This is a genomic window from Phreatobacter sp., assembly GCF_022843985.1.
Taxonomy (GTDB): Bacteria; Pseudomonadota; Alphaproteobacteria; order Rhizobiales; family Phreatobacteraceae; genus Phreatobacter.
In genome coordinates, this window is the sequence record NZ_JALHMP010000012.1 from 53,969 (window position 1) to 108,278 (window position 54,310).

At 68.0% G+C, this 54,310-nt stretch carries 55 protein-coding genes (1 of these 55 only partly in view); 32 read left to right on the forward strand and 23 right to left on the reverse strand.

Going from position 1 to position 54,310, the window contains the following annotated elements; all coding sequences use genetic code 11:
• Window positions 1-137: 137 nt before the first annotated feature.
• The 5 genes from Q0C57_RS10415 to Q0C57_RS10435 form a co-directional block, all read right to left on the reverse strand.
• Window positions 138-908, reverse strand: a complete 771-nt coding sequence (locus Q0C57_RS10415) for a molybdopterin-binding protein (RefSeq protein ID WP_296575960.1) — start codon at window positions 906-908, stop codon at window positions 138-140.
• Window positions 909-1,012: 104 nt separating this feature from the next.
• Window positions 1,013-1,837 carry a transglutaminase family protein gene (locus Q0C57_RS10420; protein ID WP_296575962.1) on the reverse strand — a complete coding sequence of 275 codons (825 nt, stop codon included), beginning with the start codon at window positions 1,835-1,837 and terminating at the stop codon, window positions 1,013-1,015.
• A 13-nt stretch (window positions 1,838-1,850) separates the two neighbouring features.
• Window positions 1,851-2,795 (reverse strand): alpha-E domain-containing protein, encoded by a 945-nt coding sequence (locus Q0C57_RS10425; RefSeq protein WP_296575964.1) that lies wholly within the window; start codon window positions 2,793-2,795, stop codon window positions 1,851-1,853.
• A gap of 14 nt (window positions 2,796-2,809) precedes the next feature.
• Window positions 2,810-4,237, reverse strand: coding sequence for a circularly permuted type 2 ATP-grasp protein (locus Q0C57_RS10430; RefSeq protein ID WP_296575967.1), 1,428 nt, complete (start codon window positions 4,235-4,237; stop codon window positions 2,810-2,812).
• Window positions 4,238-4,379: 142 nt separating this feature from the next.
• The gene (locus tag Q0C57_RS10435; protein ID WP_296575970.1) at window positions 4,380-4,682 is read right to left on the reverse strand and encodes a hypothetical protein; all 303 of its coding nucleotides are present in this window, start codon (window positions 4,680-4,682) and stop codon (window positions 4,380-4,382) included.
• Between the two features lie 135 nt (window positions 4,683-4,817).
• On the opposite strand from Q0C57_RS10435, the gene Q0C57_RS10440 reads away from it, so the two are divergent.
• The 3 genes from Q0C57_RS10440 (at window position 4,818) to Q0C57_RS10450 (ending at window position 6,652) form a co-directional block, all read left to right on the forward strand.
• Window positions 4,818-5,576 (forward strand): rhodanese-related sulfurtransferase, encoded by a 759-nt coding sequence (locus tag Q0C57_RS10440; RefSeq protein ID WP_296575973.1) that lies wholly within the window; start codon window positions 4,818-4,820, stop codon window positions 5,574-5,576.
• The gene (locus Q0C57_RS10445) at window positions 5,573-5,788 is read left to right on the forward strand and encodes a SlyX family protein (RefSeq protein WP_296575975.1); all 216 of its coding nucleotides are present in this window, start codon (window positions 5,573-5,575) and stop codon (window positions 5,786-5,788) included. The genes Q0C57_RS10440 and Q0C57_RS10445 overlap by 4 nt, the downstream gene beginning before the upstream one ends.
• Window positions 5,789-5,896: 108 nt before the next feature.
• Window positions 5,897-6,652: a proteasome-type protease gene (locus tag Q0C57_RS10450; RefSeq protein WP_296575978.1), complete on the forward strand. Its 756-nt coding sequence runs from the start codon at window positions 5,897-5,899 to the stop codon at window positions 6,650-6,652.
• Between the two features lie 6 nt (window positions 6,653-6,658).
• Here Q0C57_RS10450 and Q0C57_RS10455 read toward each other — a convergent pair whose 3' ends face one another.
• Window positions 6,659-8,872 (reverse strand): glycoside hydrolase family 3 N-terminal domain-containing protein, encoded by a 2,214-nt coding sequence (locus Q0C57_RS10455; RefSeq protein ID WP_296575981.1) that lies wholly within the window; start codon window positions 8,870-8,872, stop codon window positions 6,659-6,661.
• A 182-nt stretch (window positions 8,873-9,054) separates the two neighbouring features.
• Here Q0C57_RS10455 and Q0C57_RS10460 point away from each other — a divergent pair, with 182 nt between their 5' ends.
• From Q0C57_RS10460 to Q0C57_RS10490, 7 genes are all read left to right on the forward strand, one after another.
• Window positions 9,055-9,837: an alpha/beta hydrolase gene (locus Q0C57_RS10460; protein WP_296575983.1), complete on the forward strand. Its 783-nt coding sequence runs from the start codon at window positions 9,055-9,057 to the stop codon at window positions 9,835-9,837.
• A 29-nt stretch (window positions 9,838-9,866) separates the two neighbouring features.
• Entirely contained in the window at window positions 9,867-10,721 is an 855-nt protein-coding gene (locus Q0C57_RS10465) for an alpha/beta hydrolase (protein WP_296575986.1), read from the forward strand.
• A 540-nt stretch (window positions 10,722-11,261) separates the two neighbouring features.
• Entirely contained in the window at window positions 11,262-11,477 is a 216-nt protein-coding gene (locus tag Q0C57_RS10470; RefSeq protein ID WP_296575989.1) for a DUF3126 family protein, read from the forward strand.
• Window positions 11,478-11,599: 122 nt separating this feature from the next.
• Window positions 11,600-11,920: a hypothetical protein gene (locus tag Q0C57_RS10475; protein WP_296575992.1), complete on the forward strand. Its 321-nt coding sequence runs from the start codon at window positions 11,600-11,602 to the stop codon at window positions 11,918-11,920.
• A gap of 76 nt (window positions 11,921-11,996) precedes the next feature.
• Window positions 11,997-12,503: a DUF1579 domain-containing protein gene (locus Q0C57_RS10480; RefSeq protein WP_296575995.1), complete on the forward strand. Its 507-nt coding sequence runs from the start codon at window positions 11,997-11,999 to the stop codon at window positions 12,501-12,503.
• 81 nt (window positions 12,504-12,584) lie between these two features.
• The gene (locus tag Q0C57_RS10485) at window positions 12,585-13,115 is read left to right on the forward strand and encodes a gamma carbonic anhydrase family protein (RefSeq protein WP_296575998.1); all 531 of its coding nucleotides are present in this window, start codon (window positions 12,585-12,587) and stop codon (window positions 13,113-13,115) included.
• A gap of 5 nt (window positions 13,116-13,120) precedes the next feature.
• Entirely contained in the window at window positions 13,121-13,726 is a 606-nt protein-coding gene (locus Q0C57_RS10490; RefSeq protein WP_296576001.1) for a 2-hydroxychromene-2-carboxylate isomerase, read from the forward strand.
• A 117-nt stretch (window positions 13,727-13,843) separates the two neighbouring features.
• Here the strand turns inward: Q0C57_RS10490 and Q0C57_RS10495 are convergent, their stop codons facing one another.
• The 3 genes from Q0C57_RS10495 to Q0C57_RS10505 form a co-directional block, all read right to left on the reverse strand.
• The gene (locus Q0C57_RS10495; protein ID WP_296576004.1) at window positions 13,844-14,485 is read right to left on the reverse strand and encodes a transglutaminase-like cysteine peptidase; all 642 of its coding nucleotides are present in this window, start codon (window positions 14,483-14,485) and stop codon (window positions 13,844-13,846) included.
• A gap of 375 nt (window positions 14,486-14,860) precedes the next feature.
• Complete coding sequence (locus tag Q0C57_RS10500) at window positions 14,861-15,520, reverse strand: PilZ domain-containing protein (protein WP_296576007.1); 660 nt, start codon at window positions 15,518-15,520, stop codon at window positions 14,861-14,863.
• Between the two features lie 73 nt (window positions 15,521-15,593).
• Complete coding sequence (locus Q0C57_RS10505) at window positions 15,594-16,196, reverse strand: PAS domain-containing protein (protein ID WP_296576009.1); 603 nt, start codon at window positions 16,194-16,196, stop codon at window positions 15,594-15,596.
• 454 nt (window positions 16,197-16,650) lie between these two features.
• On the opposite strand from Q0C57_RS10505, the gene Q0C57_RS10510 reads away from it, so the two are divergent.
• Window positions 16,651-17,367, forward strand: a complete 717-nt coding sequence (locus tag Q0C57_RS10510) for a rhomboid family intramembrane serine protease (RefSeq protein ID WP_296576011.1) — start codon at window positions 16,651-16,653, stop codon at window positions 17,365-17,367.
• A gap of 130 nt (window positions 17,368-17,497) precedes the next feature.
• Window positions 17,498-17,929, forward strand: coding sequence for a CBS domain-containing protein (locus Q0C57_RS10515; protein ID WP_296576013.1), 432 nt, complete (start codon window positions 17,498-17,500; stop codon window positions 17,927-17,929).
• 9 nt (window positions 17,930-17,938) lie between these two features.
• Here the strand turns inward: Q0C57_RS10515 and Q0C57_RS10520 are convergent, their stop codons facing one another.
• Complete coding sequence (locus tag Q0C57_RS10520) at window positions 17,939-19,012, reverse strand: patatin-like phospholipase family protein (RefSeq protein ID WP_296576015.1); 1,074 nt, start codon at window positions 19,010-19,012, stop codon at window positions 17,939-17,941.
• Between the two features lie 3 nt (window positions 19,013-19,015).
• Window positions 19,016-19,468 carry a phosphoribosyl-AMP cyclohydrolase gene (hisI, locus tag Q0C57_RS10525; protein WP_296576019.1) on the reverse strand — a complete coding sequence of 151 codons (453 nt, stop codon included), beginning with the start codon at window positions 19,466-19,468 and terminating at the stop codon, window positions 19,016-19,018.
• Between the two features lie 191 nt (window positions 19,469-19,659).
• Here hisI and Q0C57_RS10530 point away from each other — a divergent pair, with 191 nt between their 5' ends.
• Window positions 19,660-20,010: a hypothetical protein gene (locus tag Q0C57_RS10530; protein ID WP_296576022.1), complete on the forward strand. Its 351-nt coding sequence runs from the start codon at window positions 19,660-19,662 to the stop codon at window positions 20,008-20,010.
• 13 nt (window positions 20,011-20,023) lie between these two features.
• On the opposite strand, the gene Q0C57_RS10535 is transcribed toward Q0C57_RS10530, so the two are convergent.
• Window positions 20,024-20,392: a TfoX/Sxy family protein gene (locus tag Q0C57_RS10535; protein ID WP_296576024.1), complete on the reverse strand. Its 369-nt coding sequence runs from the start codon at window positions 20,390-20,392 to the stop codon at window positions 20,024-20,026.
• Between the two features lie 160 nt (window positions 20,393-20,552).
• Between Q0C57_RS10535 and gatC the strand changes: the two genes are divergently transcribed.
• The 10 genes from gatC (at window position 20,553) to Q0C57_RS10585 (ending at window position 29,799) form a co-directional block, all read left to right on the forward strand.
• Window positions 20,553-20,840 (forward strand): Asp-tRNA(Asn)/Glu-tRNA(Gln) amidotransferase subunit GatC, encoded by a 288-nt coding sequence (gatC, locus tag Q0C57_RS10540; protein ID WP_296576027.1) that lies wholly within the window; start codon window positions 20,553-20,555, stop codon window positions 20,838-20,840.
• Window positions 20,841-20,843: 3 nt separating this feature from the next.
• Window positions 20,844-22,355, forward strand: a complete 1,512-nt coding sequence (gene gatA, locus Q0C57_RS10545; protein ID WP_296576030.1) for an Asp-tRNA(Asn)/Glu-tRNA(Gln) amidotransferase subunit GatA — start codon at window positions 20,844-20,846, stop codon at window positions 22,353-22,355.
• A 4-nt stretch (window positions 22,356-22,359) separates the two neighbouring features.
• Entirely contained in the window at window positions 22,360-22,575 is a 216-nt protein-coding gene (locus Q0C57_RS10550) for a hypothetical protein (protein ID WP_296576033.1), read from the forward strand.
• A gap of 119 nt (window positions 22,576-22,694) precedes the next feature.
• Window positions 22,695-24,938 carry a fused MFS/spermidine synthase gene (locus Q0C57_RS10555; RefSeq protein WP_296576036.1) on the forward strand — a complete coding sequence of 748 codons (2,244 nt, stop codon included), beginning with the start codon at window positions 22,695-22,697 and terminating at the stop codon, window positions 24,936-24,938.
• Between the two features lie 224 nt (window positions 24,939-25,162).
• Window positions 25,163-25,702 (forward strand): sigma-70 family RNA polymerase sigma factor, encoded by a 540-nt coding sequence (locus Q0C57_RS10560; RefSeq protein WP_296576038.1) that lies wholly within the window; start codon window positions 25,163-25,165, stop codon window positions 25,700-25,702.
• Window positions 25,699-26,400 carry an anti-sigma factor gene (locus Q0C57_RS10565; RefSeq protein WP_296576041.1) on the forward strand — a complete coding sequence of 234 codons (702 nt, stop codon included), beginning with the start codon at window positions 25,699-25,701 and terminating at the stop codon, window positions 26,398-26,400. The genes Q0C57_RS10560 and Q0C57_RS10565 overlap by 4 nt, the downstream gene beginning before the upstream one ends.
• Before the next feature lie 105 nt (window positions 26,401-26,505).
• The gene (gatB, locus tag Q0C57_RS10570; protein ID WP_296576045.1) at window positions 26,506-27,975 is read left to right on the forward strand and encodes an Asp-tRNA(Asn)/Glu-tRNA(Gln) amidotransferase subunit GatB; all 1,470 of its coding nucleotides are present in this window, start codon (window positions 26,506-26,508) and stop codon (window positions 27,973-27,975) included.
• Between the two features lie 44 nt (window positions 27,976-28,019).
• A complete protein-coding gene (locus tag Q0C57_RS10575; protein WP_296576048.1) occupies window positions 28,020-28,598 on the forward strand; it encodes a hypothetical protein in 579 nt (192 codons plus the stop codon).
• A 98-nt stretch (window positions 28,599-28,696) separates the two neighbouring features.
• A complete protein-coding gene (locus Q0C57_RS10580; RefSeq protein WP_296576051.1) occupies window positions 28,697-29,329 on the forward strand; it encodes a glutathione S-transferase family protein in 633 nt (210 codons plus the stop codon).
• Window positions 29,326-29,799, forward strand: a complete 474-nt coding sequence (locus Q0C57_RS10585; RefSeq protein WP_296576054.1) for a GNAT family N-acetyltransferase — start codon at window positions 29,326-29,328, stop codon at window positions 29,797-29,799. Before Q0C57_RS10580 ends, Q0C57_RS10585 begins: the two co-directional genes overlap by 4 nt.
• An 18-nt stretch (window positions 29,800-29,817) precedes the next feature.
• Here the strand turns inward: Q0C57_RS10585 and Q0C57_RS10590 are convergent, their stop codons facing one another.
• Complete coding sequence (locus tag Q0C57_RS10590) at window positions 29,818-30,105, reverse strand: hypothetical protein (protein ID WP_296576056.1); 288 nt, start codon at window positions 30,103-30,105, stop codon at window positions 29,818-29,820.
• Between the two features lie 227 nt (window positions 30,106-30,332).
• Here Q0C57_RS10590 and Q0C57_RS10595 point away from each other — a divergent pair, with 227 nt between their 5' ends.
• Together Q0C57_RS10595 and Q0C57_RS10600 are read left to right on the forward strand one after the other, a co-directional pair.
• Window positions 30,333-31,031, forward strand: a complete 699-nt coding sequence (locus tag Q0C57_RS10595) for a glutathione S-transferase N-terminal domain-containing protein (RefSeq protein WP_296576058.1) — start codon at window positions 30,333-30,335, stop codon at window positions 31,029-31,031.
• Between the two features lie 142 nt (window positions 31,032-31,173).
• Entirely contained in the window at window positions 31,174-31,458 is a 285-nt protein-coding gene (locus Q0C57_RS10600) for a hypothetical protein (protein ID WP_296576060.1), read from the forward strand.
• Here the strand turns inward: Q0C57_RS10600 and Q0C57_RS10605 are convergent, their stop codons facing one another.
• Both Q0C57_RS10605 and ilvD read right to left on the reverse strand, forming a co-directional pair.
• The gene (locus Q0C57_RS10605; RefSeq protein ID WP_296576061.1) at window positions 31,459-32,679 is read right to left on the reverse strand and encodes an MFS transporter; all 1,221 of its coding nucleotides are present in this window, start codon (window positions 32,677-32,679) and stop codon (window positions 31,459-31,461) included. It lies immediately after the preceding gene.
• 124 nt (window positions 32,680-32,803) lie between these two features.
• Window positions 32,804-34,645, reverse strand: a complete 1,842-nt coding sequence (gene ilvD, locus Q0C57_RS10610; protein ID WP_296576063.1) for a dihydroxy-acid dehydratase — start codon at window positions 34,643-34,645, stop codon at window positions 32,804-32,806.
• 288 nt (window positions 34,646-34,933) lie between these two features.
• Here ilvD and Q0C57_RS10615 point away from each other — a divergent pair, with 288 nt between their 5' ends.
• The 4 genes from Q0C57_RS10615 to Q0C57_RS10630 all read left to right on the forward strand — a co-directional run bounded on the left by Q0C57_RS10615 (window position 34,934) and on the right by Q0C57_RS10630 (window position 41,697).
• Window positions 34,934-36,937 carry a hydantoinase/oxoprolinase family protein gene (locus Q0C57_RS10615; RefSeq protein WP_296576066.1) on the forward strand — a complete coding sequence of 668 codons (2,004 nt, stop codon included), beginning with the start codon at window positions 34,934-34,936 and terminating at the stop codon, window positions 36,935-36,937.
• A complete protein-coding gene (locus tag Q0C57_RS10620) occupies window positions 36,934-38,514 on the forward strand; it encodes a hydantoinase B/oxoprolinase family protein (protein WP_296576069.1) in 1,581 nt (526 codons plus the stop codon). The genes Q0C57_RS10615 and Q0C57_RS10620 overlap by 4 nt, the downstream gene beginning before the upstream one ends.
• On the forward strand, window positions 38,511-40,160 hold the full coding sequence (locus tag Q0C57_RS10625; protein ID WP_296576072.1) for a long-chain-fatty-acid--CoA ligase: 1,650 nt from the start codon (window positions 38,511-38,513) through the stop codon (window positions 40,158-40,160). The genes Q0C57_RS10620 and Q0C57_RS10625 overlap by 4 nt, the downstream gene beginning before the upstream one ends.
• Window positions 40,161-40,257: 97 nt before the next feature.
• Window positions 40,258-41,697 carry an NAD(P)/FAD-dependent oxidoreductase gene (locus Q0C57_RS10630; protein ID WP_296576075.1) on the forward strand — a complete coding sequence of 480 codons (1,440 nt, stop codon included), beginning with the start codon at window positions 40,258-40,260 and terminating at the stop codon, window positions 41,695-41,697.
• A 166-nt stretch (window positions 41,698-41,863) separates the two neighbouring features.
• On the opposite strand, the gene Q0C57_RS10635 is transcribed toward Q0C57_RS10630, so the two are convergent.
• The 8 genes from Q0C57_RS10635 to Q0C57_RS10670 form a co-directional block, all read right to left on the reverse strand.
• On the reverse strand, window positions 41,864-43,540 hold the full coding sequence (locus tag Q0C57_RS10635; protein WP_296576077.1) for an ABC transporter ATP-binding protein: 1,677 nt from the start codon (window positions 43,538-43,540) through the stop codon (window positions 41,864-41,866).
• Window positions 43,537-44,382: an ABC transporter permease gene (locus tag Q0C57_RS10640; RefSeq protein ID WP_296576080.1), complete on the reverse strand. Its 846-nt coding sequence runs from the start codon at window positions 44,380-44,382 to the stop codon at window positions 43,537-43,539. The genes Q0C57_RS10635 and Q0C57_RS10640 overlap by 4 nt, the downstream gene beginning before the upstream one ends.
• Window positions 44,379-45,410 carry an ABC transporter permease gene (locus tag Q0C57_RS10645; RefSeq protein ID WP_296576081.1) on the reverse strand — a complete coding sequence of 344 codons (1,032 nt, stop codon included), beginning with the start codon at window positions 45,408-45,410 and terminating at the stop codon, window positions 44,379-44,381. Before Q0C57_RS10645 ends, Q0C57_RS10640 begins: the two co-directional genes overlap by 4 nt.
• A gap of 14 nt (window positions 45,411-45,424) precedes the next feature.
• On the reverse strand, window positions 45,425-47,038 hold the full coding sequence (locus Q0C57_RS10650; RefSeq protein WP_296576084.1) for an ABC transporter substrate-binding protein: 1,614 nt from the start codon (window positions 47,036-47,038) through the stop codon (window positions 45,425-45,427).
• Window positions 47,039-47,252: 214 nt separating this feature from the next.
• Window positions 47,253-48,014: an SDR family oxidoreductase gene (locus tag Q0C57_RS10655; RefSeq protein WP_296576086.1), complete on the reverse strand. Its 762-nt coding sequence runs from the start codon at window positions 48,012-48,014 to the stop codon at window positions 47,253-47,255.
• A complete protein-coding gene (locus Q0C57_RS10660; RefSeq protein ID WP_296576088.1) occupies window positions 48,014-49,369 on the reverse strand; it encodes an aspartate aminotransferase family protein in 1,356 nt (451 codons plus the stop codon). The genes Q0C57_RS10655 and Q0C57_RS10660 overlap by 1 nt, the downstream gene beginning before the upstream one ends.
• A 101-nt stretch (window positions 49,370-49,470) precedes the next feature.
• On the reverse strand, window positions 49,471-50,421 hold the full coding sequence (locus Q0C57_RS10665) for an NAD(P)-dependent oxidoreductase (RefSeq protein WP_296576091.1): 951 nt from the start codon (window positions 50,419-50,421) through the stop codon (window positions 49,471-49,473).
• Between the two features lie 102 nt (window positions 50,422-50,523).
• Window positions 50,524-51,822 carry an Hsp70 family protein gene (locus Q0C57_RS10670; RefSeq protein ID WP_296576128.1) on the reverse strand — a complete coding sequence of 433 codons (1,299 nt, stop codon included), beginning with the start codon at window positions 51,820-51,822 and terminating at the stop codon, window positions 50,524-50,526.
• A gap of 165 nt (window positions 51,823-51,987) precedes the next feature.
• Here Q0C57_RS10670 and Q0C57_RS10675 point away from each other — a divergent pair, with 165 nt between their 5' ends.
• The 3 genes from Q0C57_RS10675 to Q0C57_RS10685 all read left to right on the forward strand — a co-directional run.
• Complete coding sequence (locus tag Q0C57_RS10675) at window positions 51,988-53,508, forward strand: ATP-binding protein (RefSeq protein WP_296576093.1); 1,521 nt, start codon at window positions 51,988-51,990, stop codon at window positions 53,506-53,508.
• Window positions 53,509-53,692: 184 nt separating this feature from the next.
• Window positions 53,693-53,950, forward strand: a complete 258-nt coding sequence (locus Q0C57_RS10680) for a hypothetical protein (protein ID WP_296576095.1) — start codon at window positions 53,693-53,695, stop codon at window positions 53,948-53,950.
• Window positions 53,951-54,055: 105 nt separating this feature from the next.
• Window positions 54,056-54,310, forward strand: partial view of a hypothetical protein gene (locus Q0C57_RS10685; protein WP_296576098.1) — the 5' portion only. 9 nt of this gene lie beyond the right edge of the window; only the first 255 of its 264 coding nucleotides appear in the window; the start codon lies at window positions 54,056-54,058; its stop codon lies beyond the right edge, outside the window.

The following is a 54,310-nucleotide window of genomic DNA, read 5'->3' on the forward strand; positions in this document are numbered from 1 at the left end:
ATCATCGATAGGGCGGCGACACTAGCCGCGCGCGGCCTCGGCGCAAATCGCCCGCGGCGCTTTTCCCAAGGGAATCGCGCTGGAGCGAGGGTCAAGCGGGAGCGTCGCGATGGCGTGGTGACGCCCCGGCGGCCATGTCAGGCGCCGCGGGTGACCGTGATGGGCGCCTCCGGCCCCTTGTGTTCGCCGACCATGGCGACGACGGCCGCTTCGGCGGCCGCCAGCAGCGATTCGTCCTTGGCGCGCAGCACGAGGCGGGTCCAGAAGCGGCCGTCCTGCATCATCGGGTAGGAGCCCATGATGACGCCGGGGTGGGCCTTGGCGATGGCGGCATAGGGCGTGCCGATGTCGCCCTCGCGCAGGCCCGGCGCCTCGATGGAGACCTGGATCATCTTGGTGCCGGTCTTCAGGCGCGGAGAGACGACGTCCATCATGGCCTGCATCACCGAGGGCACGCCGGCCATGGTGACGACGTTGCCGATCATGAAGCCCGGGGCCTTGGACACCGGGTTCTCGATGAGCTCGGCGCCGGCCGGAATGCGCGCCATGCGCAGGCGGGCCTCGTTCAGGTCCTTCTCTGGGATGCGCTCCAGCAGCATGGCGCGGGCGCGCGGGTCGACGTCGATGGAGACGCCGAAGGCCTTGGCGATGCAGTCGGCGGTGATGTCGTCGTGGGTCGGGCCGATGCCGCCGGTGGTGAAGACGTAGCCGTACTTCGCCCGCAGCGTGTTGAGGGCGGGGACGATCTCGTCCTCCTCGTCGGGGACGACCCTGACCTCCTTCACGTCGATGCCGATGGCCGTGCAGTACTCGGCAATGTAGCCGATGTTCTTGTCCTTGGTGCGCCCGGAGAGGATCTCGTCGCCGATGACGAGGATGGCGGCGGTGACGGTGGTCGGCTCGGTCATGATGGTGCTCCGGGATGAGCCCGGAGGTAGAGCGCGGCGCGACCTGCGGCAAGGGCCCTGCAGGCGGTGAGGCGCGGAATGCTCCCCTGCGCTGCGGCTTGGTTCTACTGCACCTGCACCTGCCGCGAGGCCTGGTCGACCACCACCTTCACGGTCAGGAACTCGCCCTCGCCGCCGTGGCGCGAGCCGCGGATGGGCGCGGCATTGAGATAGTCGAGGCCGCAGGCGATGCGGATGTGCTGCTCGGTCGGGCACTGGCCGTTGGCGGCGTCGAAACCGACCCAGCCGAGGCCCTCGACATGGGCTTCAGCCCAGGCGTGGCCGGCCTCCTGGTCCACCGTGCCGTCGGCATGGAGGAAATAGCCGCCGACATAGCGGGCAGGGATGTTGAGGTGGCGCGCCGCGGCGATGAAGATATGGGCGAAGTCCTGACAGACGCCGCGCTTCAGCGCGAAGGCCTCCGCCGCCGTGGTGGCGGAATGGGTTGGATCCTTGTCGAAGGTGATGTCGCGGGCGAGGTCGTCGAGCAGGGCGTGGAGCGTCGAGAGCCGGTCGCCCGGCCGCTCGCGGGCCTCGGCATAGGCGCGGATCTCGCCGTCGGCGGTGGTCAGGTCGGTGCCGCGCAGGTAGAGGCCGGGCGGAAACCGCTCGATGGCGCCGCGCACCACGCCGGCGGTGTCGGACGTCTCGACAAGGCCATCGACGCGGACGGTGAGGGTCTGCACCGGCCCGGTGCAGGAGAAGGTGTGGGTGATGTTGCCGAAGGCGTCCTCGTGGGCATCGAGGCGGCAGTCCTGGTCGACGTCGATGCGCCAGGTCGCGACGTGCTGGCCCTCGTAGTTGCGCGGGGTCAGCCGCAGCGTCTGGATCACCGCATGGGCGGGGACGGCATAGCTGTAGATGGTCTCGTGGGCGATGCGGATGCGCATGGCGGCCGCCCGCTCAGGTCAGATATTGCTGGGTGATGGCGGCACCCAGCCGGTTGTTCTCGGTGATGAAGTCCGAGACGAATTCGTGCAGGCCGGACTGGAAGATATCCTCGATCCGGGCGCTTTCGAGCTTCGTCCGGGTGGCACGGGCAGCGCGCTGGGCCGGGCCCTGGCGGCCATAGGCGAGCGACAGGCTGTCGAGGTTGCGCACGATGCTCTCGTAGCAGGCGGCGAGCGAGCGCGGCATCTGGTCGTTGAGGATCAGGAGGTCGGCGACCAGCCAGGGCTTCAGGCTCTCCTTGTAGACCCAGTGATAGGCGGTCAGCGCCGAGACGGCCCTGAGGATCGCCGACCACTGGAAATAGTCCAGCGACCCGCCGACCTGCTCGGCGCCGGGCAGCAGCACGTGATATTTCACGTCGAGGATGCGGGCGGTGTTGTCGGCCCGCTCGATCATCACACCGAGGCGCGAGAACCAGTAGCCGTCGGACCGCAGCATGGTGCGATAGGCCGAGCCGTCGAACCGCAGGCCCGTTTCCTTCACGAAAGAGAGGAAATTGGCCAGGTGTTCGTCCTGGTTGAGGCCGCTCGCCCGGTATTTCGACAGTTCCAGCCATGCGGCGTTGATGGCGTCCCACATCTCCACCGTCAGCGCCGTGCGCACCGAGCGCGCATTGGTGCGGGCCACCTCGAAACAGGAGCGGATGGAGGAGGGGTTGTCGGGCGAGAAGGCGAGGAAGTCGATCACCGTCTCGCGGGTCGCCTTGTCATGCGCCTGGTAGAAGAGATGGGCGCACCCGGCGGTGGCGACCGCCGACTCCCATTCGTTCGACGTCCCGGCATAGGCGGAGGGCAGATTGGCGAGGCGGGTCGAGGCCTCGATGATGCGGGCGAGATATTCGGCCCGTTCGACATAGCGGGCCAGCCAGAAGAGATTGTCGGCGGTACGGGAGAGCATGGGTTCCGCCTATCTCACGAGTCCAGGACCCAGGTGTCCTTGGTGCCGCCGCCCTGGCTGGAATTGACCACCAGGGAGCCCTCCTTCAGCGCCACGCGGGTGAGGCCGCCGGGGACGATGCGCACCTTGTCGCGTCCGGTCAGGACGAAGGGCCTGAGGTCGACATGGCGGGGCGCGACGCCCTCCTCGACCAGGGTCGGGCAGGTGGAGAGGGCGAGCGTCGGCTGGGCGATGAAATTCGACGGGTCCTTCACCAGCTTGTGGCGGAACAGTTCGATCTCGGCCGCCGCGGCCTTAGGCCCGATCAGCATGCCGTAGCCGCCGGAGCCGTGAACCTCCTTGACGACGAGCTCGGGCAGATGGTCGAGGACATATTTCAGCTCGTCCGGCGCGCGGCAGCGCCAGGTCGGGACATTCTTCAGGATCGGCTCCTCGCCGAGATAGAATTTCACGATCTCCGGCATGTAGCTGTAGACGGCCTTGTCGTCGGCGACGCCGGTGCCGACGGCATTGGCGAGCGTGACATTGCCGGCATGGTAGGCCGACATCAGGCCCGGCACACCGAGGGCCGAATCCGGACGGAACACCAGCGGATCGAGGAAATCATCGTCGAGGCGGCGGTAGATGACGTCGACACGCTTGGGACCCTCGGTCGTGCGCATGTAGACCACGTCGGCCTTGACGAAGAGATCGCGGCCCTCGACCAGTTCGACGCCGAGCTTGTCGGCGAGGAAGGTGTGCTCGTAATAGGCCGAATTGAAAAGGCCCGGCGTCAGCAGCACGCAGGTCGGGTCGGAGGAGGCCGAGCGCGGCGCCACCGACTTCATCGTGGCGAGCAGGTCATCGGTGTAGTTCTCCACCGGCGCGACGCGGTGCTGCGAGAAGAGCTCGGGGAAGAGGCGGATCATCACCTCGCGGTTCTCCAGCATGTAGGAGACCCCGGAGGGGGTGCGGGCATTGTCCTCGAGCACATAGAACGTGTCGGCGTCGACGCGGACGATGTCGATGCCGGCGATCATCACATAGATGCCGTGGGGCACCGGCTGCTGGTTCATTTCCGGCCGGAAGGCAGGATTCTGGTAGACGAGGTCCTCAGGAACGATGCCGGCGCGCAGGATCTCGCGCTTTGTATAGACGTCGCCGAGGAAGGCGTTGATGGCGCGCACGCGCTGCGTCAGGCCTTTCGACAGCCGCACCCATTCGTCGTTGGTGAGGACGCGCGGGATGACGTCGAACGGGATCAGGCGTTCGGTCGAGGCGGCGTCGCCATAGACCGCGAAGGTGATGCCGATGCGGCGGAACAGCGCCTCGGCCTCGCGCGAGCGCGTTGCGAGCAGGTCCGTCGGTATGGTCTTCAACCAGCGAGCCAGGGTTTCGTAGGCGGGGCGGACCGCACCGTCCGCGAGGTTCATTTCATCGAAGATCGGTGCATCGCCTGCCATTGACGGCTCTAGTCCCCTCTGGAAGACGAAGCGTGGTCCTTCTCTGATGGAACGATCCTGACGCTTCGCCGACAAGCTAGCGGCAAATCACGTCGCAAGGGAAGGGGGCTTTCGCAGATGCACAAGCGCCGCCGCGAACGGGTCACGTGTCGCGGCCGGCGATCTCGACCACCAGCGCACCGGGCGGCAGCAGGCCGGCGAGGGCCGCGGCGATGGCGCGGCCATCCGCGATATAGGCCGCCTCGGCGTCGCTGGAGGGAAAGCGGCTCGCGAGCGGATCGTCGCGATCATAGATCGCCTGGAAGACGGCGTCCCAGTCGTTGATCCGCGCCACGATCCCGTCGGGAAGGCCGAGGCATTCGGGGTCGAGGTTGTCGCCGGTCTCGTGGTCCCAGGTGGGCCAGCATTCCCATTCGGGGGCGAGGCGCAGCCGGCGCGGGAGCATTGCGGAGGGATCGGCGGAGGGATCGGCGGACATTGCTAGAAGCTAGCACCGCCAGCGGCCCCACCGGAACCGCGCCATTGCTCCGGCCGGGGGCGGAGGCTATGGCAGGGTCCGCTTGTCACCACCGGAGACCCCATGGCCGTCAAGGTCGCCGCCCTCTATCGCTTCGCCCCCCTGCCGGACTGCGCCGATCTCGTCGCCCCGCTCCGGGAGCTGTGCGCGGAGCTCGGCATCAGGGGGACGCTGCTGCTGGCGCCGGAAGGGATCAACGGTACGGTGGCCGGCACCGACGAGGCGATCGACGACCTCGTCGCGAAGCTCTCCGGCGGCTGGGTTTTCGGCAACCGGCTCGCCGGCATGGAGCTGAAGTTTTCGACTGCCTCCGCCTTGCCGTTCGGCCGGCTGAAAGTGAGGGTGAAGCGCGAGATCGTCGCCTTCGACGGTGGCGCGACCGATCCCTCGCAGCGCGTCGGCACCTATGTGGCGCCCGCCGACTGGAACGCGCTGATCGCCGATTCCGAGACTGTCGTGATCGACACGCGCAACGCCTTCGAGGTGGCGATCGGAACCTTCGTCGGGGCACGCGATCCGGGAACCGTCAGCTTCGGCCAGTTCAGGGACTATGTCGCCCGCGAGCTCGATCCCGCCCGGCACCGGCGCATCGCCCTGTTCTGCACCGGCGGCATCCGCTGCGAAAAGGCCAGCGCCTATCTCATCGACCAGGGATTTGCCGAGGTGCATCATCTCAAAGGCGGCATCCTCGCCTATCTTGAGCAGGTGCCGGAGCGCGAGAGCCTGTGGCGCGGCGGCTGTTTCGTCTTCGACGGCCGGGTCGCCCTCGGTCATGGCCTCGCCGAGGCGCCGGAGACCGCGGAGGGGATCGAACTGGCATGAGCGAAATCTCCGACCTCGCCGCCCGTCTCGAAGCCCTGGAGATCAAGGCAGCCTATCAGGACCAGACGATCGAGGACCTGAACGCCACGATCACCGCCCAATGGGCCGAGCTGACGCGGTTGCAACGACTCGTGGCACGGCTCGAGGACCAGTTGCGCGAGGCCCAGAACGCCGGCCCGCAGGGACCCGAGCCGCCGCCTCCCCATTACTGATCCCGCGGCGCGCCGGCTTCGCCCTGTGGAGCAACCCACCCGCAACGCCTGCTGCGTTGCTCATCACGTTGGCCGCGGCTACACGGTTGGGTTCCTGGAGAATCGCTGATGACCTATTGTTGCGGCATCCTCGTGCGCGACGGGCTGGTGATGATTGCCGACACCCGCACCAACGCGGGCCTCGACAACATCTCGACCTTCCGCAAGCTGCACGTTTTCCAGAAGCCCGGCGAGCGGGTCATGGCGCTTGCCTCCGCCGGGAATCTGTCGATCACCCAGTCCGTTCTCGGCTTCCTTCACGAAGGCCTGCCCAACGAGGAGACCGGCGAACTGGAAACCATTCTCAACGCGCCGACCATGTTCCAGGCGGCGCAGCGGGTGGGCCGGGCCATCCGCGAGGTCAGGCGCATCGACGGTCCGGGGCTCGAGGAGGATGGCATCAAGTTCGAGGCCTCGTTCCTCTTCGGCGGACAGATCAAGGGCCGGTCGCTGCGCCTGTTCATGGTCTATGCCGCCGGCAACTATATCGAATGCACGGTCGATACGCCCTATCTGCAGATCGGCGAGCACAAATACGGCAAGCCGATCCTCGACCGCGCCATCAAGTTCGACACCAACCTGAACGATGCGCTGAAGATCGGTCTGGTCTCGATGGATTCGACCATGCGCTCCAATCTCGGCGTGGGCATGCCCATCGACATCGCGGTGATGCCGCGGGGCGACGCCTTCCTGCAGACCCATTACCGGATTGAGCCCGGCGAGCCCTATTTCCATGACCTGCGCGAGCGTTGGTCGGCGGCGCTGCGCAAGGCGCATATGGACATTCCGCCGCCGCCTTATTCCGGCTCCAACGTGGTGAAGTGAGCGGCTTCAGCGCACCGTGAACCGCGCCGTCAGCGTCGCGTTCGAATCATTCCCGACATAGATCTCGTATGCACCGGGCTCGACGCGATAGCGCGCCTGGTCGTCGTGGAAACCCAGGCTTCGCACAGGAATGGCGAAGCGGACGGTCGCGTGGCCGCCGGCGCCGACCTCGACCTTCTCGAAGAAGCGCAACTGGCGGACCGGCCGCGAGCGCGAGCCGACCATCTGCCTGACATAGACCTGGACGACCTCTTTGCCCGCCGGTCCGGAGACATTCGAGACGCGAACGGAGCCGGAGACCGTGCCGTTGCGCGCCACGCGCGGGGCGTCCAGCGTCAGCGCGTCGAAGGTGAAGCGTGAGAAGGACAGGCCGAAACCGAAGGGGTAGAGCGGCTCGAGCTTCTCGTCGGTATAGCCGGTCTCATAGCGGGCATTGGTCAGGCGCGGACGGCCGGTCGGCAGCGCGTCGTAGTAGATCGGCACTTGGCCGGTGGCGCGCGGGAAGGTCATGGGCAGCTTGCCCGAGGGATTGGTGCGGCCGGTCATGACCTCGGCGAGGGCGGTGCGGCCCTCAGTGCCGAGGTGGAAGGCCTGGAGGATGGCCGCAACGCGATCGGCAAAGCGTGTCAGCACGAAGGGGCGCGTCGTGTGGAGGATGACAACGACCGGCTTGCCGGTGGCAATCAGCGCGTCGAGCAGGGTCTGCTGAACCGGCGGCAGGTCGAGATGGGCGCGCGAGGTGCCCTCGCCGATCTGTTCGCAATCCTCGCCGAGCATGACGACGACGACATCGGCGGCTTCCGCCGTACGCACGGCACCGGCCGTGTCGCCGGCAGCGAGGTTGCAATGGGTCGCGAGGCCGGGCGCGAAGCTGATCGCCACGTCGGGGCCGAGCAGGCGCGAGAGTTCGTCCGGCAGTTTCGGCGGACGGACCCGGGGCAGGCCGGCATTGTCAGAATACTGCCAGTCCTCCTGATGGGTCGCGGCACCGCCGACGACGGCGATGGAACGCACGGACGGACGCAGCGGGAGAATCGCCTCGCGGTTGCGCAGCATGACGATGGATTCGCGCGCCACGGCGAGGGAATCGGCCCTGGCGGCGGGCGTCGCCATGTCACGCGCAGCGGTCGTTGGGTCGAAGGGCGGTTCCTCGAAAAGACCCATATGGAACTTGACGCGCAGCACGCGGCGGACCGCCTCGTCGAGGGCGGCGGCCGGTACCCGGCCGGCACGGATCTCGTCGGCGAGATGGGCGTCATAGGCGCCCGACATCATGTCCATGTCGACGCCGGCGAGGAAGGCCTTGCGTGCCGCCTCGGCCCTGTCGGCCGCCATGCCGTGATTGATCAGTTCACGCACCGAATCGAAGTCGGAGACGACGAAACCGCGGAAACCGAGACGGCCTTTCAGGATGTCGGTGACGAGGGTGCGGTCGCCGGTCGCGGCGATGCCGTTCATGGCGCTCAGCGAGGTCATGACGGTGAAGGTGCCGGCGGCAATCGCCGCCCGGAATGCCGGCATCTGGTAGTCCCAAAGTTCAGAAACCGGGATCCAGACGCTGTTATAGTCACGTCCACCCTCGGCAGCGCCGTAACCGATGAAGTGCTTGGCGGAGGTGGCGAGGCCGCCGCGATGGTAGCCGGCGACGCGCGCGGCGGCGACGACGGAGGCCAGGTGCACGTCCTCGCCGGCGCCCTCCATGTTGCGGCCCCAACGGGCATCGCGCGTCATGTCGATCATCGGCGCAAAGGTCCAGTTGATGCCGGTGGCACGGGCCTCGCGGGCAGACCAATAGGAGGCGAGTTCGACCAGGCGCGGGTTGAAGGTGGCGGCCTGGCCGATCGGCTGTGGGAAATAGGTGGCAAAGCCGTTGATGGCATCGAGGCCGAGGATCAGCGGAATCTGCAGCCGCGACCGGGCCACCTGCGCCCGGACGGCGGCGATCTCGGTGGGTTCGGTGAAATTCATCACGGCGCCGGTGCGGCCCTGGGCGATCCACTCGGGCCGGAAGTCGTCGCCGCGGCCGCGCAGGTTGAGCTGGCCGATCTTCTCGGCTGTGGTCATGCGCGCGAGCAGGGCATCGATGCGTCGCTCGATCGCCCGCGCCTCGGCGCCGGTCTTCCAGGCGAGAGCCGGGGGGGCGGGGGGCTGCTGGGCGAGGGCCGGCAGGGGGGCGATGGCGAGGAGAAGCGGGAGCAGGCGGCGGGTCAGGACATTCATCGGGGGCGCGCGGCTCCTCAGGGCATGCGGCCGGGCATGGGTTGCAACCGGCAGCGAAGGCATCAGCTTCCTAGCCGTGTTCTCACGCGTTCCGCAACGGCCCCCCAGCCGCGGCCGGGCGTCACGCCTGTTCCGCCGGCTGGCGGGTTCCGCAGGCCGCAACCTCCGGCTATAGCTCCGCCATGATCGCGTCCTCCTCCCGCCTGCCCAAGCAACGCTTTGCCTCCGACGGCGTCGAGATCGCCTATTTCGACACGGGGAAGGGCGATCCGGTCCTCTGCATCCATGGCTTCGCCTCCAATGCCCATATCAACTGGACCTATCCGGGCTGGGTGGACACGCTGACCAGGGCCGGCCGGCGCGTCATCGCGCTCGACAATCGCGGCCATGGCGATTCGGACAAGCTCTACGATCCCGCCGCCTACCACACGACGCTGATGGCCGAGGATGCACGGGCGCTGCTCGACCATCTTGGCATCGAGAGCACGGTGGTGCTCGGCTATTCCATGGGGTCGCGCATCACGGCGTTCCTCGCTCAGCGCCATCCCGGCCGGGTAAAGGCGGCGATCATGGGCGGCCTCGGCATCAAGCTCATCGACGGGGTCGGCCTGCCGGAGACCATCGCCGAGGCGCTGGAGGCGGAGACGCTGGAGGAAGTCACCGACCCGCAGGGCCGCATGTTCCGCGCCTTCGCCATGCAGACCCAGTCGGACCGGCGGGCGCTGGCCGCCTGCATCCGCGGCTCGCGCAACCTGATGAGCCGCGAGGAGGCCGCCTCGATCGCCTGTCCGGTGCTCATCGCGGTGGGGACGAAGGATGAGATTGCCGGCGCGCCGGAGCCGCTGGCCGCGATCATCCCCAAGGGGGAGGTGCTTTCGATCCCGGATCGCGATCATATGCCGGCCGTGGGCGACAAGGTCTTCAAGGCCGGTGCGCTCGCTTTCCTCGCCCGGATCGCCGCCTGACGATTGGCCTCTCATCGGACCGCGCCGCCATGTCCCAGCATCCCCGCCACGCGCGTTTCACCGGCCAGGACGGCAACCGGCTGGAGGCCGACGTCTACGGCCATGGCGAGAAGGTGGCTCTGCTGCTCCATGGCGGCGGGCAGACGCGTCATGCCTGGCGCGCCACCGCCCGCAGGCTCGCCGAGCGCGGCTTCACGGCGATCGCCGTCGACCAGCGTGGCCATGGCGACAGTGAATGGGTGGCCAATGGGGCCTATGCCTTTGCCGATTACAGTGGTGACGCCGTGGCTCTCGGTCATGCCATCGCCGCGCGGTTCGGAGCGACGCCAGCGGTCATCGGCGCCTCGCTCGGCGGGATCGCGGCGCTCAATGCGCTTGGCGTCGCAGCCTGTTTCTCCGCCCTGGTGCTTGTCGACATCGTCCCTCGCATGGAAGAAACCGGCGTGATGCACGTGCAGAGCTTCATGCGGGCGCGGGCCAAGGAGGGGTTCGCCAGCGTCGAGGAGGCAGCCGAATCGGTGGCGGCCTATCTGCCGAGCCGGACCCGGCCCCCGTCGACGGATGGGCTGAAGAAGAACCTCCGGCTCCGCGATGACGGCCGCTGGTACTGGCACTGGGATCCGGCCTTTCTCGAAGGCGGGCGGACGGTCAACACCGACCGGGCGACGATCGTCGCCACCCTCGAGGATGCGGCGCGGCGGCTGTCGGTGCCGACACTCCTGGTGCGCGGCAATGCCTCCGACATCGTGTCGCAGGAGAGCGCTAATGCCTTCCTCGCCCTCGTGCCCCATGCCCGTTTCGTCGACGTCAGCGGCGCCGGGCATATGGTGGCGGGGGACAAGAACGACATCTTCGCCGACGCGATCCTGGCTTTCCTCGGCTGAGCGCCTGTCGCAGGTTCTGAGGTTTTCCCAATTTTCATCAGGGGCTTGAGTAGGCAGGGTCACGCTCCGATTCCGATTCAGCGTGGCCTTCATCCTGCGGTTTCGATTCAAGATCGCCGCGCAACGCGCGGAGCGTCGGGCATTGCAGAACGGGTGAAGCAATCGAATACGGAGGGGTGGGCGACGGCCATGGCGGAGCAGCAGCGCAAATCTGGACCAGGGCCACGCGCAGGGGAGGTCTCACGACGATCCGCACCGCCCGCCACCTTCGCCGCTGCGCTTCTGGTGCTGCCGACCCTCGTCCGGCAGACCTTCGTCCGGCGTGCGGTCCTCCACCGGCCAGGAGGTCGACCAGCCGTCTCAATTGCTCAGTGAGCCTTGTTCGCGGCCTGCAGGACTCCCGCGCCCTCGCGAACAAGAGGGAGGTCAAGGCGCCGGTGACCCAGTTCGCCCCGGCCCGGCGGGTGCGGCGCGGCGGCTTTGACTTGACCACCCCGGCCATGGCACACGGCGCAACCAGCGCAACAAGGGAGGTCGCCCATGGACCGCACCGAGATCACCAAGATTCAGGACTACCTGCGCCGCAAGTTCGGCAACCAGACGATCAAGCTGCAGCCCAACATGCGCCGCAAGGAGATGGTCGAGGTGATGATCGGCGACGAGCAGATCGGCACGCTCTACAAGGACGTGGATGAGGGTGAGACCTCCTACACGGTCACCATCTCCATTCTCGACATCGATCTCGAGGAGGCGTGAGGCCGATCGGCCGATTAACCCTTCCTTAAGGAAATCGGCTCGGCCTCTTAACAAAATCCTAATGACGCGGTACCGATCGGGACGAGGGCGGCAGGCCCTTCTGTCCCATCGGGTCGCGCGTCATGTCTCAGGTCAGCCTCCAGCTTCTCCACTCGCTCGCGCTGGGTTTTGCGATTTCCGGACTTCTGGTGGCGCTCTACCGTGCACTTGCCGCCAAGCCCGCGAGTTTCCGCCTGCTGCAGAGCGGCGGCGCTGCCGCGGTTCTGGCGATCCCCTTTCTCGCCTTCGCCGCTCCCGTCATCATCGTGCGCAACACGATCCGCGGCCGCCGCATCGAGAACCGCCGGTTCGAGTTCGTCTTCCTGGCAACGCTTGTGGCGCTGATCTGGAGCCTGATGTCCGGGCGTGTGCTGACCATGGTCCTGCATGCCTTCGGCCTGTGACCACCCGGCACGCCCCTGACATGCCCTGACACGGGCCCGGCGCATCCTCGACCCGTCACCAGCACGGGAGGGGGCCATGACAGGCAATCACCGCGATCGCCTTGCGATGGAGGCCGGCGACGGCCGCCTCGATTTCGATTTCCTGATGGGTACCTGGACGGTGCATCACCGGCGCCTGCGAACGCGGCTGTCGGCCGATACCCGGTGGGAGGAGTTCGGCGGCACCTGCGCTGCGCTGCCCGTGCTCGGTGGTGCCGGCAATGTCGACGACAATGTCCTGCACCTTCCCGGCGGCAGCTACCGTGCCCTCAGCATCCGCGCCTTCGATCCGGCCCGCCGGCAATGGTCGATCTGGTGGCTGGACGCCCGCGACAGCGCCATCGGGAAACCTGTCCACGGCCGTTTCTCTGATGGTGTCGGCACGTTTCTCGGCGACGACATGTGGCAGGATCGGCCGGTCAGGGTGCGTTTTCTCTGGTCCGGCATGACCGTCCATTCGGCGCGCTGGGAACAGGCCTTCTCCGCCGATGGCGGGGCGAGTTTCGAGACCAACTGGGTGATGGATTTCCGCCGGGCGCCGTGAGAGCGCCTGGCCCGTTCCGCCGACTTCTCAAGCTGGTTGGCGCCGTGCGATAGCTCCTTGGCGACACGCGCGGAGGACACCATGCCCATCTATGCCATCGACGGTATCCAGCCGATCCTGCCTGAGGGCGACAGCGTCTTTGTTGCGCCGGACGCCCATGTCATCGGCAAGGTCGAGATCGGCGCCGATGTCGGCATCTGGTTCGGCGCGGTGATCCGCGGCGACAACGAGTTGATCGCCATCGGTGAGGGCACCAACATCCAGGAAATGTGCATGCTGCACACCGATCCCGGCGCGCCGATGACGATCGGAACCGGCTGCACCATCGGCCACAAGGTGATCCTCCATGGCTGCACCATCGGCGACAACACGCTGATCGGCATGGGGTCGACCATCCTGAACAATGCGAAGATCGGCAACAATTGTCTGGTCGGGGCCAATTCCCTGGTCACCGAGGGCAAGGAGTTCCCCGACAATTCGCTCATCGTCGGATCGCCGGCACGGGCCGTGCGCACACTCGACGAGGCCGCCATCGCCCGGCTGAAACTGTCGGCGGCCAGCTATGTGAACAACGCCCGGCGCTTCAAGGCGGGCCTGAAGCCGGTGGGGTGAACGCCATGCCTGTCGTCGACTTCTACTACGAATTCGCCTCGACCTATTCCTATCCCGCGGCCATGCGGGTGGAGGAGGTCGCCGGCAAGTCCGGCGTCACCGTACGCTGGCGACCGTTCCTCCTCGGGCCGATCTTCGCCGAAGCCGGCTGGACCACCTCGCCGTTCAACCTGATCCCGGCCAAGGGGCGGTATATGTGGCGGGATCTGGAACGGATCAGCGCGACCATGGGCCTCCCGTTCCAGAAGCCCGATCCCTTTCCGCAGAACAGCCTGACCGCGGCGCGGATCGCGACGGCCCTGCCGGACGACGGCGCGCGCGCGACTTTCTCGCGCGCCCTCTACCGGGCCGAATTCGGCGAGGGCCTGTCGATCGCCGATCCCGAGGTTCTGGGCCGCGCGCTGACGGTGGCCGGCGTCGAGCCCGCGCCGGCGATGATCGCGGCGGGATCAGACTCCGTGAAGCAGGCGTTGCGCGCCACCACCGAGGAGGCGAAGGCCAAGGGCCTGTTCGGTGCGCCGAGCCTCGTCACCGCCGACGGGGAACTGTTCTGGGGCAATGACCGGATCGAGGAGGCCGTGGCGTGGGCGCGCAGGACCGGTTCGGCCTGAGATGGCCCCGTCCAAAAAGGTGACGGCCGGCCCTCGTTCTGAGGTACCGGCCGTCTGTTCGCGAACCCGGTCTGGGGACGGGGAGGGGTGGGACGTGACCGAGGACGCGAAACGGGACTAGCGGGTGGCGACGGCGGCGGGCGCGCGGCCCGGCCCGACGGTCACCCAATGATTGGGATCGTGGGAGGCCTGCCGCTTGATGAAGCGGTAGCCGGTCTGGTTCCAAAGGCGGATGTCGTTCGTCTCGTTGTCGAGCACATAGTCGCCGCGGTCGGTGCGGACGGTGAGGATGGCGTGGCCGTCGCCCTGGCGGTCGCGGACGACGGTGATGAGCAGGGCGCTGGCCGGAAAGCCGGCTTCGATGAGCAGCTTCTTCTTCAGGAGCACATAATCCTCGCAGTCGCCACGCCCGGATGTCGGGTAGGTCCAGCGCTCCTCGGTGCCGTACTGGTCGATGTCGGTGACAGGCTCGATGGCGGTGTTCACATGGGCGTTGATGCGGATGAGCGTCGCCCAGGTGTGGCGGTCGGCGCGCACCAGGTCGATACCGCGCGGCCGATCACGGCATTCGGCGGGAAAGTCCCGGCAGAACTGCCGCCAGCCAATCGGCGACGTTGTCGCGCCCTGTTCGTTCAGGAAGGCGAGGCGATCGCCCGACCCGGCCCGGGCGGCCGGCATCGCGGCGACGAAGCCGAGCGCCAGGGCGCCGAGCATGGCACCCCATATCTTCATCGCCCTCCAGGTGGTCTGGCCGTTCATGACGTGTCCCTCCGTCGTTGGCTGGACACTGACAGTCGGGCTTTGCGGCGGGCTGAAACGAAACAGTGAAAGACGACGGGTTTGCGTCACCACTCGTTCAGTTTAACGGGGCGTGGATTTACCCTGTGGGTTCACGCCTAGATCGGGTCTCCAACACAAGCCCCTGATAAAACAGGCTCATTCGGTGCGCGATAGGGATCGGGAGATGGTCGCTGCGCGGCGAAACGCCGATGATCGCGGGCAAGTGTAAATGCGCACAGGCGCTGGGTCTGCTTGCTGTTAACCGCCGTTTCAGCACGTCGGCATCCGATGCCCCGGGGACGGGCGGAAAGGGTTCCGCTTCCGACAGGGCCGGGGCCTGAACGGCGTGGCCCTTCAGCGGGCGAACATCACCGGTTCGGCGTTCGCCTTGAGGTCGGCGCCGAGTTCCTGGCCGAGGGCAAGGATGGCCTCGATCGGCTGCTGGCCGGAGAATTCGATGGCGACGCCACGCTCTAGGATGCGCACGACGCGTGCCATGGTGCGGGAGATCTGCACGATGTCGCCGGGCTTGAGGTCTTCGGCGCCACCGATCGCCGCGCCCGACAGGGAGATGTCAAGTACACGCACCGGCACCTTGTCGCCGAGCGGCGTGGTGATGGTGGTAAAGGGGTTGCGCGGAATGACGCGCTCGTGGCGACGATCTTCCGGCAGCCCGAGGATCTGGCGGTTGGCCAGCCAGGTCAGCTGGTCGGCGAGCTTGTCGCGCTTGCGCAGCGAGGCTTCGATGGTCATCGAGAACCCGGTCTCGGTGGCGCGGACGATCATGCCCTCGATTCGGCCGATATGGTCGAGATAGGCGATGACACGCTCGCCCAGCTTGCCGACCACGGGGGCAACGATGGCGGCGCCGCCCGGAGACATGTCCACGACCTGACAGGGGAATTCGCGGCGATCCGACAGCATGAAGCGGCCGAGCACGTCCACGCGCACGCGCTGGAAGCGACGGTTCTCTTCCGAAGATGGTCCGGACAGGACTTTCGCGAGCGCTGACATATTCGACGGGGTTCGAGGACGATGCGTCAAAGATTAACGGCTGAGCGTTAACGCAGTGTTGCAAAGCACCTCATCAGGCCACATTACCGCCCTGAATGATACGCAGTGCCGGTCGCGCGGAAAAGGTCATCGCGGTCGGTTGCACGGGGGACGTGGCGGCAAGCGCTGCGGGGTCTTGCCAGGTCGGCCAGACCAGACGGATCGTCTCGATCTCGATGCTGGCGAGACCGTCGCGTCCGATCCAGTAAGGCAGCTCGGCGGCACTCATGGCGCCTATCAGACGGGCTCCGAGGCGCCCGCGATGGACGAGCGGCAGAAGGATGGCCTCGAGCGCCATGCTGCGCCCGGCCGTGCTGGTGGCCGAGAGCTGCATCAGCATGCCCGCAGGAGCTGCCAGCGCATCACCCAGGGTGCCGGTCACCGCCTTGCGCGCATCCGGGGTGAAGACGTCGAGGAAGCCGGTGCCCTTCAGTTCCCCCGCGAAGAGCGTGCAGGCCCTCGAACCGGCGAGACGGTAGATGAGGCTGCCGTTGCGATCGGTTTCGAGGACGATCGTATCACCGAGAATCGGCGCGATCGCACGGGGATCGATCTCGGTGCGGTCGGGAGCCGGTCGGCCGGCACGCAGCTGGTCCCAGTGGGCGAAGAGGGTGCTGCTGGCGGCATTGTTCATCATGGGCCTCGTCTGTGCCGATCCGGGACGGAAAATGCCCGGATGCGAAGGATCGAGACGTGATCAGCACCGCCTGTGCCATGGCCCGGCGAGGAGGATAGGGTTAACCCTTGGTTTCCGCGTTAGGGTTAAGAAAGGGTTTCGATTGCCGGCGGCGCATGGCGTGTGGTTCGGTTCGGTCGTTCCACGAATTCGGTACGCCGGTCTTGACTCCCGGCGGATCGCTCAACTTCAGGCATATCTCCGGGGACACGAGGAGATGGAGACGTGACCTATCGGGAATGGTTCGCCATTCCCCACGTTCCAGCCGGGGGAGATCGTCAGATCTCCCCCTTTTTTTGTCCTTGCGGTGCCCGGTGGGGTCCTGCGGGTTGTCGCGCACCCGGGCAGCTCTCGACACGGGGGCCGCCTTGGCTCTAGTGAGACCTTCCCGCAGGCGATCCCCCGGCAGTTCTCCTTGTCCGAACGCGAACCGATCCTCAACATTCCCGGCGTGGTGACTGCGCTCAGCCTGGCGATGATCGTCATCCATGTCGGGCGCCTCTTCCTTCTCAGCGACGATGCGGACCGCGAGGTCCTGCTCACCTTCGCCTTCATCCCGGCCCGGTTCGAGCCGTCGCTGGCCGGCACCTGGTTCCCCGGCGGCGCGGCGGGGGACGTGTGGACCTTCGTGACCTACGGCTTCCTCCATGCCGACTGGACGCACCTCGCTGTCAACGTCCTCTGGCTCGCGGTGTTCGGGTCGGCGGTGGCGCGTCGCTTTGGCACCCTGCGCAGCCTTGTCTTCTTCGCCGTCACGGCGGCAGCAGGCGCGCTCGGCCATCTCCTGGCGGTCGGGACCGCCTTCGTCCCGGTGATCGGCGCTTCGGCCGCCGTCTCCGGCTTCACAGCCGCGGCACTGCGCTTCGTCTTTCAGGCGGGCGGCCCGCTCGGCCCCAGGCGCGCGAGCGGAGAGGATGCCTACAGGGTGCCGGCGCTGGGACTCGCCGCCATGGTTCGCAACGGTCCGGTCATGGGGATGGTGGTGGTGTGGATCGGGGTCAATGTCGCTTTCGGCGCAATCAACCTGCCGATGCCGGGCTTCGAGGGCCAGATCGCCTGGCAGGCGCATCTGGCGGGGTTTGCAGCAGGACTTTTTCTCTTCCGCTTCTTCGATCCATTCCGCGCCGGCTGACGGTGTTGCGCTGCACACCTGACGTCTTGTCTTCATGCGGGCCAAGGCGAATACTTCGGGCCCGGGCAACCGGAGCATGACAAGGCGGGGCCGCCCGCGACGGGCGTCCCTCCGCGACCGGAGGCAGATCATGAACGTGAAGAGCATTCTGGACGCCAAGGGCAGGGCGGTCGCCACGATCGACCCCGATGCGACGCTGGCGGCTGCGGCCCATCTCCTCGCCGAGATGCGGATCGGCGCCGTCGTGGTGACGGGGGCGGGCCATTCGGTGGCCGGCATCCTGTCTGAGCGCGACATCGTCCGCTCGCTGTCCGATCATGGGGCGAAGGCCCTCGATCGCTCGGTGGCGGATACCATGACCCGCAAGGTGATCACCTGTGGCGAGCAGGATTCCCTCAGCCAGCTCATGGAGAGCATGACTGACGGCAAGTTCCGCCATCTGCCGGTGGTCGAGGGGGGGCGCCTCGTCGGCATCATCTCCATCGGCGACGTCGTGAAGCGGCGGCTCGCGGAGATCGAGAGAGAGCACAACGCCCTCAAGGAATATGTGACCAACGCCTGAGCCGGGTTGTCAGCTCACCGCCTTTAGCGCTTCGGCGAGATCGGGCAGCAAGCGTTCGGTGGCCTCCTCGCCGAGGGCGATGGTTTCGGCGGCGCGATGGAACTCGAACAGGCCGATCTTCGACAGCCGGGGGCCGATCAGGATGTTCGGCGGATCCCCCGCCAGTCGCTGGCGGGCGATTCGCTCCTGGGTGGCGTTGAAGGCCTTGGCCATCACGGTGGGAATGCCGGGGGCGCGGGCCACGGTGATGCGGCTGTCGATGGGCCCCGGCTCGGTGTCGAGCGACATGGCGGCGCGCAGCGGCCGCGCCAGTGCCCGGCCGATGCCGCGGCCGAGACCGCGTCCGATGCCCTTACCCAGATTGACCACCGCCCTGACGCGCGGCCGGCTCTCGACCAGCGGCTGGGCCTCGTCCTCGGGGCTGGTGCCGTGGTCCTGGATGACGGTCGAGCGGCCGAGGGCGTCGGCATTGAGGCTGACGGCGATGACCAGGCGGGCGCCGAGGGCGCGGGTGACGGAGACGGGAACCGGGTTCGACAGGGCGCCGTCCATCAGCCAGCGACCGCCCACCCGGACCGGCGGCAGGATCCCCGGCAGGGCATAGGAGGCGCGCAGGGCCGTCATCAGCCGGCCGCGCGTCAGCCAGATCTCGTGGCCGGTGCCGATCTCGGTGGCCACCGCGGCGAAGCTGATCGGCAGCGCCTCGATCCGCGTCTCGCCGATCTCCCGCTGCAGCAGTTGCGCCAGCCGCGAGCCGCCCATCAGGCCGCCGCCGGAAATGGCGATGTCGACGAGCGCGATGACATCGCGCCGCTTGAGTGACAGGACCCAGTCGGAGAAGGCGTCGAGTTTGCCGGCCGCATAGAGCCCGCCGACGGCGGCGCCGATCGAGGTGCCGGCGATGACGTCCGGCTCATATCCGGCGCGTACCAGAGCGCGGATGATGCCGATATGGGCGAGGCCGCGCGCGGCGCCCCCGCCCAGCGCCAGACCGATCACGGGCCGCGGCGGCGGGGTTAGGGTGCTCTCGGCGAAATCGGCGGGTTCGGCCTCGGGCCGACCGCGGCGGCGCAGCGTCAGCATGGCTCAGCCGAAGGCCGGGCGCAGCCGCTCGGCGTCGCGCGGGACAAGCCGGACATCCTCCAGCGCGCCGCCGGTGGGAATGGCGCGGTAGAAGCAGGTCTTGCGGCCGGTATGGCACGAGCCGCCGTCGCCGCCGACCCGGACCTTGAGCCATACGGCGTCCTGGTCGCAGTCGACGCGCATTTCGACCACCGTCTGGATCTGGCCGGACGTGTCGCCCTTGTGCCAGATCACGCCGCGCGACCGCGACCAGTAATGGGCCTCGCCAGTCTCGATAGTCAGGCGCAGGGCGTCGGCATTCATATGGGCCACCATGAGCAGTTCCCCGGTCTGCGCATCGCTGGTCACCGCGGTGATCAGACCATCGGCGCCGAAGCGGGGGAGGAGACGGTCGCCCTCCTCGATCTCGATCTTGGAAGGTGACGCAGGGGCCTGCGGGGGGCATTCGGCGCACATGGCATGGGGTCCGCGGTCGGCAGTGGCTTCAATCCTGTCAAGTCTTCTATCCCGCCTTGTGGACAAGCCCAAGCGCCAAGATCGGTGGAAGTGGCCGGCCACCACCGCGTCAAGGTTAATGAATGGTTCGGCTCGTCCCGGGAGAGGCCGGCAGTTATTTTGCGGAAGTCCTAATTCTCCCGGAGACCCCCATGAGCGAGCAGCGAGACCTTTTCGCGAAGTCCGGCATCGTCGACCAGACCGAGCTCAAGGCCAATGCCGCCCTCTATGCGGCCCGGGAGAAGGCCGCCGCCCCCGACGGCGACGTGGCGCCGATCATCACCGCCTCGCCGCGGGTCATCCGCCAGGGCGGTGCTGCGGCGGCGCGGGCCCTGCGCGAGAAGCTGGTCGCCGAACAGCAGGCGGTCGTGGTCGAGGCGGCCGCGCGCTTCGCCCGGCGCGATGCCGAGGGCATTCCGGCGCGCTCGATCCTGCGATTCCGGCTGAGTGACCTGCCGCGGCTGATCCGCCCCGATCGCGATCCGCAGAAGCCGTCGCGCTGAGGCGCGTGTTCCGTTAGCGCTCCTCGAAGCTTCGCCGGCCGCGCACCTGTCGGGCGGCTTTGGCGGGGAGCGCCGCGACATGGCCGACGGCCATGGCGGACCATTGCGCCAGCGCCGGCGCATCGAGCCCTTCCGGGTCGACATAGACGTAGCCCTCCATCGGCTTGCCGCGGACCTCCATCGATCGTGTTCCCGGGCGGGCGAGCGCCTCGGCGTGCCGGTCCTTGCCGACGCGCAGCAGCAGGCCGCTTTCGGACAGGGCCGCTACCATGTTGCCGCCGAGCAGCACGGCCGTCCCGCCGAACATGGCGATGCGGCTCGTCGATCCATGGCGGCCTGCATCGGCCTCGATCAGCGTGAGGATCGTCTGGTCGTCCATCATGGCCTCATTCTCCCGAACGCCGCGGTGCCGCCCCCCCGGGGCCATCATCGGCTGGGTGTCGACACGGTCCGCTGCGCGACCCGTCTTACCATTGCGGCGCGAAACGGCCTGATGCTAAGAGGCGCAAACCGCTTTTCTCGTTCCAACGGGTGATTTCCGCATGTCCGTCGATCAGGCGACCGTCCGGCGCATCGCGCATCTCGCGCGCATCGCCGTGACAGACGAAGAGGTGCCGCACCTCCAGGGCGAACTCAACGCTATCCTCGCCTTCGTCGATCAGTTGAACGAGGTCGACGTCACCCATGTCGAGCCAATGACCTCCGTCACTCCGATGGCGATGAAGAAGCGTCAGGACGTGGTGACCGATGGCGGCATCCCGGACCTCATCGTCGCCAACGCGCCCGAGCGGGAAGGCCATTTCTTCGCCGTTCCCAAGGTCGTGGAGTAAGCCATGACCGACCTGACCCGGATGACCATCGCCGAGGCCCGCGACGGCCTGACGAAGAAGAGCTTCTCGGCCGCCGACCTGACGCAGGCCTATCTCGCAGCCATGGAGAAGGGCCGTAAGCTCAACGCCTATGTGCTTGAGACGCCCGAGAAGGCGCTCGCCATGGCGGCGGCTTCCGACGCCCGCATCGCCAAGGGCGAGGCCGGGCCGCTGGAGGGCATTCCGCTCGGCGTGAAGGATCTGTTCTGCACCGAGGGCGTGCGGACCACCGCCTGCTCGAACATTCTCGGCAATTTCATCCCGCCCTACGAATCCACCGTCACTAGCCATCTGTGGCGCGACGGCGCGGTCATGCTCGGCAAGCTCAACAACGACGAATTTGCCATGGGCTCGTCCAACGAGACCAGCTGCTTTCCGGCGCCGATCAATCCGTGGCGGCGGCAGGGTTCCAATGCCGGCGCCGGCCCCGGCGGGATCGACGCCACGCCCCTCGTGCCCGGCGGATCCTCGGGCGGATCGTCGGCCGCCGTTGCCGCCATGCTCTGCGCGGGTGCGACCGCGACGGATACGGGTGGCTCCATCCGCCAGCCGGCGGCATTGACCGGAACGGTTGGCATCAAGCCGACCTATGGCCGCGTGTCGCGCTGGGGCATCGTCGCCTTCGCCTCCTCGCTCGATCAGGCCGGACCCATCGCCCGCGACGTGACGGATGCCGCCATGCTGCTGCGCTCCTTTGCCGGCGCGGACGCGAAGGACACGACCTGCGTTGATCGCCCGGTGCCTGACTATGCCGCGGCGGTCGGCAAGTCGATCAAGGGCATGACGATCGGCATTCCCCGGGAGTACCGCATCGACGGCATGCCGGCGGAGATCCAGAAGCTGTGGGACGAGGGCGCCCAGATCCTCAAGGAGGCTGGCGCCACCCTCGTCGAGATCTCGCTGCCGCACACGAAATATGCGCTTCCCGCCTATTACATCGTGGCGCCGGCGGAGGCCTCCTCCAACCTCGCCCGCTATGACGGGGTACGCTACGGCCTGCGCGAGCCCGGCAAGGACATTGTCGACCTTTACGAGAAGACCCGCGCCAGGGGCTTCGGCAAGGAGGTCCGCCGCCGCATCATGATCGGCACCTACGTGCTCTCGGCCGGCTATTACGACGCTTATTACGTCCGCGCGCAGAAGCTCCGCACCCTGATCAAGCAGGATTTCGAACAGGCCTATGCCGCGGGTGTCGATGCCATCCTGACGCCGGCGACACCTTCCGCCGCCTTCGGAATCGGCGAGAAGGGTTCCGCCGATCCCGTCGAGATGTATCTGCAGGACATCTTTACCGTGACGGTCAACATGGCGGGCCTGCCGGGTATTGCCTTGCCAGCCGGTCTCGATCCTCAGGGCCTGCCCCTCGGCCTGCAGCTCATCGGGCGCGCCTTCGACGAGGAGACGCTGTTCTCGGTGGCCAGCGTCATCGAGAAGGCCAAGGGCCGCTTCCCGGTCTCGGACCGCTGGTGGGGATGAGGTGATGATCGCTGCCCGGGCCGTCGCCATCGCGTGCCTGACGGTCTTCGGGTGGCTCCTGTGGATTTTCGCCGCGCTGCTTCTGGTCTATCTCGCCATGGCCTGGCGTTCGGGCGATCCGGCGTTCAAGCTCGTCTATCTCGCGGTGATGGCGATCGCCGCGGTGGCGACGGGTTTCGTCAGCCGCCATCTGGCGCGGCGGATCGAGGCGGGTCGCTAGCGGCGACGTGTTTCAACGTGTTCCACACGCTCTTTTAAGGGGCGATCGACCATGCTCCGCGGGTTCGGTTACCGCGGCGGGGCTTCATGTCATCGATCGATACGTCTCACGACCTTCCGATGGGTCAGGGAAGCCTCGCGCGGCTCGTCGCGCTGCCGCTGTTCGCCCTCGCCATCTTCGTCTCGGCCTTGCTGCTGTTCTCGGTGCAGCCACTGTTCACGAAGATGGTGCTGCCAGTGCTCGGCGGCACGCCGGCGGTCTGGTCGGTGGCGATGGTCTTCTTCCAGGGCGTATTGCTGGCCGGCTACGGCTATGCCCATCTGCTCAACCGCCATCTCGATCCGCGACGCGCCATCCTCGTCCATCTCGGCATGATGGCCCTCGTCTTCGCAGTCGCCCTGCCGATCGCCCTGGCGCCGGGCTGGGGCCGGCCGCCCGCGGAGGGTGAGGCGCTCTGGCTCATCGGCCTGTTCGCGGCCTCGGTGGGGCTTCCGTTCTTCGCGCTTGCCGGCAATGGTCCGCTTTTGCAGGCCTGGTTCGCCCGGACAGGCCACCGCGACGCTGCCGATCCCTATTTCCTCTATGGCGCCTCCAATCTCGGCTCGTTCCTGGCGCTTCTGTCCTATCCTTTCGTGATCGAGCCGCTGCTGTCGCTGAAGACCCAGTCCGCCGTCTGGGCCGCCGGCTTCGCCGTACTCGGTGGCCTGATCGCCCTCACTGCTGTGATCCTTGGCCGGACCGTCCGACAGGAGATGGTCCCCGCCACCAGTCGCCCCGCTGCGGCGCCGGTCGCCTGGTCGGAGCGGCTGACCTGGATCGGCCTGGCGGCTGTGCCCTCCGGCCTGCTGGTCGCGCTCACGGCGCATCTGTCGACCGATGTGGCCGCGGTGCCGCTCCTGTGGGTCCTGCCGCTGGCGCTGTTCCTCCTCACCTTCGTGCTTGCCTTCCGCGACGGCGGCTCCGGCCTTCACCGCCTCATGGTCACTGGTCAGCCGGTGATGCTGGTCGGTGTCATCGTCGCCCTGCTGGCCAGTGCGAACATCCCATGGCCGCTCGCGGCGGCGCTGCATGTCGGCTTTTTCTTCGTCGCGACGATGGTCTGCCACGGCGAACTCTACCGGCGCCGCCCGGCCACAACCCATCTGACCGAGTTCTACGTCATGCTGTCCGTGGGCGGGGTCATCGGTGGCATTTTCGCCAGCCTCATCGCGCCGGCCCTGTTCAACTCGATCCTCGAATATCCGGTCCTCGTCGTCGCCGCCGTCCTCTGCCGGCCGGGCATGGGCGAGGCGCTGGCGCGTCTCGGATGGCCGCGCTTGATCGCCGCCTTGGCGCTTGTCGCCGGCCTCGTGGCGGTGCAGGCCCTCGCCGGCGTGACCGCCAAGTCGTTGCCGGTCATCGCCTATATCGCCCTCATGGCCGGAATTGCCGGCATCATCCTGATCGGCCGGCAGAAGCCTTCGCTGATGCTGGCGGGCGCGCTCCTCTTCGTCGCGGTCAGTCAGGCACCGGTCATGCCTGCGGGTACCCTTGCGCGCGAGCGCTCCTTCTTCGCCGTCCACGAGGTGCGGGAGACACCAGACGGACAGGGACGCCTGCTGGTGCATGGCATCACGGTCCATGGGGCCGAGCGTACCCGCCATCCCGACGGCCGTCTCATCGACGGGCACCCTGAACCGGCAAGTTACTATCATCGCGGCGGTCCCTTCGGCGAGGCCATCGGCGCGTTGCGCGCGTCCCGGCAGGGCAGGCCGCTGCGGGTCGCCGCGATTGGCCTGGGGGTCGGCTCGCTCGCCTGCTACAATCAGCCGGGCGACTCCTGGACATTCCTCGAGATCGATCCGGTCGTGGTCCGGATGGCCCGCGATACCAGCCTCTTCCGGTCGCTGACGCGCTGTGCGCCGGACGCGCCGGTGGTGATCGGCGACGGGCGCCTGACGCTTGGCGATCAGGCCGGCCGGTTCGACCTCATCGTCGTCGACGCCTTTTCCTCCGACGCCATTCCCGTGCATTTGCTGACGCGGGAGGCTTTTACAGGCTATCTCGACAAGCTGGCGCCGGACGGGGCGATCTTGGTCCACATCTCCAACCGCAACATGGATCTCAGCCCGGTCGTGGCGGCCTCCGCTGCCGCCCATGGCCTGACCGGCGGCGTTCGCCATGGTGTGGCGGAAGGCGGCATGCGCGATGCTATGACCGCCCCGGCCATCGTGGCCATGGTGGCGCGCGACGCGAGGCATCTCGGGTCCATCGCCGATGCGCCGACCTGGCCGCCCCTCGTCGTGCCGAATGGTTTCCAGACCTGGACCGATGACTATTCCAACATCATCGATCCGATCATCCGTCGATTCCGCAAGCCCTGAGGGAGGCGGCGCCCGCATTGGCGCGGGCGCCGCCGGGGTCCGGCGCGACGGGGGCGGCGGCCGGTTCCCCACGGGCGGAGAGGGCGTCCGCCCGTTGGCAATACGGGGCGCCCAAGGTGATGGATGAAGCCTAACCGGCAAAAAGCGCGGTTCAGCGACAGCCTGTCGCATCCAAAGGGGGCTCTTTGGTGTAGAACCAGAAACTGCTTGGTGCGGGAGGCTTGATGGTGGCGGTCGGCGCCGATCTCAAGGACGCGCTCGCGCGCTGCGCGGGCGGGGACAAGGCCGCCCTCAGGATGATCTACGAGAGCGAATGCGCCGCGATGATCGGCGTTGCCGCGCGCATCGTGAAGCGTCGGGAACTGGCCGAGGAGGTCGTTCAGGAGGCCTTCGTCAAGATCTGGCGCAATGCCCACCGTTATGACCCCGGCCTCGGCCCGGCCAAGGCCTGGATCTACGCCATCGTCCGCAACCAGGCCATCAATACGCTGCGGAGCGGGCGGCGCGAGGATCTCGTCGACGAGGTGCCGGAGGATGCAGGCTCGGTGGTGGAAGCCTATGCCGCCGCCGAGCGCCTGCCGGACGGCCAGGCCCTGCGCCGCTGCCTGGAGGGGCTCGAGGCCCGCCGCCGCACGAGCCTCCTCATGGCCTATGTGGACGGCTTTTCCCATGGCGAGATCGCCGGCCGTCTCGGCCTGCCGCTCGGCACGGTGAAGGCCTGGATCCGCCGGTCGCTGCTGGCGCTCAGGGAGTGCATGGGATGACCGACGACCTGATCGCCACCGCCGGGGAATATGTCGCCGGACTGATGTCGCCGGAGGAGCAGGAGACCTTCGAACGGCTGATCGCCAGCGACCCCGTGGCCCGCAGCGCCGTCGCGGACTGGCGCTCGCGGCTTCTCGCCCTCGACGAGACCGCGCCCCGGCTGACGCCCTCCGCAGGCCTGTGGCCGGCCATCGAGACGGCTATCGGCGCTGCGCGTCCGGGACAGGCGAAACCCGGCTGGTTCGCGCGCCTCTGGCAGGATGTCTCCGCCCTGAGGCTCGCCACGCTCGCGGGGGCTGCGGCGGCCCTGGTCATGGCAGTGCTTCTCGTCACCCAGCCGTTCGGCGGCGCGGGCAAGCCCACCGTCGTCGCCGTGCTCAACGCACCGAATACCAGCGAGGCCGGCGCCATCGTCGAGGCTTTCGCCGACGGCCGTATCCGCGTCGTGCCGCTGCGCGCCATTCCGGTGCCGGAAGGGCGGGTGCTGCAGGTCTGGACCCTGTGGGACCGGCAGGTCGGTCCGCGTTCGGTCGGCCTGATGGAGCGGGCCGAGGCGCGCGACTACGCGACATCCGGCATGCCGCGGCCGGTCGACCAGCAATTGTACGAGATCACGCTGGAGCCCGCGGGCGGCTCACCGACCGGGCGGCCGACCGGGCCAATCCTCTATGTCGGGCGGGGTGCGACGCCGCTGTAAGACCGTCGGCAGGGCGTAGCGGGGCTCTGCGGGGCCCGCTGCCCCTTGCCGATGACCGCTCCCCTGGGCTACCCAAGCGCTTCTCCTCCACTGTCGGGCCCGCCCATGACCGCTCATGCCAATCCGAAGAACCTCATCCCCGGCGCCACGGGCGACTGGGAGGTGGTGATCGGCCTCGAGATCCATGCGCAGGTGGCCTCCAACGCCAAACTGTTCTCGGGGGCCGCTGTCGGCTTCGGCGCGCCGGAAAACAGCCAGGTGAGCCTCGTCGACGCGGCCATGCCGGGGATGCTGCCGGTCATCAACGAGGAATGCGTGCGCCAGGCGATCCGTACCGGGCTCGGCCTCAAGGCGACGATCAACCACCGCTCGGTCTTCGACCGGAAGAACTATTTCTATCCAGACCTGCCACAGGGCTATCAGATCAGCCAGTACAAGAGCCCGATCGTCGGCGAGGGCGAGGTCATCGTCGACCTGTCGCCGACCGAAAGCTTCACGGTCGGCATCGAGCGCCTGCACCTGGAACAGGATGCCGGCAAGTCGATCCACGATCAGCACCCGACGCTGTCCTATATCGACCTCAACCGCTCCGGCACCGCGCTGATGGAGATCGTCTCCAAGCCGGACATGCGCTCGGCCGACGAGGCCAAGGCCTATGTGACCAAGCTGCGCACCATCCTGCGCTATCTCGGCACCTGCGACGGCGACATGGAGAAGGGCAACCTACGGGCCGACGTCAATGTCTCCGTGCGCAAGCCCGGCGATCCCTTCGGCACCCGCTGCGAGATCAAGAACGTCAACTCCATCCGCTTCATCGGCCAAGCGGTCGATTACGAGGCGCGCCGGCAGATCGGCATCCTTGAGGATGGCGGCACGATCGACCAGGAGACGCGCCTCTACGACGCGACCAAGGGCGAGACGCGCTCCATGCGCTCGAAGGAGGAGGCGCACGACTACCGCTACTTCCCTGATCCCGACCTGCTTCCGCTTGAATTCAGCCAGGCCTATGTGGACGATCTCGCCGCTGTCCTGCCGGAACTGCCGGACGCCAAGAAGGCGCGCTTCATCAGCCAGTACGGGCTCACCCCCTATGACGCCTCGATCCTCGTGCTGGAACGCGACAATGCCGACTATTTCGAAGCCGTCGCCAAGGGGCGCGACGCCAAGGCCTCGGCCAACTGGGTGATCAACGAGCTGTTCGGCCGCCTCAACAGGGATGGCCGCGATGTCACGACCTCGCCGGTGACGCCGGCCCAGATCGGCGGCATCGTCGATCTCATCGCCTCGGGCGTCATTTCCGGCAAGATCGCCAAGGACTTGTTCGAGATCATCTATACGGAGGGCGGAGACCCGGCGGCGGTGGTGGAAGCCCGCGGCATGAAGCAGGTCACCGATACCGGCGCCATCGAGAAGGTGATCGACGCGGTCATCGCGGCCAATCCCGACAAGGTCCAGCAGGCCATCGCCAAGCCGACCATGCTCGGATGGTTTGTCGGTCAGGTGATGAAAGCCTCCGGCGGCAAGGCCAATCCCGAGGCGGTGAATGCGATGCTGAAGACGAAACTCGGGATCTGAGGCGGGGGCGCGGCCCGGCCTCTAGGCTGCGACAGGACCACCGGATGGCGAGCCTCTGGACGGCGAACATCGCGCGGGATCCCCGGTATCGGGGCGCCGAGGAGATCATTGCGGCGGCCGGCTATGCCATCACCATCGCCGATGATGGTATCGCCATCGTCAATGAGGAGACCGGCGACAGCCAGCGTTTCCGCTCGCGCAAGGATGTCCTCGCCTTCGCCGCGTCGCTCGCATCGGGCGAACCGCCGCCGGTCCAAAAGCGGGGTGCGAGGATCCGCAACGGCCCGGGGTTCCGCGACCGGTCGGCCCGTCCGCCGGCGCGCGAGGCGGGATCGGGCGCGGACGGCGATGAGGAGTTGGATCTCGCCCGGCTGAAGGCGCTCTGCCAGGCGCTAACCATCGAGCGTGACGCGTGGAGGGCGCGGGCGCAGATCCGTGAGGAGACGGCGGCGAGCGAGCCCGCCGATGGTGGCGAGCAATACCGCGCGCTGAAGAAGTTCATCGCCCGCGAGTTCCACCCCGACCAGGTCCGTGCCGACGGAATCGAGCGGCTGGTGCGCACCGAGGTCTTCAAGACGATCTGGGCCCATATCGAGGAGATCGAGCGGTCCGGGCGGTCCTAGGGTCGGCCCTCCGCAGATCGGCTGCCAGCTTTGTGGCAATACGGTTTGCGACGCAGGGGATGATCGTTTTCCATGCCGGCCTCCTGGGGAGGAAAATCATGTCGAAACGCTTCACGCTCCACGGTTTCTGGCTGTCGGGCCCGACCTACAAGGTCGGTCTCATGCTCAGCCTCTGCGGCGAGGATTTTGCCTATCATTCGCTCAATCTGCGCGCCGGCGAGCACAAGGCGCCGGCGTTCCTGGCCAGGAACCGCTTCGGTCAGGTGCCGGCCCTGGAGGATGCGAAAACCGGCCTGTCGCTCTGCCAGTCGGCGGCGATCCTCGATTATCTCGCGGCCGAACTGGGTCAGTTCCAGGGCGACGGCGCTGCCGGGACCGCCCGCGCGCGCGAATGGATGTTCTGGGATTTCGACCGGCTCGCCGGGCCCATCTACCGTTCGCGTGCCCAGCGCTTCGGCCTTCGGGCCTATAACCAGCCGATCATGGAAATGTACTGGGCCGAAGGCAATGCGGCGCTGAAGGTGCTGGAGGAGGCGCTGGCGAAGGCCGACTGGCTCGCCGGGCCGCGCCCGACCATCGCCGACATCGACGTCTATGGCGTGGTTGCCTATGCGCCGCAGGCGGGCTTCGACCTCGCCGTCTATCCGGCCATCAGCACCTGGATGAGCCGGATGGAGGCGCTGCCGGGCTTCATCGCCAGCGACGGCCTGCCCAAGGCGACGCGCGCGTGAGCGCCGAGGTCACCTTGCGGGAAGCGACCGTGGCCGACGTGCCGCGGATCGCCGCGCTCATCGCCATGGGCGACGCCAAGTCGCCCCTGGATGCCGCCGCGGCCGAGGCGGAGGGCCTCCACCCCGCTTATGCCGCGGCATTCCGGCGGCTCGCTGCGTCAGAGGCCAACCATCTGTTCGTGGCGGAGCAGGGCGGGCGCATCGTCGGTACCTACCAGCTCACGGTCCTGCCGGGCATCGCCGAGCGCGGCCGCACCCGCGGCAAGATCGAGAGCGTCCATGTCGACCCGACCCTGCGTCGCAGCGGCATCGGCGCGGCGATGATGCGCCACGCCATCGCCACTGCCCGCGACAAGGGGATCGGGCTTGTCGAGCTGTCGTCGAACAAGAGCCGCACCGATGCCCATCGCTTCTACGAGCGGCTGGGTTTCGCCAGGAGCCACGAGGGCTTCAAGATGGCCCTCGACTGAGGGTCGCTCCGCCGGGGGTCAACCGCGGCGGCGGCCGCGGCATTCCGGCAGGAAGCTGCGCCAGGTCTTGCCGGCGGCCTGCAGCCGGGTCTTGTCGCGCCGCCATTCGGCGCCGCAATCCCGCATGATCTGGTCGTTGCGCAGCTGCGCGGCCGAGCGTGGCCGCCGGGTGGTGCCCGCGGCCGGGGGCGTGGTGGCCGTCTCGGTTGCGGCACTGCGGCTGCGCGTGGGCGCCGTGGACTGGGCGGTGGCGATATCAGCGGTGAGGATGAGGGCGGCGACGGCCGCGAGCCAGTGAAGTCGCATGGTTGATCCTCCGAGTGATCGCGCTGAACGTGTCACCCTGAGGCAGAACCCCGGATGAACGTCGCTGCGGTTGTATCCTGCCCTGTTCCTGCAACCGTGCAACTGAGGCATCGCACGGATGGGCCCTCGAGGGGTTGGCCTCCCGCGGCAAGATGCTAGCCTCCCGCTCCCGAGGCCCGGCGGCCCCGACCGGTGCCACCGGGATCAGGTTCACGCGGAGACGCTCCATGTCGCAACGTCCGATCGAACTCCATTACTGGCCGACCCCGAACGGGTGGAAGATCACCATCATGCTGGAGGAATGCGGGCTGCCGTACAACGTCATTCCCGTGAACATCGGCAAGGGCGACCAGTTCAAGCCCGAATTCCTGAAGATCGCCCCGAACAACCGGATGCCGGCCATCGTCGATCCCGACGGGCCGGATGGCGCGCCGATCTCGGTCTTCGAGTCGGGCGCAATCCTCCTCTATCTCGGCCGCAAGACCGGCCGGTTCTATCCGCAGGACGAGCGCGGCCGCGTGGCGGTGGAGGAATGGCTGATGTGGCAGATGGCCGGCTTCGGCCCCATGCTCGGCCAGACGCACCATTTCCGTATCTATGCGCCTGAAAAGATCGAGTATGCGATCAACCGCTATACCAACGAGGCCAACCGCCTCTATGGCGTCCTCAACCGACGTCTCGAGGGGCGCGACTTCATCTGCGACGCGGTGTCGATTGCCGATTTCGCCTGTATCGGCTGGGCAAAGCTCTGGGAACGGCAGGGGCAGGACATGGACCAGTTCCCGCAGGTGAAGGCCTGGATCGACCGGATGCTGGCGCGGCCGGCGGTGCAGAAGGGGCTGATGGTCAACAAGGAGGACCGCAACGCTACGGCGCCGCGCGATCCGGCGGCGCAGGCGATCCTCTTCGGCCAGACGGCGCGCTGACCCACGACCATGCCGGCGCTGTGGCGGGGGCTTTCACCTTGTCGTAGCGTTAATCTTACGTTGACCTATGGGAAGCAGACTGCGGCTGATGAATGGTATCGGGCGGCCGACCGGTCCGCCCCTCTCAATCGGAGATCATGCGATGACCGTGATGATCCTCGCAGAGGACGAAGCGCCGTCCATCGTGCCGGCCGATCTAGCCGACAGGCCAGCCCGCGAGTTGGGAACGCTCTATGCGGCCGGGCGGGTCGTGCCGCGCGACCTCGTCGCCGCCCATATGTGGTTCAACATCGCCGCCCTGAAGGGCGACCGCGACGCGGCCCACAGGCGGCAGGAGGTCGCTGCCGAGATGAGCAAGGACGAGATCTCGCAGGCCCTTGGCTGGGCGAGGGCATGGCTCGATTCGCAAGCGCCTGTGGCCGTCTGATCAGGCGGCCTTGAGACGGGCGCGTTCCTTGCGCATGTCCGGCAGGAAGACGGTCAGAAGACCGATCAGCGGCAGGAACGAGCAGAGCCAGTAGACATATTCAATGCCCCTGGCATCGGCGATCTGGCCGAGCACCGCTGCGCCGATGCCGCCCATGCCGAAGGCGAAGCCGAAGAACAGCCCGGAAATCATGCCGACCTTGCCGGGGACGAGTTCCTGGGCGAAGACGAGGATCGCTGAGAAGGCCGAGGCCATGACCACGCCGATGATGCCGGTGAGGATCACGGTTCCCGTCAGGTTGGCGTAGGGCAGGGCGAGGGTGAAGGGGAGCGTCCCCAGGATCGACCCCCAGATCACCAGCTTGCGGCCGAAGCGGTCGCCGATCGGGCCGCCGAGCACCGTCCCCACCGCGAGGCCGCCGAGGAAGACGAAGAGCAGCAACTGCGCGTCACGCACCGACACGCCGAAACGGTGGATGGTGTAGAAGGTGTAGTAGCTGGTCAGGCTGGCCATGTAGACATATTTCGAGAAGACCAGCAGTCCAAGAACCGTTAGCGCGATCAGCACCTTGCGGCGCGGCAGGACGAAGGGGCGGGCAGGCGCCGGCCGCGCGGCCTGGGCCGCCCGCTGGCGCGCATACCAGCCGCCGACCCTGACAAGGATAACCATGGCGGTGAGCGCCAGCGCGCCGAACCAGGCGACGGATTGCTGGCCCCGCGGCAGGATGATGAAGGCCGCCGCCAGCGGTCCAAGGGCGGTGCCGACATTGCCGCCGACCTGGAACAGCGACTGGGCGAGGCCGTGGCGCCCGCCCGAGGCGAGCCGCGCCATGCGCGAGGATTCCGGGTGGAACACCGCCGAGCCGAAGCCGACCAGGCCGGCGGCGACGAGGAGCAATTCGTAGGTTGCCGCATGGGCGAGGAGGATCAGCCCGGCAAGTGAAAAGCCCATCCCCACAGCCAGCGAATAGGGCTGCGGATGCCTGTCGGTATAGAGACCGACCAGCGGCTGGAACAGTGCGGCGGTTCCGGAGAAGACGAAAGCGAGGAGGCCGATCTGGCCGAAATCCAGCGCGTAATTCTCCTTCAGGACGGGATAGAGCGCCGCGACCAGCGACTGCATCACGTCGTTCAGCAGATGGCAGGTGCTGAGCGCCGCCAGGATGCCGAAGGAGGTGCGGTCGACAGCAGGGGCGGCCGTGGCGACGGGCGTGCTGGTCACGGATGCTCCTCGGGGCGGCATCGGCTGCTTCATTCCTGCCCGATCAGGAGGCAATCCTCGGCAGGGGTCAATGCTGCCGGGCCGGGAGCCCGCATGCGCGGGGCGAGGGGCTCCCGCTGCCGGGTCAGTTCACCACGCGCACGGCGCCCCGGGCGGCGCTGGTGGTGAGGGCGGCATAGGCCCTCAAGGCCGTCGTCACCTTGCGCTTGCGCGGGGCGGCCGGCTGCCAGGCGGCCTTGCCCCTTGCTTCCATGGCGGCGCGGCGGCGGGCGAGTTCCGCGTCGGAGACGCGCATGGCGATCGTCCGATTGGGAATATCGATGTCGATCATGTCGCCCTCCTCGACGAGGCCGATGGCGCCGCCTTCCGCCGCTTCCGGCGAGGCATGGCCGATGGAGAGGCCGGAGGTGCCGCCGGAGAAGCGGCCGTCGGTGATGAGGGCGCAGGCCTTGCCGAGGCCCTTCGACTTCAGATAGCTCGTCGGATAGAGCATTTCCTGCATGCCGGGACCGCCGCGCGGCCCCTCATAGCGGATGACGACGACGTCGCCGGCCTTGATCTTGTTGGTGAGGATGGCATCGACCGCCGCGTCCTGGCTCTCGAAGATGCGGGCTGGGCCGGAGAAGGTCAGGATCGAGGTGTCGACCCCGGCGGTCTTCACGATGCAGCCGTCGAGCGCGATGTTGCCGGAGAGCACGGCGAGGCCGCCGTCCTGCGAATAGGCGTGTTCCGCGGAGCGGATGACGCCCGTCTCGCGGTCGAGGTCGAGTTCCTCGAAACGGCGGCTCTGGCTGAAGGCGGTCTGGGTCGGCACGCCGCCCGGTGCGGCGGAATAGAAGGTCCTGACGCTCTCGCTGTCGGTCACCGTGATGTCCCAGCGGGCGAGGGCGGCCGCCATGCTTTCGGCATGGACGGTCGGCAGGCTCGTGTCGATGAGCCCGGCGCGGGCGAGTTCGCCGAGAATGGCCATGATGCCGCCGGCGCGGTGGACGTCCTCCATATGGACATTGGCGACGGAGGGCGCGACCTTGCAGAGCACCGGCACGCGGCGGGAGAGGCGGTCGATATCCTCCATGGTGAAGCCGATCTCGCCCTCATAGGCGGCAGCCAGCAGGTGCAGCACCGTATTGGTCGAGCCGCCCATGGCGATGTCGAGCGTCATGGCGTTCTCGAAGGCCTTGAACGAGGCGACGGAGCGCGGCAGTACGCTCACGTCGTCCTGCTCATAATGGCGGCGCGCGAGATCGACGATGAGATGGCCGGCCTCGACGAAGAGGCGCTTGCGGTCGGCATGAGTCGCCAGCACCGAGCCGTTGCCGGGCAGGGCGAGGCCGAGGGCTTCGGTGAGGCAGTTCATCGAGTTGGCGGTGAACATGCCCGAGCAGGAGCCGCAGGTCGGGCAGGCGGCGCGCTCGATGGCGGCGACCTCTTCGTCGGAGATGCTGTCGTCGGCGGCGGCGACCATGGCGTCGACCAGGTCGACCTTCTTGAGGACACCGTCGGCAATGAACTTGCCGGCTTCCATCGGTCCGCCCGAGACGAAGACGGTCGGGATGTTGATGCGCAGGGACGCCATGAGCATGCCGGGCGTGATCTTGTCGCAGTTGGAGATGCAGACCAGGGCGTCGGCGCAATGGGCGTTGGTCATGTACTCGACGCTGTCGGCGATGACCTCGCGCGAGGGCAGCGAATAGAGCATCCCGTCATGGCCCATGGCGATGCCGTCATCGACCGCGATGGTGTTGAACTCCTTGGCGACGCCGCCGGCCTTCTCGATCTCGCGCGCCACCAGCTGGCCGAGATCCTTCAGGTGCACATGGCCCGGCACGAACTGGGTGAAGGAATTGGCGATGGCGATGATCGGCTTGCCGAAATCGGAATCCTTCATGCCGGTGGCACGCCACAGGCCGCGGGCACCGGCCATGTTGCGGCCATGGGTCGTGGTGCGTGAACGATAGGCGGGCATGGTCGTTTCCAAGTCTCGTCGTGGATCTGTTCGATCGGTCCGGCGTGCGGTCCGTTGATCCAGCCTTTATCGGTTCAAAACGGGTTAGACCAGTGCGGCACGGCGGCGTGGCCGAGCCGCGCCAGCGACATGGCAGGCATTCGTCCACTCTGGTTCAGGACTTGCGTCGGTCCCAGCCGTGCAGCGGCATCAGGCCTTCGGCCCGAAAGCAGACCTTCCGCCGCCCGGCCTGCTTGCCGTTCAATGCTGCAGGCCGGATCGGCCGGTCCGGTCATGGAGCAAAGCGACGTGCAGGCAAGAGAATGGGACATCGGTACCGATATCGGCGGCACGTTCACCGATATCATTGCCGTCCGCAGCGGTGGCCATGAGACGCGGATCGCCAAGGTTCCCTCCCGCCCCGATGCGCCCGTCCAGGCGATGATGGAGGCGCTTACGGCCGTCGGTCTCGGACCCGACGACGTCAGGCGCTTCGTCCATGGCACCACGCGCGTCACCAATGCCCTGGTCGAGGAGCGCCTGCCGAAGATGGCGCTGGTGGCCACTGCCGGGTTCGAGGACGTGCTGGAGATCGCCCGCTACCGCCGGCAGGAGCTCTACCGCCTCGACATTCCGCCGAAGGCGCCGCCGCTGGTGCCGCCGTCGCTGTGCTTCGGCATCGTCGAGCGGGTCGACCATAGCGGCGCCGTGCTGACGCCTTTGGCGGACAGCGAGATCGAACGGCTGGTGACCTGGCTCAAGGCCAACGCGGTCGCCAGCGTCGCCATCTGCCTGCTGCATGCCTATGCCAATCCCGACCATGAAAAGCGCCTCGCCGAGCACCTCGCCGGCATCGTCCCGCATGTCTGTGTCTCGCACGAGATCAATCCGGAGGCGCGCGAATATGAACGGGCCTCCTCGACGGCCTTCAATGCTGCGGCGATGCCCATCGCGGTGGAATATCTGACCGAACTGGAGGAGCGGCTGCCGATCGGCGCGGGGCTGCAGGTCTTCCACTCGGCGGGCGCCATGGTGCCCTTGCCGGCAGTCAAGCGGCGTCCGCTGGTCATGGCCATGTCCGGGCCGGCGGCTGGCGTTTCCGCCTCGGCGCGCATCGCCCGCGACCTCGCGCGCCCGCGCGTGCTGACCTTCGATATGGGCGGCACCACCACCGACGTGTGCCTCATCGTCGACGGCGCGGCGGAGATGACCGACACCCGCATGATGGGCGGGCGGCCGCTGCGCCAGCCGATGCTCGCGGTCCATTCCATCGGCGCGGGCGGCGGTTCCATCGTCGATCTGGGGCCGGGCGGCCTCTCGGTGGGCCCCAAGAGCGCCGGCGCCGTACCGGGCCCTGCCTGCTACGGCCGCGGCGGCACGCGCGCCACCATCACAGACGCCAATGCCATCCTCGGCTATCTCGATCCCGAGGCGCTGCTCGGCGACACGATCCGGATCGACCTCGGCAAGGCGCGCGACGCCGTCCAGCCCATCGCGGACAGGCTTGGCCTCGGCCTCGCCGAGACGGCGCTCGGCATCGTCAAGGTTGCCAACGCCACCATGGCGCGGGCCTTGCGGCGGGTGACCGTCGAGCGCGGCGTCGACGGGCGCGACTGCACGCTGCTCGCCTTCGGCGGCGGCGGGCCGATGCATGCCACCGGCCTTGCCGACATCTATGGCCTGCGGGAGATCATCGTGCCGGCGGCGTCGAGCGCCTTCTCGGCCCTCGGCTGCCTCACCGCCGATTTCAGCTTCCTGCAGCAGCGCACCGTGCGCATGGCGCTGAAAGGACTGTCGGCCGAGGCCTTCGCGGCGCGGGTCGCCGAACTCGTCGCGGAGGCGCGCGATCCCCTCATCGCCAACGGCATCGCGGCGGAGGAGATCACCGTCGAGCCTGTCGCACTGATGCGCTATGCGGCGCAGAGCGATTCCATCCCCATCGCCTTTGCCGTGCCGCTTGACCCGACGCGGCTGGAGGCCGACTTCCACGCCCGCCACCACCAGCTCTTCGGCTATGCGACCGGTGAGGCCTGCGTCATCGAGGCGCTGCGGGTGAAGGCGACGAAGCCCTCGGAGACGCCGTTCTCGCGTCCCGATGTCGGCCGGCCACAGGTCTCGGGCCGCAGCCGCTCCTGCATCTTCGGGCCGGAAGGGTCGGTCGAGACGCGCATCCTGCCGCGCGAGACCGTTTCGGGGATCACCACCGGCCCCGCCATCATCGAGGATGCCTGGTCCACCGTCATCGTGCCGCCGGGCTGGCAGGCGCGTCCCGACGACCTCGGCAATCTCTTCCTTACCCGGAGCGAGTCATGAGTGCGCTGGACCCCTTCGTGGTCGAGGTGATCCGCCACGGCCTGTCGGCCGCGGCCGAGGAGATGAGCCTCGTCATGACCCGCTCGGCCCGCTCGCCGCTGCTGCGCGAGGCGGGAGACCTTTCCTCCGCCATCACCGATGCTGAGGGTGGGCTGGTCGGCCAGGGGCGAGACATCCCGATCCATCTCGGCGCCATGGCCTATACGGTGAAGGAACTGCTGAAGGTGCGCCCTGCCTCCGGCATGAAGGAGGGCGACGCGATCATCTACAATGTCGGCGCTCTCGGCGGAAACCATCTCAACGACGTCAAGATCGCCCGGCCCGTCTTCGTCGAGGGCCGCCTCATCGCCTTCGCGCTCAGCCTCGCCCACTGGCCCGATGTCGGCGGCACCTGGCCGGGCAGCTATCTCGCCAATGCCTTCGACACGTTCCAGGAGGCGATGCGCATCCCGCCGCTGACGATCGCCGACACCAATGGTCTCAACCGCTCGGTGCTCGAGCTGATCCTCGCCAATGTCCGCGACCCCGTCTCCTGCGAGGGCGACCTGATGGCGCAACTGGCGGCCACCACGGCGGCGGAGCGGCGCATCCGTGAGATGTGTGCCCAGTATGGCACCGAGACCTTCGTCGCGACCATGAGCCGCCTGCACGATCTCTCGGAGGCGGAGATGCGCGCGGCGCTGGCCGACCTGCCGGACGGTACCTATGAGGGCGAGGATTTCCTCGACGATGGCGGGCCGAACGGCGAGCCCGCGCGCATTCACGTGACAATCGAGATCCGCGGCGACGAGGCGACCTTCGATCTCTCGGGGTCGGCCGACCGGGTCGCCAATTTCTGCAACACGACGCCTTTCATCGCCCGCTCCGCGGTGGTCTATGCCGCGCGCATCATGAGCGGACGCGACATGCAGCAGAATGCCGGCGCGCTCAGGCCCATCACCATCATCACCCGGCCGGGATCCATCTTCGAACCGGGCTGGAACGCGGCAGTTGCCGCCGGCAACCACGAAACCTCCATGCGGGTGGTTGACGCCATCTTCCGTGCCATGGAGGCGGTCATTCCCGAGCGGCTGTCGGCCGGGGGGCCGGCGACGTCCGGCCTCCTCGCCTTCGCCGAGCCGATGCCCGACCAGTCCTGGCGCATGCTCTACGAGGTGCATGGCGGCGGCGAGGGCGCCCGTCACGACCGCGACGGCTGCCCGGCGACGCGCGTCCATCTCGCCAATACCTCGAACACGCCGGCCGAAATGATCGAGGCGAACTATGCCATCCGCGTCGAGAAACAGGCGATCCGCCGTGATTCCGGCGGGAAAGGCCTGCACAAGGGTGGAGACGGCGTCATCCGCGCCTATCGGGTGCTGGCGCCGAGCCTGTGGCTCACCACCTGCGTCGAGCGCTTGGTCATGCCGACCTATGGCCTGAAGGGGGGCGGGGAGGGCAAGCCCTATACGATCACGCTGGAACGCGACGGTCGCACGGAACGCCTGTCGGGCAAGGCCAATCTGCTGCTCAAGGCCGGCGATCTCGTGACGCTGGAGGGCTGCGGTGGCGGCGGCTACGGGGTTTCCGCCGCATGAGCATCTGGCCGGCCGGCGTCGCCCGCACCATCGGCGCGCTGCCCGAGAGCCTCGGCGCGGCGCTCAGGGCCACCGCGGCGCGGCGGGGGGAGGCGCTGGCCATCGCCTTCTACGGGGCGGAAATCAGCTTTGCCGAACTCCTCGCGCGGGTGGAGCGGCTCGCGGCCCATCTCCAGCACGCCTGCGGCCTCGCACCCGGCGACCGCGCGCTGCTCGACATGCAGAATTCGCCGCATGCGATCATTGCCTACCAGGCCATCGCCCGGGCCGGCGGCGTGGTGGTGCCGGTCAATCCGATGTCCATGCCGGAGGAAATCGCCTATCTCGCGGAGGACAGCGGGGCCAGGGTCGCGCTGATCGGTGCCGAGCTGGTCGGCAGGTTCTCAGGGCTCGTGCCGGCGCCGCTGGCCCATGTGATCGTCGCGGCCTATGGCGACGAGATTCCGGCCGATACCCCGTTCCGCCTGCCACCGGTGATCGGCGAGAGCGTACTCCCCGAATGGCTGCAGCCGGGCTTTGTCGCCTGGAACGAGGCGCTGGCGGAGACGCGGCCGCCACGGCCCGATACCAGCCGTCCGGACGATCTCTGCGTCATGCCCTACACGTCCGGCACGACGGGCAAGCCGAAGGCCTGCCTGCACACCCACCACAGCGTGCTCTTTACCGCCTTCGTCCAGGCGCGCTGGTACTTCTACGACGATGAAACCGTGCTCACCGGCTTCATGCCGATGTTCCATGTCGCCGGCATGCAGCTCTCGCTCAACGGCTGCGCCGCCTGCGGCGCGACGGTGGTCGTCATGGCCCGCTGGGACCGGGACCTCGTGGCGCCGCTGTTCAAGCGCTACGGGGTGACCTTGTGGAGCGCGGCGCCGACCATGGTGGTGGATGCACTCGCCGCAGACGGCTTCGACCAGGCCGCCTTTGCCAGGCTCAAGACTATCACCGGCGGCGGCGCGGCCATGCCTGCGGCGGTGGCGGCCGAGCTGAAGCGGCGGTGGAACCTCGCCTATGTCGAGGGCTATGGCCTGACCGAGACCATGTCGCCGAGCCATCTCAACCCCGTCGACCGGCCCAAGCCGCAATGCCTCGGCGTGCCGGTGCAGGAGACCCATGCGCGCATTATCGACCCTGGGAGCCTCGCCGTGCTGCCGCAGGGCGAGACCGGGGAGATCGTCATTGCCGGGCCACAGGTGATGCGCGGCTACTGGAACCTGCCGGAGGCAACGGCGGAGGCCTTCGTCACGCTCGCGGGGCGGCGCTTCCTGCGCACCGGCGACCTCGCCCGCATCGACGACGAGGGCTATTTCCACATGGTCGACCGCCTGAAACGGATGATCTCGGTTTCCGGCTTCAAGGTCTGGCCCTCGGAGGTCGAGGCGGTGCTCTACCGCCATCCCGCCGTCCAGGAATGCTGCATCGTCTCGGCGCCCGACGCCTATCGCGGCGAGACGGTGAAGGCCCTGGTGGTCCGCCGGCCGGGGTGCGACCTGACGGCCGAGGAGCTGATTGCCTGGGCGCGGGAGGTGATGGCCGCCTACAAGGTGCCGCGGCTGGTCGCATTCGTCGACGCCTTGCCGCGCACCGCGTCCAACAAGCTCGACTGGCGGTCGTTGCAGGACGCCGCCTGGGCGACAGGCGCCGGGTGATCGCCGGCCTTGCGAGCCCCGCCGGCAGGGACCAGCATGCGGCCTGCATCTTGCCTGCGCGATCCATACCCCTTCGCATGCCGCCCGAGATTCCGACATGACCTCACCGTCGCTGACCGCCCTCGAAACCCGCATCCGCGACGATCTCGCGCGGATCGCCCATCCCCGGGCGCCGTGGCTGACCCCGCGCGTCGCGCCGGACGGGTCGGCGGCGCTCGACGTGCTGGTGGTCGGGGCGGGGCAGTCCGGGGTGGTCACTGCCTTCGGCCTGAAACGGTCGCGGGTCGACAATGTGCTGGTCATCGACAAGGCCCCCTATGGCGAGGAGGGGCCCTGGGTGACCTTCGCCCGGATGCAGACCCTGCGCAGCCCCAAGGATTTCACCGGGCCGGATCTCGACATTCCGAGCCTCACCTACCAGTCCTGGCACGAGGCCCGCTACGGCGCCGACCATTGGCGGGCGCTGGACCTGATCACGCGCCAGGACTGGAACGACTACCTCCTCTTCATGCGCCGGGTGACGGAGATCCCCGTCGACAACGACACCGAACTCCTGTCGCTGACCCAGGCCGGCGAGCTGGTCGCCGCGACGGTCCGGGGGCCCGGCGGCGAGCGCAGGCTCTACGCCCGCAAGGTGGTGCTGGCGACGGGGCAGGATTCGACCGGCCGCTGGTGGATGCCGGATTTCGTCGCGTCTCTGGCGCCGTCCCTGCGCGCCCATGCGGCCGATGCGATCGACTTCGCCGCGTTGAAGGGCAAGGTCGTGGCGGTGCTGGGCGCCGGCGCCTCGGCTTTCGACAATGCGGCGACGGCGCTCGAAGCCGGCGCGGCCTCGGTCCATCTCTTCTGCCGCCGCCTCGAACCGCAGGTGATCCAGCCCTATCGCTGGATCACCTTCCGCGGTTTCATGAAACACCTCGCCGATCTCGACGATTCCTGGCGCTGGCGGTTCATGAGCCGCGTCATGGGCCTGCGCGAGGGGTTCCCGCAGGCGACCTATGACCGCTGCGCCCGGCATCCCAACTTCCTGCTGCATACGGGTGCGCCCTGGACCGCGGCGCGGGAGGAGGCGGGCCGTGCCGTCGTCACCACCCCCCATGGTGACTTCGCCGCCGATTTCCTCATCTGCGGCACCGGCATCGCCATGGACTATGCGGCCAAGCCCGAGTTGGCCGCCTTCCACGACAATATCGCCACCTGGGGCGACCGCTACTTGCCCCCCGAGGACGAGCGCAGCGACCGCCTCGCCGCCTTCCCCTATCTCTCGCCGGATTACCAGTTCACCGAGAAGGTGACGGGGCGCACGCCCTGGATCGGCAATGTCCATCTCTTCTCGATCGCCTCGACCATGAGCTTCGGTCCCTCCGGCTCGTCGATCAACGCCATGACCACCGCGGTGCCGCGGCTTGTTGACGGGATCACCAAGGGCCTGTTCGCGGCGGATGTGGAGGCGAACTGGGAGACTTTCCTCGCCTATGACGTGGCACAGGCGGAGGTGCGCGAGACAGTGCCGGGGCTCGGTATCGCGGCGGAGTAGCCCGTTTCGTGGATCACCGACCTCATCGCGTCATGCCCGGCCTCGTGCCGGGAATCCACGACTTGACCACCGCATCATGAGAATTCGTGGATGCCCGGGCCAAGCCCGGGCATGACGCATAGGTCTGCGGGAGTGCCGTGTGAGACGGGCACCGAAGGGACGAGGCTCAGCCCGCCGTCGCGGCTTCCCTCTGGCGGGCCGTGGCCGCTTCCGGATCGAAATGCGGGATGGCCGCGATGAGCTCGCGGGCATAGTCGGACGCCGGATCGGTGAACAGCGCCCCGCTCGGTCCCTGCTCGACGATCTGGCCCTTCTGCAGCACGATGGTGCGCTCGCACATCATGCGGACGACGTTGAGATCGTGGCTGACGAAGAGATAGGCGAGGCCCGTCTCCCGCCTGAGACGGTCGAGGAGATGCAGGATCACCGCCTGGACCGACACGTCGAGGGCCGCCGTCGGCTCGTCGAGAACCAGCAGGCGGGGCTTCGCCGCGATGGCGCGGGCAATGCCAACCCGGGCCTTCTGGCCCCCGGAGAGCTGGTGGGGGAAACGGTCGAGGAACTCGGCGGGTAGGCCCACGCGGCGGGCGCAATCCTCGACCTGCCGGCGCAGTTCGCGGCTGTCCTGGACGCCGGCCAGAAGTTTCAGCGGATCGGCGATGCAGTCGAAGGCGGAGAAGCGCGGGTTGAGGCTGTCGCCGTGGTCCTGGAAGACGATCTGGATGTCCTTGCGGAATCGCGACCGGTAGAAGTCGCGCGAGGAGATCTTGCCGATGTCCTCGCCGTCGAAGCCGATGGTGCCGGCGGAGTGATCGAGCAGGCGGCAGACGAGGCGTGAGATGGTGCTCTTGCCCGAACCCGATTCCCCGACGAGGCCGAGGCTCTCGCCGGGCGCGAGGTCGAAGGAGACGTCGTCGACGCCGCGGAAGCCATTGTCGAAGGTCTTCACGAGGTTCGAGACGGTGAGCAGCGCTTCGGCGGGCCGCCGGAGCGACACGCGCGGCGCCGCGGGCGCTGGCTCGCCGGCATCGACCACAAGGCTGTCGACGGTGGAATGGCGGGTCGGCGAGGCGGCGACGAGGCGTTTCGTATAGGGGTGCCGCGGCGCACCGAAAAGGCTCGCGGGCACCGACTGTTCAACCACAAGGCCCTGTTCCATGACGGCGACGCGCTGGCAATATTGCGCGGCGAGGCCGAGGTCGTGGGTGATGAGGACCATCGCCATGCCGCGGCGGGCGGTGATCTCGGCGAGGAGGTCCATCACCGTCTTCTGCGTCGTGACGTCCAATCCGGTGGTGGGCTCGTCGGCGATGAGGAGGGCGGGTTCGCAGGCGATCGCCATGGCGATCATGACGCGCTGGCACATGCCACCCGACAATTCGTGCGGATAGGCGTCGAGGCGCTCCTCGGGATCGCGGATCAGCACGGCCTCGAGCAGTTTCAGTGCCTTGGCGCGGGCCTCCCGCGCCGACAGCGCCTCATGGGCGCGCAGCACGTCGGCGATCTGCAGACCAACCGTGCGGATGGGGTTCAGGGCTGCCCGCGGGTTCTGGAAGATCATCGACATGGCCGCCCCGCGCAGCGGCTGCAGCATGGAACGCGAGGCGCGGGTGATGTCCTGGCCGCGGAAGGTGATGCGGCCGTTGGTGATCCGTCCCGCCCGATCGAGGAGCTGCATCACCGAAAAGGCGGTGACGGACTTGCCGGAGCCGGATTCACCGACAATGCCCAGCGTCTCGCCGGCGTCGAGGCTGAGGGAGACGCCCTTCAGCGCCTCTACCAGGCCGTTACGGGTGGAGAAGGTGACCTTGAGGTCGTCGATGGTGAGGAGCGGCTCCGTCATGTCCGGATCCGCGGATCGAGGATGTCGCGCAGGCCGTCGCCGAGGAGGTTGAAGCAGAGGACGGCGGCCATCAAGGCGGCGCCGGGGAACACGACAAGCCACCATTTGCCGGTGGTGATGAAGCGCGCGCCCTCGGCCACCATGATGCCCCATTCCGGCGTCGGCGCCTGCACGCCGAGGCCGAGGAACGAGAGGCCGGCAGCATTCAGGATGGCCCAGCCGAGGTTGAGCGAGATCTGCACCGCCATGGCCGGGAGGACATTGGGCAGGAGGAAGAGCAGCACGACGCGTACATGGCTGTTACCGGAGGCGCGCGCCGCTTCCACCCAGCCGGAATTGCGGCGGACATTCACCTCGGCGCGGGCGAAGCGGATGTAGAAGGGCAGGTTGATGATGGCGGTGGCGTAGATGATGTTCTCGACCCGGTTGCCGAGCGCCGCCACCAGCGCCATGGCAAGGACGAAGAGCGGGAAGGCCATCAGCACGTCGACGAAGCGGCCGACCCAGCGGTCGAGGCGCCCGCCGGCATAGCCGCAGAAGGCGCCGATCATGGCGCCGAGGACGAAGGAGATGCTCACCGCCGAGGCGGCGATGGCGAGGTCGAGCCGGGTCGCCACCAGCACCCGCGAGAAGACGTCGCGGCCGAGCTGGTCGGTGCCGAACCAGTGGGCGGCGCTCGGCGGCTGCAGTGCCTGCGGCACGTTGGAGACGGTCGGGCCGTAGGGTGCGATCCAGGGCCCGACGATGGCGATGAGCACCAGCAGCGCCGCGCCGATGCCGGCGACGAGCGTCACCGGATTGCCCCTGAGGATGTAGCCGGTATGGCGGAGCGTGGCGCTCATTCAATCGAGACCCGGGGATCGGCGAGGCCGTAGAGCACGTCGATGGTGAGGTTCACCAGGACGAAGATGAAGGCCATCAGCAGGACGAAGCCCTGCACCGGCGCATAGTCGGAGGTCAGCAGGGCGTCGAGCGCGTAGGAGGCGACACCGGGCCAGGAGAAGACTTTCTCGACCAGAACGTTGGCGCCCAGCATGGTGGAGAAGACGATGCCCATGATGGTGATGACGGGCAGGAGCGCATTGCGCAAGGCATAGACCAGGACGACACGCCGCCGCGACAGGCCGAGGGCTTCGCCCGTGCGCACGAAGTCGCTGGTCATGACCGCCAGCATGGCGGCGCGGGTCATGCGGGCGAGCGGCGCCAGGACGAAGAGGGCCATGGTCGCCGCCGGCAGGACGAGCTGGCTCGCCGCGGCGCGCCAGGATTCCCATTCGCCGGCGAGGGCCGCGTCGATGAGGATGAAGCCGGAGACGACCGGTGGCTGAGCCGCGAAGACGTCGAGCCGTCCCGTCGGGTCGGGGGCGATGCCGAGGATGTAGTAGAAGGCGTAGATCAGCAGCAGCCCGGACACGAAGGTCGGCACGCAGACGCCGAGCGAACACAGGAACCTCACCCCGTGGTCGATCAGGGAATTGGGCCTGAGCGCGGCGAGGATGCCGAGCGGCAGGGCTAGAGAGAGGGCGAAAAGCAGCGCCGTGAAGGTGAGTTCGAGCGAGGCCGGCAGACGGTTGATCAGGTCGGTCACCACCGGCTGGCCGGTATTCATCGAGCGGCCGAGATTGCCGGTGGCGATGTCCTTCAGATAGAGCAGCAATTGCTGCGGGATGGGCTTGTCGAGGCCCATCTGCTCCCGGATCATCTGGATTTCCGCCTGTCCGGCATTGGGGCCGGAGGCGAAGAAGACGGCCGGGTCGCCCGGCAGCACCCGCATCAGCAGGAAGGTGAAGACGATCACCCCGAAGAGCGCGGGAACGGAAGACAGGGCCCTCCGTCCCGCGCGCCTGGCGATGCTGGCTGCAAGGCTCATGACCGGCGGGCTCGTCAGATCCGCTTCATGTCGCGGAAGTCGACCTGGCGGTGATAGCCGTAGGTATAGCCGTCGATGTTCTTGGGCATGACCGCGTCCTGGTTCGGCTGCCAGAGCATGACGATCGGTGTCTCCTCCGCCATGATGGCGATCATTTCCTTGCAGGCCGCGTCGTATTTCGCCTTGTCCGTCTCGAACCGCGCCTTCTCCGCAATGTCGGCGATGCGCTGGTCGTTCCAGCCGGAATAGTTCCAGCGCTGCGGACCATAGAGGAAGGTGCGGAAGAAGTAGTCGGTCGAGGGCAGCCAGGCGATCGATGTCTCGATGAAGAAAGGCAGCTTGCGCTCGGTGACCATGGTCGAGATCTGCGCGTCGGGCAGCTTCTGGATCTCGACGCGGATGTTGATGGCGGCAAGGGCTTCCTTCACCAGCGCAGCGATCGGTTCGGCGAAGGCGGCGGAGCCAAGGTTGAAGGCGAAGAACGTGTCGAAGCCATTGGGAAAGCCGGCTTCCGTGAGCAGCGCCTTGGCCTTGGCGACGTCGTGCTTGTAGGGCATGGGCTGCGGGAAGGACGCGTCTGTCGGCGTCCCCGACCAGGTGCCGCCATAGAGCTTGGCGCCGCGCTCGAACAGGCCCGCCTTGAACAGCGAGTCGTAGGGCAGGGCGGCGGCGATCGCCTGGCGCACCTTCTTGTTGTCGAAGGGTGGCATCCTGGTGTTGAAGGCGATCATCGAGAAGGCGTTGAACTGGGGCGTCGAGATCGCCTTGACGCGGCCGCGTGCGACCAGGGTGTCGATGTCGCTCGGCTGAAGGTCGATGGAGAGGTCGGCGTCGCCCTTCTCGATGAGGCTGGCACGCGTCGCGGCCTCGGGAATGGTCTGGCAGATGATGCGCCGGAACGGAGCAGGCTTGCCGTCGACGCCGCCGGTCCAGGCGTCGTTGCGGCGCAGGATGACCTGCTCACCGGGTCGGAAGCTCTCGACGGTGTAGGCGCCGGAACCGGCCGTGTTGTCCTTGGTCCAGGCCTGGCCCCAGGGGTCCTGCGGCGTCACGTGCTTCTTCACCAGGGTGGAGTTGAAGACGATCGCGTAGAGGGTGCAGAGGTTCGGCAGGGCGAGGCGGTCCGGCTTGTCGATCTTGCCGACAACCGTGTGGGTGTCGACGATCGTGAACTGCTCGGGCTTGGTCCATGAACCGGTGCCGATCTGGGCGGCCGCCAGCGAGCGGGCGGAGACGGCGCGATCATAGGACCATTTGACGTCCGCCGCGGTCACCGGGGTGCCGTCGTGGAACTTGGCGTTCTTGCGGATATGGAAGGTGAAGGTCATGCCGTCAGGGCTGATGTCGACCTTCTCGGCGATCTCGCCGCGGATATTATCGATATCGAAGACCCAGTTGCCGTCGCGCTGCTTACGGCCGAAGGAGACGAGCCGGTCATAGACGTTGACGCTGACGCCGAAGGCCTCGCGTGTCGAGCCGGGCATCGTCGGGTCGAGCGTGTTGACCGCGGCGCCGGTGACGTAGCGCAGGGTCTCGGCGCGGGTCTGCGCCTCGGCGCGGCCGCCGAGATAGGGGGCGGTGGCGACAGCGGCCGTTCCCGCGAGGAGGTGACGACGGTTCAGCTTCATGACGCGGTCTCCGTTAAGAAATGCGAGTCGGTGATCCGGTTCCCGGCGGCTCGTCAAGATGAGTGCAATCTCCGTACCAGCAGCGGTTCGCTGGCCATGCGAGGCCTGGCCGAGAAGAATGTGCGTTCGCCGAAATGCCCGACTGCGGAAATCCTCTTCGGCATTTGCTCTCTTGGGCAGCAACTGGGTTGCCCTGCCCAAGGGTTAGGCACCGTCAGCCAGCGAGCCAGCCGCCGTCAACGGCGAGTGTCGTGCCGGTGGTGAAGGCGGCGGCGTCGCTGGCAAGGTAAAGGGCCGCCTCGGCGATCTCTTCCGGCCGGCCGAGGCGGCCAAGCGGATGGCGCGCCACGGACTTGGCTTCCGCGGCGGCGGGATCGACGGCGCGGCCGAAGCTGCGGCGGAGCATCGGTGTATCGATGGCGCCGGGGGCGAGGGCGTTGACGCGGATGCGGTCGGCCGCGAAATCGAGCGCCATGGTGCGGGTGAGGCTGAGGATGGCGCCCTTGGCCGCGATATAGGCGGCATTGCCGGCGCCGCCGGCGATCGCCAGTTGCGAGGCGGTCGTGACGATGGCGCCGCCGCCCTGGGCCCGCATGGCCGGCACGACGGCCCGCGCCCAGAGCCAGGTGCCGCCGACATTGGCGCGGAAGACGCGGTCCCAGTCCTCGGGGCTGGTGGTCATGATCGTGCCGCCGACGGAGAAGCCGGCCGCCGTGAAGAGGATGTCGATGCGGCCGAAACGGGCGAGGGTTGCCGCAGCGTCACGGTCGGCGGTGCCGGGTTCGCCGACATCGGAGATGCAGACCATGGCCTCGCCGCCTTGAGCGGTCACCATGCCGGCTGTCTCGTTGGCGCCGGCCGCGTCACGGTCGACGAGGGCGAGGCGCGCGCCCTCGCGCGCGAAGGCGAGCGCCGTCGCCCGGCCGATGCCGGACCCTCCCCCGGTGATGACCGCGACCTTTCCCGGGAGGCGCATCAGGCCGCCTCTCCGGCCGCACTGGCGAGGGCTGCATCCACGGCCTGTTTCAACAGGTCGACCATGCGGTCGATGTCCGGACGGGTGATGATATACGGCGGCGCCAGGATGACATGGTCGCCGGCATGGCCGTCCGCCGTGCCGGGCGAGGGGTAGCAGAGCAGACCGCGGGCGAAGGCCTCATCCTTCACACGCTTGTAGAGCCCGAGATGGCTGGCGAAGGGCGTCTTCGTCTCGCGGTCCCTGACCAGTTCGACGGCGACGAAGAAGCCGCGGCCGCGGATATCGCCGACATGCGGGTTCTGGCCGAAGGCCTGTTCGAGGGCGCCCATCAGATAGATGCCGTCGTCGCGGCATTTGGCGACCAGCCCATCGCGGATGATGACCTTCTGCACGGCGAGGCCGGCGGCGCAGGCGGCGGTATGGCCGGAATAGGTATGGACCGAGGCGATGGTGCCGAATGTGTCGGCAATGGTGCGGTAGACCTCCTCGGTCATCAGCGCGGCGCCGAGAGGCGCATAGCCTCCCGCGAGGCCCTTGGCGGTCACCATGATGTCGGGCGAGACGCCGTCATGGGCAAGGGTGCGCCAGGTTCCGCAGCGCCCGACGCCGCACATGACCTCGTCGGCCACCATGAGAATGCCGTAGCGGCTGCAGATGTCGCGCATGCGCCGGGCATAGCCGTCTGGAGCGGGGACGGCGCCACCGGCGGCGCCCACCACCGGCTCGAAGAAGAAGGCGGCGATGCGCTCGGCCCCGACGCGGTGGATCTCGCGCTCGAACTCGGCGGCGAGGTGATCGACCAGGTCGGCCTGCGCGACGCCGTCGGCCGGGCGATAGTCATTGGCGGGGGACAGGTGGGTTACCGGCATGAGCGCGCCGACATAGGGCCGGCGGCGCGCCGGATGGCCGGAGAGCGACAGGGCGCCCATCGTGTAGCCGTGCCAGGACTGGCGGCGCGCGAAGAAATGGGTGCGGCCGGCATGGCCGCGGGCGAGGTGATATTGCAGGGCGATCTTGATGGCGGTCTCGGTCGCCTCGGACCCACCGGAGACGAAGGAGACCCGGCTCATGCCGCCGCCCGCCTGGTCGACGATGGTGTCGGCGAGGGCGTCGATCGGGTCGGAGGTGAAATCGGCGGAATAGCCGAAGGACAGGGTGTCGTACTGCGCCTTGATCGCCTCGATCACCTCGCGATGGCCATGGCCGAGACAGAAAAGCGCCGGTCCGGACGAGCCATCGAGAAAGCGCCGCCCGTGTTCGTCGAAGACATGGATGCCTTCGCCGCCGACGGCGCGCGGCAGTCTCTGCCCCACGCGGTGCTGGTTGAGCCAGCGATGCCCGACGTCGTCCATGGCGCTCTCCTTCACGGATGAGGCTAGGGGAGGCTCTCCGCCGCGGTCAAACCCGCCGGGCGCATGGCTGCCCCAGCGGGATACCCGTCTCGGCTGGCGGATCAGCCGCGACCGGCCCAGGCGAGATAATCGGCGGCTGCCTGCGCCAGGCCGAAGCGCGGGGCAAAGCCGGTCGCGGCCTTCAGGCGCTCGAAATCACTGCCGGGACGGTCGGCAGGGATCTGGTAGCGCACGGTCGGTGCGGCCGCGTCGACGCCATGGCTCCAGCCTGGAAAGGCCGGCGCGATGGCGGCGCAGAAGGCTTCCACCGAGAACACTTCCGGCCCCCCCAGATCGAAGATCGGCGCCGGCTGGTCGAACCCGGCAGTGGCGAGGGTGGCCAGGCCCGCCGCCGCATCCCTGGAATAGAGCCAGCCGGCATAGCCCGGGCGCGAGAGGCGCGTCGGCCGCCCGGCCTGGGCATCGGCGATGACCTGGGCCGGCGCCGACAGGATTTCGCGGACGCCGGTATCGCGCTCGAAGGGGCCGTAGACCCCGGCAATGCGCAGGATCGGCGTCGCGATGCCATAGACCGCACCGAGACGGATGGCGACATCCTCGGTCATCTTCTTGGTCAGGCCGTAGAGGGCCGCCGGGGCTGGCGGGTCGACATCGGCCCGGAAGCGCGCGTCGTCGGCCTTGGCGAGGGGGTAGACGCTCGCCGAGGAGGCAATGACGACGCGCGGGCAGCCCGCCTCGGCAGCCGCCCGCATCACGGCAGCGGTGCCGCCGACATTGACCGAGACGATCCGCTCGGGATGGGCGCGTTCCATGTCGGGGCCGGCGGTGATGGCAGCGGCATGGATGACCGCCGAGAAGCGATGGGCGCTCATCAGGGCGCGCAGGCCGTCGCCGTCCCTGACATCGCCGATGCTGACGGCGACGCCGTCCGGTAGCCAGCCGGGCTCTGGCGCATGGGCGGCGAGGACCACGACCTCCTCGCCGGCCGCGGCCAGGTGGTCGACGGTCGCGGCGCCGACGAAGCCGGTACCTCCAGTGATGAGAATGGTCACGCTGCGCCCTTCCTGACGATGCCGGCTTCGCGATGATGCCGCAGGACGGGCTCCGGCGTTAAGGGTCCCGGCACGCGGGTCGGGCATTCGCTCCGCGGGGCCTCAGGCGGCCCAGCGCCCGGCGTCCGGGTCGCGGCCGATCAGGGCGAGGCCGTAAGCGATCGATTCGAACTGGTCGCCGTTGGTGAGCCTGTCCGCGTCGAAGCGGTCGGTGAAGAGGCGACGTATCGCGGGAACGAAGGAGGTGCCGCCGGTGAGGAAGACCTGGTCGATCTCGTTCTCCCGAATGCCGGCCCGGGCGAGCGCCTCGTCGACAGTGGCACCGATCCGCGCGACGTCCCCGGCGATCCAGCATTCGAAGTCGGCCCGGGTGATGCGGCCGGTGATGGCGACGTCCTCGACGATGAAGCGGAACTCGGCCTCGGCGGCGGCGGACAGCGTGACCTTCGCCTCCGAGACCGCCCGGTACAGGGCGAGGCCCAGATCATAGTCGATGATGTCGATGAAACGGAGCAGCCTATCCGGCTCCACAGCGACCTTCGCGAGGTCGCGCAGGCCGGCGAGGTCGCCGTTCGACTTCATCATGGCAAGCTGATGCCAGCGGGCGAGATTGGCATAGTAGCGGTTCGGCACCGTCAGGAGCTTGTCGAGCGAGCGGTAGTTCGAGCCCTTGCCGAGGGCTGGCGAGACCATGTGGTCGACGATCCGGTAGTCGAAACTGTCCCCGGCGATGCCGATGCCGGCATGGGAAAGTGGCGTGGCGGTCAGGCGGCCGTCCCGCCTGGCGAAGCGCATGACCGAGAAGTCGGAGGTGCCGCCGCCGAAATCGGCGACCAGCACGGTGGCGTCGCGGTCGAGGGCGCGAGCATAGAAGAAGGCGGCACCGACCGGCTCGTAGACATAATGCGCATCTCTCAGGCCGAGGCGGCCGAAAGCATCGCGGTAGCGCTGCATGGCGAGGGCGTCGTCCGGATTGCCGCCGGCGAAGCGGACGGGGCGGCCGATCTGCACCCGGGCGCCGGACCAGTCGAGGTCGCGGTCGGCGTGGCGCCTGAGCGTCTGGATGAAGGCGACGAGCAGGTCCTCGAAGCGTGTGGTCTGGCCGAAGATCCGCGTCTCCCTGAAACTGGCGCTGGCGGCGAAGCTCTTGAAGGACTGGATGAAGCGCTGCGCGCCGCCGCCCGCCATGAGCTGGTCCATGGCGAAGGGCCCGCCTTCGACCCGGTTCGTCAGCCTGCCTCCGGCGCGCTCCTGCCAGTAGCACAGCGCCGTGACGAAGCCCTTCAGCGTCACGCCGTCGTGGTGGAAGGTCACGGCCTCGGCCAGGCCGTCCTCGTCGGCCAGGGCCACGACGGTATTGGTCGTGCCGAAGTCGATGCCGATGGAGAGGGGGGCGGGCATTGCCACGGGCGGAGCCTTCCTGCGGAAAGCGGCGGGGCATAGCCCATTGCGGGCGCGCCGGCCAGTGCCCGCGTGCTTCCTGTGGGTTTTGTGGACGGAAGGAGGCGCGCGCCGCGCAGGGATGCTAGGACAGCCGGCGCAGTGGATGAGGGTTCCTGAGTCGGGATGAAAGTCGATATCGACATGGGGTCGCAGTCCGGCGGGAAGGCGGCCACGCTCGATCTTGAGGAGTTGCTGGCGACCCGCCTGCTGGTGCAGGGCAATTCCGGCTCGGGCAAGTCGCACCTCCTGCGGCGGCTGCTGGAACAGAGTGCGCCCTGGGTGCAGCAATGCGTCATCGATCCGGAGGGCGATTTCGTCACGCTCGCCGACCGCTACGGCCATGTCGTGGTCGATGCCGAGCGCAGCGAGGCCGAACTCACCCGCATTGCCGCACGTATCCGCCAGCACCGCGTCTCTGTCGTCCTCAACCTCGAAGGCCTCGATGTCGAGCAGCAGATGCGCTGCGCGGCGGCCTTCCTCGGCGGGCTCTTCGACGCCGACCGCGACCATTGGTACCCGGTGCTGGTTGTTGTCGACGAGGCGCAGCTCTTCGCTCCGGCAGTGGCCGGCGAGGTATCCGACGAGGCGCGCAAACTGTCGCTCGGCGCCATGACCAATCTGATGTGCCGCGGCCGCAAGCGCGGCCTTGCCGGCGTCATCGCCACCCAGCGGCTCGCCAAGCTCGCCAAGAACGTCGCGGCGGAGGCCTCGAACTTCCTGATGGGCCGCACCTTTCTCGACATCGACATGGCCCGGGCCGCCGACCTTCTCGGCATGGACCGCCGGCAGTCGGAGATGTTCCGTGATCTGGCGCGCGGCCATTTCGTCGCCCTCGGGCCCGCCCTGTCGCGTCGGCCGCTGCCGGTGACGATCGGGCCGGTGGAGACCGCCGCCCGCTCGACCAGTCCGAAGCTGACGCCGCTGCCGGAGGCACCGGCGCCGGCGGATGCGCGTGACCTGATCTTCACCCCCGGGGCCGACGAGGTCAGGGCGATGCCCCCGCGCCGGCCACCGCCCCCGCCGCCGGTGTCCACTGCCGACATCCTGACCCAGCTCGCCCAGGCACGGCCGAAGGCGGAGGAGCCGGCAGAGCCGCTGCTGCCGGTCATTGCCGAAGCCGACCATGCGGCGCGGATCGACGAGGTGCTGCGCGAGATCCTCGCCGATCCCGATGCCGCTTTCCGGACGGTGGCGGTGCTCTACCAGGACTTCCTCGTGCGCTGCCGCATCCGCCGCGTGCCGGGCGAACCGCTGACCCTCGCCGATTTCCGCCGCCGCTTCGCCGTGGCGCGGGCCGGCGTCGACATGACGCGCGAGGGCGAGGAGGGCTGGAGCCAGGCGGTGACCCTCTCGGCCGGCCTGCCGGACGACCTTCAGGGGGTGTTCCTGGTCATCGCCCGCGCCGCGCTGACGGGGGCGCCTTGCCCGTCGGACGCCACCATCGCCCGTGTCTATGGCAGCCATTCGCCGAGCCGCGCCCGGCGGCTCATTGCCTATTTCGAGGAGCGGGGCCTGTTCGTCATGCGCACGGATTTCCGCGGCCGGCGCATCGTCGCGTCTCCCGACCTCGCATGCGAGACGGCACCCGGTGATCCGGCCGGCCCCGTGGATGTCTCGCAAGACCTGCCCTCGGCGGCGGAGTAGCCGGGCGTCGGGCCCTCCGGCGCTCGGCACCGGCGCTGTCCGGGGCAGGTGCCGCCCTCGCCAGCCCTTGATCTTCAGAAAATCGTGCCCCTGTTCCGGCGGGAACATCGCGGGTTGGCGCGGTGGCCTAGGGTTTGATCACCGGGGCGAGAGACGCCCCTTTCAAACCAAAGGGAATACGATCATGACCCGCATTAAGACCTTCGCTCTCGCCGCCGTCGCCGCCGCCACCCTGTCGCTTGCCATGGCCCCCCCGGCCGAGGCCCGCTCGCGCAACGCCGCCCTTGGCATCGGCGCCCTGGCCGTCGGCCTCATCGTCGGCAGCGCCGTCGCCGCCTCCAGCCGCGCCCGGGCCTATGAGGTGCGCGAGTGCTTTACCATGCGTCGCTGGGTCGAGGGCCCCTATGGCATGGAGCGCCGCACCGTCCGCGTCTGCGAGTAAGCGCGACGCCCCATCCGCCGCGGTCCCCACAGCCCCAGCCCCCCGGCTGGGGCTCTGGGCTGTTTGGGGCTTTGGTATCCTGAACTGGGCTGCTATGGACAGACAATGAGACCGACGATCTCAGGATTCCTGTTCGTGTCCGGTGCCGCGTTGGTGGTCTGCGGGTTCGTGTACGGCCTGTCGTTTGCTGGTCTGCCCTATCAGGATACAACTCCCGAAATGCAGGAGCGCTGGCTTTTTCACACGCGCATGGCCGACAGGATCATGCTCACCGGTGCAACGGCTCTGGGATGCGGCGTCCTGTGGAGAGCCGTTCTGTGGATCACGCGTATGTTGCAGAGGCCGCGTTCAGACGAGCAT

Excerpts from the sequence above, each read along its gene's own strand:
- Q0C57_RS10580 (WP_296576051.1), top strand. The coding sequence starts at position 28,697 with ATGTCGAAACGCTTCACGCTCCACGGTTTCTGGCTGTCGGGCCCGACC.
- hisI (WP_296576019.1), bottom strand. The coding sequence starts at position 19,468 with ATGTGCGCCGAATGCCCCCCGCAGGCCCCTGCGTCACCTTCCAAGATC.
- Q0C57_RS10560 (WP_296576038.1), top strand. The coding sequence starts at position 25,163 with ATGGTGGCGGTCGGCGCCGATCTCAAGGACGCGCTCGCGCGCTGCGCG.
- Q0C57_RS10630 (WP_296576075.1), top strand. The coding sequence starts at position 40,258 with ATGACCTCACCGTCGCTGACCGCCCTCGAAACCCGCATCCGCGACGAT.
- Q0C57_RS10600 (WP_296576060.1), top strand. The coding sequence starts at position 31,174 with ATGACCGTGATGATCCTCGCAGAGGACGAAGCGCCGTCCATCGTGCCG.
- Q0C57_RS10425 (WP_296575964.1), bottom strand. The coding sequence starts at position 2,795 with ATGCTCTCCCGTACCGCCGACAATCTCTTCTGGCTGGCCCGCTATGTC.
- Q0C57_RS10520 (WP_296576015.1), bottom strand. The coding sequence starts at position 19,012 with ATGCTGACGCTGCGCCGCCGCGGTCGGCCCGAGGCCGAACCCGCCGAT.
- Q0C57_RS10595 (WP_296576058.1), top strand. The coding sequence starts at position 30,333 with ATGTCGCAACGTCCGATCGAACTCCATTACTGGCCGACCCCGAACGGG.
- Q0C57_RS10575 (WP_296576048.1), top strand. The coding sequence starts at position 28,020 with ATGGCGAGCCTCTGGACGGCGAACATCGCGCGGGATCCCCGGTATCGG.
- Q0C57_RS10505 (WP_296576009.1), bottom strand. The coding sequence starts at position 16,196 with ATGATGAACAATGCCGCCAGCAGCACCCTCTTCGCCCACTGGGACCAG.
- Q0C57_RS10415 (WP_296575960.1), bottom strand. The coding sequence starts at position 908 with ATGACCGAGCCGACCACCGTCACCGCCGCCATCCTCGTCATCGGCGAC.
- Q0C57_RS10590 (WP_296576056.1), bottom strand. The coding sequence starts at position 30,105 with ATGCGACTTCACTGGCTCGCGGCCGTCGCCGCCCTCATCCTCACCGCT.
- Q0C57_RS10625 (WP_296576072.1), top strand. The coding sequence starts at position 38,511 with ATGAGCATCTGGCCGGCCGGCGTCGCCCGCACCATCGGCGCGCTGCCC.
- Q0C57_RS10490 (WP_296576001.1), top strand. The coding sequence starts at position 13,121 with ATGCCTGTCGTCGACTTCTACTACGAATTCGCCTCGACCTATTCCTAT.
- Q0C57_RS10670 (WP_296576128.1), bottom strand. The coding sequence starts at position 51,822 with ATGCCCGCCCCCCTCTCCATCGGCATCGACTTCGGCACGACCAATACC.
- Q0C57_RS10660 (WP_296576088.1), bottom strand. The coding sequence starts at position 49,369 with ATGGACGACGTCGGGCATCGCTGGCTCAACCAGCACCGCGTGGGGCAG.
- Q0C57_RS10680 (WP_296576095.1), top strand. The coding sequence starts at position 53,693 with ATGACCCGCATTAAGACCTTCGCTCTCGCCGCCGTCGCCGCCGCCACC.
- Q0C57_RS10645 (WP_296576081.1), bottom strand. The coding sequence starts at position 45,410 with ATGAGCCTTGCAGCCAGCATCGCCAGGCGCGCGGGACGGAGGGCCCTG.
- Q0C57_RS10655 (WP_296576086.1), bottom strand. The coding sequence starts at position 48,014 with ATGCGCCTCCCGGGAAAGGTCGCGGTCATCACCGGGGGAGGGTCCGGC.
- Q0C57_RS10485 (WP_296575998.1), top strand. The coding sequence starts at position 12,585 with ATGCCCATCTATGCCATCGACGGTATCCAGCCGATCCTGCCTGAGGGC.
- Q0C57_RS10420 (WP_296575962.1), bottom strand. The coding sequence starts at position 1,837 with ATGCGCATCCGCATCGCCCACGAGACCATCTACAGCTATGCCGTCCCC.
- gatC (WP_296576027.1), top strand. The coding sequence starts at position 20,553 with ATGTCCGTCGATCAGGCGACCGTCCGGCGCATCGCGCATCTCGCGCGC.
- Q0C57_RS10455 (WP_296575981.1), bottom strand. The coding sequence starts at position 8,872 with ATGAATGTCCTGACCCGCCGCCTGCTCCCGCTTCTCCTCGCCATCGCC.
- Q0C57_RS10495 (WP_296576004.1), bottom strand. The coding sequence starts at position 14,485 with ATGAACGGCCAGACCACCTGGAGGGCGATGAAGATATGGGGTGCCATG.
- Q0C57_RS10475 (WP_296575992.1), top strand. The coding sequence starts at position 11,600 with ATGTCTCAGGTCAGCCTCCAGCTTCTCCACTCGCTCGCGCTGGGTTTT.
- Q0C57_RS10430 (WP_296575967.1), bottom strand. The coding sequence starts at position 4,237 with ATGGCAGGCGATGCACCGATCTTCGATGAAATGAACCTCGCGGACGGT.
- Q0C57_RS10640 (WP_296576080.1), bottom strand. The coding sequence starts at position 44,382 with ATGAGCGCCACGCTCCGCCATACCGGCTACATCCTCAGGGGCAATCCG.
- Q0C57_RS10450 (WP_296575978.1), top strand. The coding sequence starts at position 5,897 with ATGACCTATTGTTGCGGCATCCTCGTGCGCGACGGGCTGGTGATGATT.
- Q0C57_RS10675 (WP_296576093.1), top strand. The coding sequence starts at position 51,988 with ATGAAAGTCGATATCGACATGGGGTCGCAGTCCGGCGGGAAGGCGGCC.
- gatB (WP_296576045.1), top strand. The coding sequence starts at position 26,506 with ATGACCGCTCATGCCAATCCGAAGAACCTCATCCCCGGCGCCACGGGC.
- Q0C57_RS10460 (WP_296575983.1), top strand. The coding sequence starts at position 9,055 with ATGATCGCGTCCTCCTCCCGCCTGCCCAAGCAACGCTTTGCCTCCGAC.
- Q0C57_RS10465 (WP_296575986.1), top strand. The coding sequence starts at position 9,867 with ATGTCCCAGCATCCCCGCCACGCGCGTTTCACCGGCCAGGACGGCAAC.
- Q0C57_RS10470 (WP_296575989.1), top strand. The coding sequence starts at position 11,262 with ATGGACCGCACCGAGATCACCAAGATTCAGGACTACCTGCGCCGCAAG.
- Q0C57_RS10500 (WP_296576007.1), bottom strand. The coding sequence starts at position 15,520 with ATGTCAGCGCTCGCGAAAGTCCTGTCCGGACCATCTTCGGAAGAGAAC.
- Q0C57_RS10635 (WP_296576077.1), bottom strand. The coding sequence starts at position 43,540 with ATGACGGAGCCGCTCCTCACCATCGACGACCTCAAGGTCACCTTCTCC.
- gatA (WP_296576030.1), top strand. The coding sequence starts at position 20,844 with ATGACCGACCTGACCCGGATGACCATCGCCGAGGCCCGCGACGGCCTG.
- Q0C57_RS10550 (WP_296576033.1), top strand. The coding sequence starts at position 22,360 with ATGATCGCTGCCCGGGCCGTCGCCATCGCGTGCCTGACGGTCTTCGGG.
- Q0C57_RS10565 (WP_296576041.1), top strand. The coding sequence starts at position 25,699 with ATGACCGACGACCTGATCGCCACCGCCGGGGAATATGTCGCCGGACTG.
- Q0C57_RS10530 (WP_296576022.1), top strand. The coding sequence starts at position 19,660 with ATGAGCGAGCAGCGAGACCTTTTCGCGAAGTCCGGCATCGTCGACCAG.
- Q0C57_RS10535 (WP_296576024.1), bottom strand. The coding sequence starts at position 20,392 with ATGATGGACGACCAGACGATCCTCACGCTGATCGAGGCCGATGCAGGC.
- Q0C57_RS10620 (WP_296576069.1), top strand. The coding sequence starts at position 36,934 with ATGAGTGCGCTGGACCCCTTCGTGGTCGAGGTGATCCGCCACGGCCTG.
- Q0C57_RS10480 (WP_296575995.1), top strand. The coding sequence starts at position 11,997 with ATGACAGGCAATCACCGCGATCGCCTTGCGATGGAGGCCGGCGACGGC.
- Q0C57_RS10435 (WP_296575970.1), bottom strand. The coding sequence starts at position 4,682 with ATGCTCCCGCGCCGGCTGCGCCTCGCCCCCGAATGGGAATGCTGGCCC.
- Q0C57_RS10650 (WP_296576084.1), bottom strand. The coding sequence starts at position 47,038 with ATGAAGCTGAACCGTCGTCACCTCCTCGCGGGAACGGCCGCTGTCGCC.
- Q0C57_RS10445 (WP_296575975.1), top strand. The coding sequence starts at position 5,573 with ATGAGCGAAATCTCCGACCTCGCCGCCCGTCTCGAAGCCCTGGAGATC.
- Q0C57_RS10555 (WP_296576036.1), top strand. The coding sequence starts at position 22,695 with ATGGGTCAGGGAAGCCTCGCGCGGCTCGTCGCGCTGCCGCTGTTCGCC.
- ilvD (WP_296576063.1), bottom strand. The coding sequence starts at position 34,645 with ATGCCCGCCTATCGTTCACGCACCACGACCCATGGCCGCAACATGGCC.
- Q0C57_RS10515 (WP_296576013.1), top strand. The coding sequence starts at position 17,498 with ATGAACGTGAAGAGCATTCTGGACGCCAAGGGCAGGGCGGTCGCCACG.
- Q0C57_RS10440 (WP_296575973.1), top strand. The coding sequence starts at position 4,818 with ATGGCCGTCAAGGTCGCCGCCCTCTATCGCTTCGCCCCCCTGCCGGAC.